The sequence below is a fragment of the Rothia sp. HMSC072B04 genome, from assembly GCF_001813725.1.
Classification (GTDB): Bacteria; Actinomycetota; Actinomycetes; order Actinomycetales; family Micrococcaceae; genus Rothia; species Rothia mucilaginosa.
The window spans coordinates 115,344-173,014 of record NZ_KV813796.1; the positions used below are offsets into that span (position 1 = coordinate 115,344).

The window sequence follows — 57,671 nt, forward strand, 5'->3', positions numbered from 1 at the left end:
GGGTATCCGTGGTCTGGTGTCGAACCCGAAGGGTGAGATTATGCCTCGCCCGATTAAGTCCTCGTACCGTGAGGGCCTGTCGGTTCTGGAGTACTTCATCGCGACCCACGGTGCACGTAAGGGTCTGGCTGATACTGCGCTGCGTACCGCTAACTCGGGTTACCTGACTCGTCGTCTGGTGGACGTTTCGCAGGACGTTATCGTTCGCGAGCACGACTGTGGCACTCGCCGCGGTTTGGTTCTGCCTCTGATTGATGAGGATGGCGGTCTGCACCAGGATGTTGAGACTTCGATTCACGGTCGTACCCTTGCGGTTGACGTGAAGGACGAGGCTGGCAACGTTCTGGCTGCTGCTGGTTCCGATGTCTCTGATGAGCTCATTGAGAAGCTCTTCAAGGCAGGTGTGAAGGATGTTCGCGTCCGTTCGGTTCTGACCTGTGAGTCCGCTATTGGTGTGTGTGCACTGTGCTACGGTCGTTCGATGGCTTCGAACGTGCTGGTGGACATTGGTGAGGCTGTTGGTATTATTGCGGCTCAGTCGATTGGTGAGCCCGGTACCCAGCTGACCATGCGTACCTTCCACACCGGTGGTGTGGCTTCGGCTGACGATATTACTCAGGGTCTGCCCCGTATTCAGGAGCTGTTCGAGGCTCGTACCCCCAAGGGTGTTGCCCCGATTTCTGAGGTGTCTGGTCGCGTGACCATTGAGGATACCGAGAAGTCCTACAAGATTGTGGTGACCCCGGACGATGGTTCCGAGCCCCAGTCCTACACTGTTCTGCGTCGTGCGGCTTCTAAGCTGCAGAACGGCGATCACGTTCAGGTTGGCGATCAGCTGGCTACCGGTTCTGTTGATCCGAAGGAGGTTCTGCGTATTCGTGGTCCTCGTGAGGCTCAGAAGCACCTGGTGAGCGAGGTTCAGGGCGTGTACAAGTCGCAGGGTGTGGAAATCCACGACAAGCACGTTGAGGTTATTGTTCGCCAGATGCTGCGTCGCGTGACCGTGATTGAGTCCGGTGATACCGATCTTCTGCCTGGTGAGCTGGTTGATAACATTGCTTTCCAGACTGCTAACCGTAAGGCACTGGTTGAGGGTAAGAAGCCCGCAGCTGGCCGTCCGGAAATGATGGGTATTACCAAGGCTTCGCTGGCTACCGAGTCCTGGCTGTCGGCGGCCTCCTTCCAGGAGACCACCCGTGTCCTGACTCAGGCTGCTATGGAGGCGAAGACTGACCCGCTGCTCGGCCTGAAGGAGAACGTGATCATCGGTAAGCTGGTTCCCGCCGGTACCGGTCTGGCACGTTACAACGATATTGAGGTTGAGCCCAGCGCCCAGGCTACTGCTGAGCGTATGCAGGCTCTGGACACTTTCGGTGGTTACCAGAGCGCGTTCCAGATGGATAACGAGGTGTACACTTACGGCAACGGCGGCTTTATGGCTGTTTCGCTGGATGAGTACGGTCGTGGTCTGGACTAAGGCTTCTGCCGTGAGGGGTAGGTTGAGGGTTTAGAGCCCCGGCCTGGTCCTTGATAAAGAACGCGGATACTCGAGTTGTCTCGGGTATCCGCGTTTTTTGTTTCATGAGGAGGTGGAGGTTTCTTTTAAGCGTGGCTTTAATATTCTTTACCCTTCAATGTGAGGTTGTAGATTTTATGCCTAGTGGACGAATTTATTTATGAAAAAATCATTGGAGTGCATCATTTTTCATGATGAGAAAATTGCTTGACAGGGCAAGAAATTAGATGGCGGTCAAATATGCTAAATATCCCTAGAAACCGCACTAGAACTGCAATATATAGAATATTCACTCGTTTTTCTTTGGGGTATATATAGAATAAATGTTCTTGATTTGAACGATGCTAATTCAACTGGAAAGCCTTTTGACTAGGTTCTATTCTTGAAGGCATGCATATCACTCCAATCACTTCCGGACGGGTGACTACTAGCGGCACCCGACTGCCCTCCGGAACATCTCAATCTCAGATGCCTGAACAGAATTCCTCTTTGTCTGCAGGTGGGCAAAAGCGCTCCTCTGTCTTTTCGTGCTTTAAAGCACCCGTGCATTCTCTAACTCGCATTGGTGCTGCATGCCTCATTGCGGCATCCGCAATTCTTCCCGCTGGCCAGATTGCGACGGCAGCTCCTGCCTCTCAGAGCTCCAGTGCTACCCCCTACCTGGTTGGTGCAGGTGCGGCGGATATTACCGGTGAGCCCGGTGAGGTCGGCTTCATGGGTTACGGTGAGACCTCTCAGAAGGGTAGCGGTGTGCATACTCGCCAGTACGCACGCGCTTTCATTGCTGTGGATCGAGCCTCGGGTAAGCGCAACCTCATTGTTGTACTCGATACGTTGACCAGTTGGCAGTCTTTGCGTGATGAGCTGGTGAAGCGTATCCGCGCTGAGTTTGGTTCTGCGTACGATGAATCGAACATTATGATTACTGCAACCCACACTCACGCAACTCCTGGCGGTATCACGCACCAGAGCCTGTACAACATTACGACTCTGGGCTTCCATCAGGACACGTTTAATGCACAGGTAGATGGGTCACTGAAGGCGATTCGCCAGGCGACGAAGGACCTTTCACCCGGTAACCTGACGATTTCTTCTTCAAAGCTGACTGGTGTCGGTGTTAACCGTTCTCGCGAGGCGTTCAACCTGGACTCTCCTGAGATTCGCTCTAAGCTGCCCGGCGGTACCGATCCGACCAATATGACTCTGCGTCTGGAGCGTAACGGTAAGACTCGTGCGGTGTTGAACTGGTTCGCAATTCACCCGACGTCTTTGACCTCGAAGAACACCTTGATTTCGAGCGACAACAAGGGTTACGCGGAGTACCTGCTGGAGAACCAGGACCACGGTGTTGACCGCAATGTTCCTGGCAGTGGTGATGGCTTCGTAGCTGCATTTGCGAATGCTAATGCTGGTGATGTTTCTCCGAATACTTGGTTGAAGCCTGGTCAGGGTCCCACTAATGACCAGTTCAAGAATGTGAAGATTCAGGGTGAGAAGCAGGCTAATGCTGTGCGTTCTCAGCTCAAGAGCGCGGGTACTCCGGTGGGTAAGGGTCTGGATTCGCGTATTTCGTACTTCAATTTCTCGGGTATGAACGTGGATGCCAAGTACACCGGCAGTGGCCATAATGAGCGAACCTGTCAGGGCTTCCTGGGTACTCCGTTCGGTGCGGGGTCCACCGAGGATGGTGGCGGTGGCTGGGCTGTCTATAAGGAAGGCTCTGGTCGCCCCTCTATTTTGGGTACTTTGGTGTTCACTCCGAGTGCTGCGCAGACGCGTTGCCAGCAGCCGAAGGGCATTCTCTTCTCTGCAAAAAATGGAACGATCATTCAGGAAAAGTATCCGGTGCAGATTATGCGCTTCGGTGACTACTACCTGCTGGGTATGCCCGGTGAGTTCACCGGTGCGGTAGGTGTGCAGTATCGTCAGGATGCTGCCAAGCTCTTCGGTGTTCCCGAATCGCACATTATTCTGCAGGGCTACACCAACGCCTACGACCACTACGTGACGACTCCTGAGGAGTATGACTCCCAGCAGTATGAAGGCGGCGCGACCCTCTTTGGTCGTTACACCTCCAGCGCGTTCCGTCAGACCATTAATGTTGTTGGAACTTCGCTGAAGAACGGCACGCCGCTGGGTATTGGCGACCGTCCGAATGATCGTCGCCCGGTAGCCAGCCTGCAGGGTAAGGTTGTCTACGATACCCCGATGTTCGGCACTCGTTACGGTCAGGTGACCCAGCAGCCTCAGGATGCGATTGCTGGCCGCCAGGAAGTCTCTGCTCGTTTCGTGGGTGCGCACCCGAACAACAACATGCATCACGACGGTAGCTACTTTGTAATTGAGCGTCGTGTGGGTAATACCTGGAAGTACTATACTGCGGATAACAACCCGGACACTTTCTTTGAGTGGAAGCGTATCGGCATTTCTGCTTCTCAGGTGACGGTGCGTTGGAGTGTTCCGGCAAATACCCCTAAGGGTCAGTACCGCATCCGTTACTACGGTAATGCCAAGAAGAACTCAAAGACTATTACCCCGTTTGAGGGGCAGACTCGAGTCTTCCAGGTGGTGTAGCTCAGTAGCCGCCGCGGCAGACCTTATAACTGAATACTTTCTTGCGGGAGGCGGGCGCGGTTCTGTGCTCGCCTCCCGCAAGTATTGAAGCCGTCAAGAATCGTGTGTGTGATTCTTGGCGGCTTTCTGCTTGGATCGCCTCAGAGAAGGTGCAGGGGAGGGGCGAATCCCAACAATGTAATTTAAGTGAGGTAAATCATCAGCTTTTGCCCTTAGATGGGGGCTTAAAAGCAAAGAATCCCCGCTCTGGCGCTAGATTAAGCGGGATTTAACCTGTATAGTCTTATCCGAAGTACTTGAGCTCGGTGCACAAGGATCCACCCCCGGTGGGTTTACGCGGGATATTTCCCGAGGGCACGGGCATGATGAATCAATGGCAGTATGGATACCGTCCTTTGGCGTTGCTTTTTGCTGACGCCTAAATGCCATTTTTAAGTGTGCCCAAAAACTTTTTCACCTCTGATGGTGGGGAATTTTAGCCCTGAGAACTCGCCGAGATGTCGAGGAACCTATAGAAACCAACCGGATATGCATCCGAGCGTTTCTGATAACCGAGAGCACCCATCCAACGCGATGGGGGCCAGTAAGTTTATACGGGCTTCTCTAACGAGAAACCCGATCAAGCAACGGAGAAAACGTGCCTACTATTCAGCAGCTGGTCCGCAAGGGCCGGACTCCCAAGGTCGTTAAGACCAAGGCGCCCGCACTGAAGGGCAACCCCATGAAGCGTGGCGTGTGCACCCGTGTGTACACCACCACCCCGAAGAAGCCGAACTCGGCACTGCGTAAGGTCGCTCGTGTCAAGCTCAACGGCGGCGTCGAGGTTACCGCATACATCCCCGGTGAGGGTCACAACCTGCAGGAGCACTCGATTGTGCTCGTTCGCGGTGGTCGTGTGAAGGACCTCCCCGGTGTTCGCTACAAGATCGTTCGTGGCGCTCTGGATACCCAGGGTGTTAAGGGTCGCGGCCAGGCTCGCTCCCGCTACGGCGCTAAGAAGGAGAAGAAGTAATGCCTCGTAAGGGTCCCGCTCCCAAGCGTCCCCTCGTAAACGATCCTGTTTACGGTTCCGCTCTGGTCACCCAGCTGATCAACAAGGTTCTGCTGGACGGCAAGAAGTCCGTCGCAGAGCGCATCGTCTACGGTGCCCTGGAGGGTGTCGAGAAGAAGACCGGTTCTGACCCGGTCGCAACCCTGAAGAAGGCTATGGACAACATTAAGCCTTCTCTCGAGGTTCGCTCCCGCCGCGTTGGCGGTGCAACCTACCAGGTTCCGGTTGAGGTTCGCCCCGGCCGGTCCACCGCTCTGGCTCTTCGCTGGCTCGTTGGCTTCTCCAAGCAGCGCCGCGAGAAGACCATGACTGAGCGTCTGATGAACGAGATCCTGGATGCATCCAATGGTCTCGGTGCCGCTGTGAAGCGTCGCGAGGACACTCACAAGATGGCCGAGTCCAACAAGGCCTTCGCACACTACCGCTGGTAATTCTCCGTTTAGAGCCTGCCGAGTCGATTCGAGTCGGCAGGCTTTCGGAGTATCTCATTTAGGGAGAATAACGTGGCACTTGACGTGTTCACCGACCTTAACAAGGTCCGCAACATCGGTATTATGGCGCACATCGACGCCGGTAAGACCACCACCACTGAGCGCATTCTGTTCTACACCGGTATTAACCACAAGATTGGTGAGACTCACGACGGCGCTTCCACCATGGACTGGATGGCTCAGGAGCAGGAGCGAGGTATTACCATTACCTCCGCAGCAACCACCTGCTTCTGGAAGGACAACCAGATCAACATTATCGACACCCCCGGTCACGTCGACTTCACCGTTGAGGTTGAGCGCTCCCTGCGCGTCCTCGACGGCGCAGTTGCTGTGTTCGACGGCAAGGAAGGTGTTGAGCCCCAGTCTGAGACCGTTTGGCGCCAGGCTGACAAGTACGATGTCCCCCGTATCTGCTTCGTCAACAAGATGGACAAGATGGGTGCTGACTTCTACTTCACCGTTCAGACCATCATCGACCGCCTGGGCGCACGTCCGCTGGTTGTTCAGCTCCCCATCGGCGCTGAGAGCGACTTCCTCGGTGTTGTTGACCTGCTCGAAATGAAGGCATACGTCTGGCCCGGCGACGCCAAGGGTGACGTGAGCATGGGTGCTTCTTACGAGGTTCAGGACATTCCTGCTGACCTGGTTGAGAAGGCTGAGCAGTACCGCGCTGAGCTGGTTGAGGCTGTTGCTGAGTCCAGCGAAGAGCTCATGGAGAAGTACCTCGAAGAGGGCGAACTGACTATCCCCGAGATTAAGTCGGGTATCCGTCAGCTTGTTATCTCCGGCGAGGCATTCCCCGTTCTCTGCGGTTCTGCATTCAAGAACCGCGGTGTTCAGCCCATGCTGGACGCTGTGATTGAGTACCTGCCCTCCCCGCTGGACGTTCCGGACGTTGTCGGTTCCAACCCCTCCAACGAGGAAGAGAAGCTGACCCGTAAGGCATCCGCAGACGAGCCCTTCGCAGCACTGGCGTTCAAGGTTGCAGCTCACCCGTTCTACGGTCAGCTGACCTACACCCGTGTTTACTCCGGTGTTGCAGCTCAGGGCCAGCAGGTTCTGAACTCCACCAAGGGTAAGAAGGAGCGCATCGGTAAGCTCTTCCAGATGCACTCCAACAAGGAGAACCCGGTTGAGGAGATTACCGCAGGTCACATTTACGCTGCGATTGGTCTGAAGGACACCACCACCGGTGACACCCTGTGCGACCCCGCACACCCGATCGTTCTCGAGTCGATGACCTTCCCCGATCCCGTGATTTTCGTGGCTATCGAGCCCAAGACCAAGGGTGACCAGGAGAAGATGTCCACCGCTATCCAGAAGCTTTCCGCTGAGGACCCCACCTTCACCGTTTCGCTGAACGAAGAAACCGGTCAGACCGAAATTGGTGGTATGGGTGAGCTGCACCTGGACATCATCGTTGACCGTATGAAGCGCGAGTTCAAGGTTGAGGCTAACGTTGGTAAGCCTCAGGTTGCTTACCGCGAGACCATCAAGAAGGCAGTCGAGAAGGTCGACTACACCCACAAGAAGCAGACCGGTGGTTCCGGTCAGTTCGCAAAGGTGCAGGTCTCCTTCGAGCCCCTGCCCCTGGATGGCGAAGAGCTGTACCTGTTCGAGGACAAGGTCACCGGTGGCCGCGTTCCTCGCGAGTACATCCCCTCGGTCGATGCTGGTATCCAGGACGCTATGAAGTTCGGTGTCCTCGCTGGCTACCCGATGGTGGGCGTGAAGGCAACCCTGATTGACGGTGCTTACCACGACGTCGACTCCTCCGAAATGGCGTTCAAGATCGCTGGTTCGATGGTCTTCAAGGAAGGCGCTAAGCGCGCTAACCCGGTCCTACTCGAGCCGCTGATGGACGTTGAGGTTCGTACCCCCGAGGAGTACATGGGCGACGTTATCGGCGACCTGAACTCCCGCCGTGGCCAGGTTCGTTCCATGGAGGACGCATCCGGCGTTAAGATCATCAAGGCTATCGTGCCCCTGACCGAAATGTTCGGTTACATTGGCGACCTGCGTGGCAAGACCCAGGGTCGTGCAGTGTTCTCGATGGCATTCGATAGCTACGGCGAGGTTCCCAAGAACGTCGCTGACGAGATCATCCAGAAGAGCCGCGGCGAGTAATTTTCGCGTCTCACCCGTGGGCCACGGGCTAAAAACCTGTGGCCCACGCTAAAATTTTCAATTAAATCCATTATTGAGAGCATGAACAGTTTCATCTCTGCGGCGTAATCCGCTATTGTAGACGCTAGACCGTTTTATAACGGGATGCGCCGGAGCGAAGATCCGCGTGCATGTTTTCAATCGTTCTAGGAGGAACACTCTTGGCTAAGGCTAAGTTCGAGCGCTCCAAGCCTCACGTTAACGTCGGTACCATTGGTCACGTTGACCACGGTAAGACCACCCTGACCGCAGCAATCTCCAAGGTTCTGGCTGACAAGTACCCGGACCTGAACGAGAAGCGCGACTTCGGTATGATCGACTCCGCTCCCGAGGAGCGCCAGCGCGGTATTACCATTAACATTGCTCACATCGAGTACCAGACCGAGAAGCGCCACTACGCACACGTTGACGCTCCCGGCCACGCTGACTACGTCAAGAACATGATTACCGGTGCGGCTCAGATGGACGGCGCAATCCTCGTGGTTGCAGCTACCGACGGCCCCATGGCACAGACCCGCGAGCACGTTCTGCTCGCTCGCCAGGTTGGCGTCCCCACCCTGCTGGTTGCACTGAACAAGGCAGACATGGTTGACGACGAAGAGCTCCTCGACCTCGTCGAGATGGAGGTCCGTGACCTCCTCTCCTCGCAGGAGTTCGACGGCGACAACGCTCCCGTTGTTCGCGTTTCCGCACTGAAGGCTCTCGAAGGCGACCCCGAGTGGGTTGCTAAGGTCGAGGAGCTCATGGACGCAGTCGACACCTACATTCCGGACCCCGTGCGTGAGAAGGACAAGCCCTTCCTCATGCCCATCGAGGACGTCTTCACCATCACCGGTCGTGGCACCGTTGTTACCGGTCGTGCAGAGCGCGGTACCCTGAAGATCAACTCCGAGGTCGAGATCGTCGGTATCCGTCCGATCCAGAAGACCACCGTTACCGGTATCGAGATGTTCCACAAGCAGCTCGACGAAGCATGGGCAGGCGAGAACTGTGGTCTGCTGCTGCGTGGTCTGAAGCGTGACGATGTTGAGCGTGGTCAGGTTGTCGTGGAGCCGGGCTCCATCACCCCCCACACCGAGTTCGAGGCAAACGTCTACATCCTCTCCAAGGATGAGGGTGGCCGTCACAACCCCTTCTACTCCAACTACCGTCCTCAGTTCTACTTCCGTACTACTGACGTGACCGGCGTTATCACCCTCCCCGAGGGCACCGAGATGGTTATGCCCGGTGACAACACCGAGATGACCGTTACCCTGATCCAGCCCATCGCAATGGAAGAGGGCCTCGGCTTCGCTATCCGTGAGGGTGGCCGCACCGTTGGTTCGGGTCGCGTTACCAAGATCATCAAGTAATTGCCGTAAATTTACGACAATTCGCTAAAGATTTGCCGGAGAGAAAACTCTCCATCAGGTAGCGATACTCAAGGACCCCCGCATCTGCGGGGGTCCTTTTGTTATGCCCATTTTGGCCTGTTGAGGACTCTGCCGAAGCAGAGAAAGCGGCATTATCAGCAGGGCTGCTAAAGTACAGCTCTGGGCGTTCTCGGTCCCCTTTAGCAGTCGCTCAAGACTTCTGAGTGGGGAAACTGCGTAGTAATAGCGGAAGTTCACGTTGCATTCGTAACGATAGAAATCCCCCTGCGGCGGCATGGCAAGTCCGTACCTTCTAGCTGTAAATCCTGAACTCCTGGATATGGAAAGAGCACGGGTAGGTGAATGACTGCCTGATCTGTTTAGAGATTTGCAGACCTCAGAAAGAACCTGGTCATGTGGACCGGCTTGCGGCGGGGGAGCGTCTAAAGACCCTGCAGATAGGAATATAAGATCTGCGGACAAAGAAAAACGGTTCCCAGCCCGAAGGCTGGGAACCGCGATTCGAATGACTGCCCCTCGTAAGGGACATAGGTAATCCTACTACAGAATGCCGCAGGAATAGAACCTATACCTGCAACAGGTTAGATATTCTCCCCGTCACGAGGCTGGTATCCCTGCTGAGGAACCGGAGGCAGCGGCATCTGGACATTACCCTGGGTGTACCTGCCTTGCTGATTCTGAGGCTGTGAGAAATCCCCAAGCTGCTCAGAATCCTGGTGCGGAGCTACTGCATCCTGCTTGTTCTGTCGCACCAGCAGACGCCAGATAACGCCGGCAATGAGCAGAATAGAGATGATCAGCAGGGTCAGCGGGTTCAGACCGTTGAGCAAAATTGCCAGGTCGAGGGTGACTAGCGCAGTTGCGATATAGGTCCATACCCGGTCGAGCAGCAGAGCGCTCAGGAGAGTCAGGGCAATACCGAGTACCAACACCACGATATCCGGACCATCAGCGGGAACTGCCCACGTTACCAGGGTGAGGAACACCTGCAGACCCAAAGCCCAGTACAGAGGAGAATCCGATACCTGCGTATCTACAGGCCTCTTTGCGATGAAGTTCTTGAGAACCTTGGCTGCCACAACAGCCAGCAGAATCAGGAGAGCAACCTCAAGAATGACGCTCAGGGGGTTGGACTTCGAGTAATCAATGACCAGACGGGCGATGAAGAGGCTGAACGCCGTGGTGCAGACAATCGGCAGGTTCTTCGCCTTGGTGACAGATACGAAGGACAGAGCACCCAGACCCCAGAGAAGTGCGTTGAGCTCCACCTGCCTGGGCTCAAAAACCAACCCAACGAAGGTGTAGAATCCCAGCACCGCCAGAGCGGGAATCATCAGCAGCGTATTGACCGGTGCATAGATACCCTGGCTCAGGGGACGGCGAGACATGAAACGCGCGTAGGGGGCACCCAGCGGGCCGTGCATCGGCAAATCAACCATCGTATTACCGGCCGGAACAGCGATGCGAGGACGAACATTTGCCCTCACACCGAAGACCTCAACCGGGAGCGTGACCTTCAGAACGAACAGGATGATGACGGCAATCAGAGCGTAGTAGCCCAGAAGAGTCATCTCCATTGTGCTTTCCCTCGTGTTGAAGAGATTCCACAGAGCACCGATGCAGAAAGTCGTGATGCTGATGGAGGCACCAATCTGCATGCGGGAGACCCTGAAGATAAGGGCAAGCACCCATACAGAGATGAAGATAGCAGGAGTTGCTACCGCGAACAGAAGATTATCAAAATCGCCAATGAAACGGCCTACGCTCAGGATAGAACCAAGAGTAAAGAAAGTCGCTGCTGCGTATGCCTCGTAGTTTCGCTTGGAGTACGCGTAGAGTAGCACGCTGCACAGCGCCTGAACCGCCAGCAGGGCAAGTACGAGGAAGTCTACAAGCGATTCCTTCATATTGCCGCTGATAGCGAGCAGAATGACAGACCAGCAGATGGGGAATCGTGCAACGGTGAGTAGTTCCGAACGAATCGAAGAGCCAGCCGGCATAAAGAAACCAAGCGCACCGTAGACGACGGTCAGGAGCGACGGCAGTGCTACAGCGATGTACTCCTTCTGCAAGTCGTACAGCAGGTAGTGTCGCGAGCCAATCGTCGCGATAAGCAGAGTCGAGTAGAACGCGATACGGACAAACATGACAAGCGTGGAGCGGAAGGACCCAACGTCCGAAAGTCGCAACGCGCGAGCCAGAATAAGAGCGCCCAGCACGCTCAAGAAGAGGACGGCACCCGAGAAGAGAGGGAAACCAATCCAGAATCGGCCATGCGCTCCGCCATCAGCATGGTTAGCTACGTACCCGACGAAGAGAGCAAAAACGCCCAAGAAGAGGTAGACCGACATCTCTACAAGACGGTAGCTTGCGTTCTGCGCTGCAACGCCCTGAGAGAGGACAAAAGTCAGTAGCGCAATAACGGCGCAGACCAACGCAAACATCAAAAGCGACTCAGAAGTCTGCATCTCAGGAATGAGAGCGAGGAAGAGTTGAATCATACCAATGGCATAACCGATGTTGCTCAGTACCGCTCCAGCGGTACGTGCCTCAGGGGCCTTAGCACTGACCAGATAGATGACTACTGCCGCGGTAAAGAAGAGGTAGAAAGTACCCTGATTGCCGGGGGACGCGTACATGCCAACAACTGGAATGAGCGCTACAAAACTCATGAGTAGCAGAGGCTGGATTGCCTTGCGGTACAGCAAGAAACTCACAATGCAGAGGACACCAATAACCCAGGGGGCAGGGAAGATACCTTGATTACCTTCTGCATAAGGAAGGAAAGCGCTCCAGCGCGTTGCGTATACAGGGCTATCGGCAGCATGAGCAGTGAAGAAGGCATCAATGAGAGCGAAGAAAGAGAAGAACACGCCGACGCATGCGTCAATTGCCGGCAACCACTCTATCTTGCGAGCGGGTTGGTGAAGAGATTCCTTCGCCCATGGGATAGACGGGGTGCTTTGCAGCTGCTTGAGCTGTTCATCGGCAGCAGGAGCGGAACCAGCAATAGTCTTCTGCAGACGAGGAATAAATACGTAGGCAGAAATCAGGTTAACAACCAGAACAGAGACGAAGAAGATGCTGGGGAACCACGGGCCGTGATCCGAGTCCATGATGAAGGAGAGAATGGATGCAATAGGGTAGATGCGTGCCTGGGCGTAGTAATCCGCCGTACCGTTCAGCCAGGTGAACAGAATGGCATGCACAGACATGACTGCAAACGCAATACCCGCATCCGTGTAGCTCAGATCGTTGGTGAAGAAGAAAATAGCGATGGCAGTAGCCGGAACAAAAATGCGGGAAGAATCAACAAGACCTTCGCGGATGCCCTTCGGAGCAGCATTCGGGGCAAAATGCAGAACCAAACCCAGAACGGTGGCAACCGCAGTCAGTGAAACAAAATACCAAACGAAAGGCAGAGCCGCTACCTTCGTAGCCGCCAATGAATCCGAAACAATGAACGAAATCAGCAGGTACGCCATCACGCGGTTACGCATGAGGGCACAGGCACCAACAATGGCTGCAGTGCCAACCAGAGACGTGAGAAGCCAGACGTAGCGTCCTTCAGCCCAAATCTTGAGGACATAGGCAGCAAGGCCAGTCAGAGGAATAAACGCAAGACCGGTTGCTGCAAAAGAGTAGGAGGCAATACGCAGGCGCTCTACGAAACGGTAGGTGAGCAGACCGGCTCCGTAGAAGACGACTGCTCCAAGCGCCATTGCGAGGACACGGAAGATAGCCGTTTCATCCTGAGAAGACGTCACAGAGGTGACAAAAAGACCCGCAGCACCGATGAGCAGGAGCGAACCGATGTACAGAACAATATTGAGGAAGATGTCCTCATTGACCCGGCGGCGCTGCGCAGGAGGCTGAGGATACGGACCCGACAGGGATGGGGGAACGTACAGACCGAGACCTTGCGGCTGGACATGCTGAGGGCTCTGAGATGAAGAGTGAGAGCTAGAGGATGCCTGATGAGGTTGTGTCGGCTGAGACATGGTTTCTCCTTAGGCTGTAGTGATACTTCTACGATACGAGAGTCTTTAGACCTAAAAGCTTTATTACGAGCAATAAAGCGCATGGAACTTACTGAAAGTAGATTGAAAGCTCCCTGAGAGTTGCATTCAGGGAAGTGCCTCAAATTGACAGAGACAGTTAAGTGTTCTTAAGCACTTAACTCGTGTTTGTATTGCGTAAGCGCTCTATCTCTGAGAGAATTGACGACGTTGTCAAAGCGTCTACCTGCACTAAAGGTAGGCCCACGTATGACCCGGTCCGAAGGATGACGGGACGAGTTTGTCTAGAAAATAGGCGACACGCCCGAGTTCGGGGGTCGGTACTCAGGCGGGGTGAGGAACCCGGCAAAGCCGGATTCAGTCCGTTCTGAGTGGCGCACGTGATGAATATATCGCGTTCCTTAAGCGCTATAACAAAGGGGCAAAAGCTCCGATACAGGGAATACATCAAGAAAGAGAGTCCGACAGATGGCGGGACAGAAAATCCGCATCCGTCTGAAGTCCTATGACCACGAGGTCATCGATTCTTCGGCACGGAAAATCGTCGAAACGGTAAAGGGCGCAGGCGCAACTGTAGTTGGCCCCGTGCCGCTGCCGACCGAGAAGAACGTTTACTGTGTTATCCGTTCTCCCCACAAGTACAAGGACAGCCGCGAGCACTTCGAGATGCGTACGCACAAGCGTCTGATCGACGTTGTTGATCCGACCCCCAAGGCTGTTGATGCCCTCATGCGTCTCGACCTGCCGGCAGACGTAAACATCGAGATCAAGCTGTAGAGGATCGCATCTAATGACTAACAAATTCGAGCGCCAGGTGAAGGGCCTGCTGGGCACCAAGCTCGGCATGACCCAGGTCTGGGACGAGGACGGCAAGTTCGTGCCCGTCACCGTCGTCAAGGCTGATTCTAACGTTGTTACCCAGATCCGTAACCAGGAAACTGACGGCTACGAAGCTGTTCAGATCGGTTTCGGTGCAATCGACTCTCGCAAGGTTACCAAGCCCCTGGCTGGTCACTTCGAGAAGGCCGGTGTTACCCCCCGTCGCCACATCGTCGAGCTGCGTACCGCAGATGCTTCTGAGTATTCCCTCGGTCAGGAACTGACCGTTGAGCTCTTCGAAGCAGGCCAGAAGGTCGACGTCGTTGGTAAGACCAAGGGTAAGGGCTTCGCAGGTGTTATGAAGCGTCACGGCTTCAAGGGTGTTGGCGCGTCTCACGGTCAGCACAAGAACCACCGTAAGCCCGGTTCCATCGGTGGCGCATCCTACCCCGCACGCGTGTTCAAGGGTATGCGCATGGCTGGCCGTATGGGCGCAGCACGTCACACTACCTTGAACCTGACTATCCAGGGTGTGGACGCAGAGAACAATGTCCTGCTGATCAAGGGCGCAATCCCCGGTCCCAAGGGCGGCGTTGTTCTGGTTCGTACCGCTGTGAAGGGAGCCTAATACATCATGGCTGTTAAGACCCTTAAGGTAGACCTGCCCGCAGAGATTTTCGACGCGCAGGCATCCGTGCCCCTGCTGCACCAGGTTGTCGTTGCACAGCTCGCTGCTGCACGCCAGGGCACCCACAAGACCAAGAACCGCGGCGAGGTTTCCGGTGCAGGCCGTAAGCCCTTCAAGCAGAAGGGTACCGGTAACGCACGTCAGGGCTCCATCCGTGCACCGCACATGACCGGCGGTGGCGTTGTTCACGGTCCGACCCCGCGTAACTACGCACAGCGCACCCCCAAGAAGATGATCGCCGCTGCACTGCGCGGTGCTCTCTCCGACCGCGCTCGTCACGACCGCGTCCACGTTGTCGAGAACTTCATCTCTGGTGAAACCCCCTCGACCAAGGCTGCAAAGGCTGCATTCGCAGCTATCACCGAGCGCAAGAACATCCTTCTTGTGATTGCTCGTGCAGAGGACGTTGTGGCTCTGTCCGCACGTAACCTGGAGAACGTCCACGTTCTGTACGCAGATCAGCTCAACACCTACGATGTGCTGGTTTCTGACGACGTGGTCTTCACCAAGGCAGCATTCGACGCATTCGTTGCTGCAGCTCAGAAGAAGGAGGGCGCTAAGTAATGAGCGTTTCCACCAAGTCTGTATACGACGTGATCATCGCTCCCGTCGTTTCCGAGAAGAGCTACGGTCAGCTCGACGAAGGTAAGTACACCTTCGAGGTCGCTACCGATTCCAACAAGCTGGAAATCAAGCAGGCCATCGAGAAGATCTTTGACGTCAAGGTTGCTTCCGTCAACACCATCAACCGTCAGGGCAAGCGCAAGCGCACCCGTTTCGGTTGGGGCGCTCGCAAGAACACCAAGCGTGCGATTGTGACCCTCAAGGAAGGCACCATCGACATCTTCGGCGGTCCGCAGGCATAAGCCCCGCGGAGACCACTTTAACGAAGGAAGAAATATCTAAATGGGTATTCGTAAGTACAAGCCGACGACCCCGGGTCGCCGCGGTTCGAGCGTTGCTGATTTCTCCGAGATCACCCGCTCCACCCCGGAAAAGTCCCTGCTTCGTCCGCTTCACAAGACCGGCGGCCGTAACAACACCGGCCGCATCACCACCCGTCACAAGGGTGGCGGCCACAAGCGCCAGTACCGTCTGATCGACTTCCGTCGTCACGACAAGGACGGCGTGAACGCACGCGTTGCACACATCGAGTACGATCCCAACCGTACCGCTCGCATCGCACTGCTGCACTACTTCGATGGTTCCAAGCGCTACATCATCGCTCCGAACAAGCTCGCTCAGGGCGACATCGTCGAGTCCGGCCCCGCAGCTGACATCAAGCCCGGTAACAACCTGCCCCTGCGCAACATCCCCGTTGGTACCGTGATTCACTGTGTTGAGCTCCGTCCCGGTGGCGGCGCAAAGCTGGCTCGCTCCGCAGGTGCTTCTGTACAGCTGGTTGCGAAGGAAGGCAAGTACGGTCAGCTCCGTCTGCCCTCCGGCGAAATCCGCAACGTGGATGTTCGTTGCCGCGCAACCGTTGGTGAAGTTGGCAACGCTGAGCAGTCCAACATCAACTGGGGTAAGGCAGGCCGTAACCGCTGGAAGGGCATCCGCCCGACCGTCCGTGGTGTGGTCATGAACCCGGTTGACCACCCGCACGGTGGTGGTGAAGGTAAGACCTCCGGTGGTCGTCACCCGGTTAACCCCAACGGTAAGCCCGAGGGTCGTACCCGTCGTCCCAACAAGGAAAGCGACAAGCTCATCGTTCGTCGCCGTCGTACTGGCAAGAAGCGCTAAGGAGCCTGAAACATGCCTCGTAGTTTGAAGAAGGGCCCTTTCGTTGATCAGCACCTCTACCTGAAGGTTGCAGCTCAGAACGAGAAGGGCACCAAGAACGTAATCAAGACTTGGTCGCGTCGCTCGATGATTATCCCCGACATGCTCGGTCACACCATCGCAGTGTACGACGGTCGCAAGCACGTGCCGGTGTTCATCACCGAGTCGATGGTTGGTCACAAGCTCGGTGAGTTTGCTCCGACCCGCACTTTCCGCAGCCACGTGAAGGACGACCGTAAGGGCAAGCGTCGCTAATCGGTTCACACCGATAAGCTAACGTTTCCCTTTCGGCAATAGACGAAAGAGAGATAGGCAATGGAAGCCAAGGCATCAGCGCGTTTCGTTCGCGTTACGCCTATGAAGGCCCGCCGTGTCGTCAACCTGATCCGTGGTAAGCAGGCGGAAGAGGCTCTGGCGATTCTGAAGTTCGCCCCCCAGGCAGCTTCGGAACCGGTATACAAGATCGTTGCTTCGGCAGTAGCTAACGCTCGTCAGAAGGCGACCCAGCAGGGTCTGCCCTTCCGCGAGGAAGAGCTGTTCATTAGCGAAGCATTCGTGAACGAGGGCCCGACCATGAAGCGCATTCAGCCCCGCGCTCAGGGTCGCGCATACCGAATCAACAAGCGCACCAGCCACATCACCGTGGTAGTTGCTACCCCGGAGAAGGAGGAGGACCGCTAAATGGGTCAGAAAATTCACCCGAACGGTTTCCGACTGGGCATCACCACTGACCACGTCTCCAAGTGGTTCGCTGATTCCAACAAGCCCGGCGAGCGTTACGCTGACTTCGTCCGCGAGGACGTAAAGATCCGCGAGCTGCTGGCAAAGAACCTGGATCGCGCAGGCGTTGCAAAGGTCGAGATCGAGCGTACCCGTGACCGCGTGCGTGTGGACATCCACACCGCTCGTCCCGGTATCGTGATTGGCCGCCGTGGCGCAGAAGCAGACCGCATCCGCTGCGAGCTCGAGAAGCTCACCAACAAGCAGATTCAGCTGAACATCCTCGAGGTTGCTAACCCCGACCTCTCCGCTCAGCTGGTTGCACAGAGCATCGCAGAGCAGCTCGCATCGCGTGTTGCATTCCGCCGTGCAATGAAGAAGGCAATCCAGTCCGCGCAGCGTGCAGGCGCAAAGGGTATCCGTATCCAGTGCTCCGGCCGTCTGGGTGGCGCTGAAATGTCCCGTTCCGAGTTCTACCGCGAAGGCCGTGTGCCCCTGCACACCCTGCGTGCGAACATCGACTACGGCTTCTTCGAGGCTAAGACCACCTTCGGTCGCATCGGCGTGAAGGTCTGGATCTACAAGGGCGACCTGACCGACAAGGAGCTGGCAGCTCAGCAGGCAGCAAACAACCGCCGTGGCAACCGCCGCGATGGTGACCGCCGCCGCCAGGGCAACCGTGGTCCTCGTCGCGAGCGCCGCAACGAGAACGCTTCGGCAAAGGTCGAGGCCAAGACTGCAGAGAACGGTGAGGCATAAATGCTTATTCCCCGTCGAGTAAAGTACCGCAAGCAGCACCACCCCAAGCGTAGTGGTCTCGCAAAGGGCGGCACCGAGGTTAGCTTCGGTGAGTGGGGCATTCAGGCCCTGTCGCCCGCATACGTGACCAACCGCCAGATTGAGGCTGCACGTATCGCAATGACCCGTCACATCAAGCGTGGCGGTAAGGTCTGGATCAACATTTATCCCGACCGTCCGCTGACCAAGAAGCCCGCTGAAACCCGTATGGGTTCCGGTAAGGGTTCGCCCGAGTGGTGGGTCGCAAATGTCAAGCCGGGTCGAGTCATGTTTGAACTCTCCGGTGTGTCCGAAGAAGTGGCTCGCGAGGCAATGCGCCTGGCAATCCACAAGCTCCCGATGAAGGCACGTGTTGTGCGTCGCCGCGAAGGTGGTGAATAAGCGAGATGGCAGTAGGATCCAAGGACCTGAGCATCGATAAGCTCGCAGAGCTCTCCAACGAAGAGCTGGCTGCAAAGCTGAGCGAAGCGAAGAAGGAACTCTTCAACATCCGCTTCCAGGAAGTCACCGGTCAGGCTAACGCAGGTCGTCGCCGCACTATCAAGCGCGACATCGCACGTATCTACACCGTGCTGCGTGAGCGCGAGCTCGGTATTCGTCCCGCAACTGAAGGTGAGTCCAAGTGAGTGAAGTAAAGAACGAAGAGCGCGGCTACCGCAAGACCCGCCGCGGCTACGTTGTCTCCGACAAGATGGACAAGACCGTTGTCGTCGAGGTCGAGGACCACGTGAAGCACGCACTGTACGGCAAGGTCGTTCGCCGTAGCTCCAAGATCAAGGCACACGATGAGCAGAACGCTGCTGGCATCGGTGACCTCGTTCTGATTGCAGAGACCCGTCCGCTGTCCGCTTCCAAGCGCTGGCGTATCGTGGAGATCATCGAGAAGGCTAAGTAAGCCCTTTTCATGACTCTCTGCTAGAGCAGTAAAAGAACCCCTCTCCTACTTCGGTGGGAGAGGGGTTCTTTATGTTTTAACCTTTGTTAGGGAAAACTAGGGCGGGCGCCCTATGACATGGGCTAATAACAGATGCTAAGACAATATCTGTCATAAATGTCTTGATATGTCATACGAGAAAACAATATTTTTCTCTCGCGTTGATGGCGCAATCCACGAGTAGATGCTACTAGAGAAGAAAGCGCATGTGGAGGCGGAATTAGGGCGAAAAAATGAAAAGTAATACGTGAGTAAGGCGCCTGGGGACTGCGGAATCCGATGAGCAGCACTTGAAAACAACCTGATTAGGGACTTATTATCAACTTTATAGTTGCTTAGCATAACCTTGCCTAATAATCAGTCGAGTGGCTTTGCACCTTCCGGAGGTTGCACGACCTTTGGAGAAGTACCACTACACATCATTGAGGATCATCATGACTTCTTCACCCAAGCCCTCACGTAAGCTGCTCGCCATTGCTGGCGCACTTTCCGTTGTTGCAGGCTCTTTCGCAGCCGTTCCCGCTACCTTTGCGGCAAACATCTCCGCATCCGTTCCCGGCGGGAACTCCCAGAACTCCACTGAGGAATGCCGCCACATTGTAGTGAGCGCTACCCAGTACCAGGGCCTGCCCGGCCAGTACCAGCTTGCGTACTCGGCAGCAACCTCCTCCCTCTACACTTCCTTCTCCTCAGGCCGCCCGCCGGTACTGACCGGTGGCGTCGGCACCTGGAACGTTGCATCCACCCCGAGCCTTGCCACTGTCTACCAGTTCCCGACCACCGACTTCACCGCACGTGGTGCTACCGCACCGACCGGTAAGCAGATCGAATCTCCCTACGGTATCGCCTACGACGAAGCAACCGGATACGTATGGGTGACCCAGACCCGCGTCAACAAGATATCTGTCTTCGATCCCGCGACCAACAAGATTATCTGGAGCAGCGCAGAAGGCGACGTCAACCACCCTCGTGAGGTACGCATCGACCCCTCCAGCGGCAAGGTCTTTGTATCTGGCTCCGGCGGCATTAGTGTCTTCGACACCACTCGGCACGCCCTGGTCAAGAAGATTGAATTCACCGACGCCAAGGGCGAATCTGACATCGCAATGAACATGCACGTGGACTCCGCTGATGGCAAGCTCTACGTGCCCTCCTTGAGCGCCGGCACCGTGAAGGTAATCGACACCAAGAGCTACGAGGTTGAGAAGACCATTCAGCTGCACAAGGAAAATGCTGAAGCTGCTCTGAACCCCTCGGACGTCACTATCGACAAGTCCCTGAAGGAAATCTACGTCAGCTCCCAGGGTGACCGTAAGGGCGCTAACTCCGCTATCACTGTCTACGACCTGGAAACTGGTGCCTACAAGAAGACCATTCCTTTCGGCAACCAGGCCCTCGCCCTCGCCTCCGACGAAGCCCGTGACCTGCTGTACGTGACCGATTACGGCACCGGCAACGTCGGTGTTGTTGATGCACGAACCGGCACCGTTATTTCTCAGGTGTCTACCGGTGCGACCAGCGGCGCAAATGATGTTCTGGTCACTGCAGACGGCAGTGTATACGCTGTAGCACGCAGCATCGAAGGCGCTTCCGCTATCGAAACCGACTACACCATCGATAAGACCACCGGCGAATACCGCACCTCTAGCACCGAGCCCAAGGGCAAGGACAACGCAGACTCCCCGATTACTCCCGGCGTCATGGTGAAGATCAACACCACCGTTGAAACCACCGCGAAGCCTGCTGCACAGACTTCTTCTGAAGAACTGGTGAAGACCTACGCCGACGGCGCTAAGCTCTACGCCGTGAAGGACTGGACCACCGGTGAAACCCTGAAGCTGCGTGGCGAAGGTTTCAAGACTCAGGACGGTTCAAAGGGCTCCGTACTCGCAGTCAAGCTGAACAAGGGCCGCATCTCCGCGAAGGAAGAGCCGAAGCTCAACGGTGCTGAGGGCAACAGCGCCGGCGTCTGGGCGTACATCCAGGCAGATGAGAATGGTAACTTCACCGCTGAGCTGCCGTACCCGACCACTGAAAACTCCAACCTGAAGGAAAACCTGAAGAGCGGCGATAAGGTATCTGTCTTCCTGCTCTCCGGCTCCATGGTTGAAGGCGATACCGCACGTGGTGGTGAAGCGCTCTCCGCAACTGTTGCAGAGAAGAAGGCAGACACCGCTACGACCTGCGCGCCGGCAGAAACTACCCAGGTCGCTGCTGCTCCCTCTGGCGTGATTACCACTTACCCCGCCGGCACTAAGCTGAGCCTGCCTGATAGCAACGAGCCCACCCCGGCTCCGAGTGAGTCTGCTAAGCCTGAGCCGACCACCCCGGCTCCGAGTGAGTCTGCTAAGCCTGAGCCGACCACCCCGGCTCCGAGCGAGTCTGCTAAGCCTGAGCCGACCACTCCCGCTCCGAGCGAGTCCGCAAAGCCCGAGCCCAGCACCCCGGCACCCTCCGAAAGTGCAGAGTCCAATGAAGTTGTACACGAGTACAAGGACGGCGCTAAGGTTTACTTCCCCAAGACCTGGGACGGCCAGAAGCTGACCTTCCGTGGTGAAGGCTTCAAGACTCGGGATGGCAAGGGCTCCATTATCGCCGTCAAGCTGAACAAGGGCGCTATTTCTGCGAAGGAAGAGCCTAAGCTCGAAGGCGTTGAAGGCAACAGTGCAGGCGTCTGGGCTTACATCAAGGCGGACGAAAACGGTAACTTCACCGCAACTATCGACCGCCCCACCGTCGCAAACTCTAACCTGACTGAAGAACTGAAGACCGGCGATAGCGTTGCTATCTACCTGCTCTCCGGTTCTCTGGCAGAGAACGATAACGCGCGTGGTGGCGTCGCCGTAGAGTACACCTTCAGCACTGAGAACCATGTACCTGCGCCGAAGGTCTCTGAACCGAAGGCATCCGAGTCGGCTAACGCACCTGTAACTAACCCCTCTGCTGCTCCGTCTGCACCTGCAGATTCTAAGGAACAGGCAAAGGACCAGCCTGCTAAGGATCAGTCCAAGGCTCCCGTGGACTCTATGAATTCCGAGACCCAGAAGAAGGACAACACCGCCCCGAAGACCTCCGGATCTTCGTCGCAGAACGTCACCTCTTCCAGCAATGGCTCGACCTCTTCGAACTCCTCGAAGTCTTCACTGGCTAACACCGGTGCTTCGGGCGTCGTCATTGCAGCCGGAATTGGTGTTCTTGCACTGGTTGTTGGCGCAACTGTGCTGGTAGCACGTCGCCGCAAGGCATAGTCCGTACCCCACGGCAGCCCACGATACTACCGCTCGGTAGTAGCTAAAGAGGCAGAGCGGGATCTACTAGATATTCAAGAACCCGATTGACTCTCTGAAACTGCCGATACAAACTGAAAGGGGCGGTACCCATCGAAGCGATGGGTACCGCCCCTTTCAGTTTGCATATATGCCTGTTATATAGGCGGAAGGTCTAGACCAGGGTTAGAAGTAGTAGCTGGGATGGGGAAGGGAATGAATGAGAGAAAAGGGGAAGCGCCCCCTCTGCACTCGCTCGCCCATATTTGACGAGTTAACAGCCCCAAAGAATGAAATGTAGGGTTCTAGCGCCTCAGATATAAAGAAAACCCGCACCGAAGTGCGGGTTTAGTGTCAAAGCGAGGTTCGGTCCCTAGACAAACGGATTAGCGAGGAAAAAGGGACCCAAGAAATCTGTCCGATAAGGACCGAACCTCTTATTTGACGCATGCGTCTCTTCTATTATGGTACATCTCGCTGATTTTCGCACCTTGAAGCGTGTTTATTACCAAAAAACTTGATTTTTGAAAAAACAACCCTTAATTTCTAAATTTTTAAGCAGATTTTTTCGGAACGCTGCTTTGAGGGGCTCAGAAGTGACGAAATATTACGAAATCCATGGCTCTAGACGCCTCAGGATAAGCTTATAAACTCTATAATCTGTCAATATCTCTAGATAGATGTCTTTTGTGCTGATTATATGCAGACTGCAAAGTTTTCGTTGAGTAAATCCACCTCACTCAGATCCCGGGGGAGAGCAATGAGTATTGCCGATATGGGGTATCTTGGCCACGAACGGCGCAGCGCATGGACTACGCCAGAAAAGCCTCAAAGTGGAGGGTGAAGCGTAAGATATATAACAGAAAGCTCCGGATGCTAAGCCCGCAAAATATGAGGTGAGCTAGCCTCCAACCTACACAACTCTGGAGATATCTATGGTTCCCTCAGCCTCAGGAGAAGAACAGAAGAGCACCCTGGGCGCCAACCATTTTTCTGTGGATCGTTCTGCGGGGCTCGCTGGGCAGTATCAAGTGGCATACAACCCCGAAGAGAACGTTCTTTTCGTAAGCGGAAGCTTTAATCACACGAAGACCCACGGTACTCTCTGCGCAACAATCGCACGCATAAACGCAGATACCCTGCAGATTGAGAAGACGGCTGTTCTGCCTGCTATCCCGGAAAATAACCCCGGGTTAGAGAACCTCTTCCAAATCCAGGCTGCCTACGGTCTAGCAGCAGACAACGAGCGGGAGCTTCTCTGGACCGGAGGAACCCGCACAAACTCGGTATCCGCATACTCCCAAAAAGACCTAGCGCTCGTATGGGATTCTCTCGCTCTAGGAGTGGAGATGCTAATTCCGCGTGAGCTATACGTTGCACCCAGCGGTTCCGTACTCGTGACCGGAATGGGTGGTTACCAGGTAATCGCTGCACCTAACGCAGAAGGAGAACGCGCGGTTAGCTCTCTTCAAGGGGACGGTCCCGCTATGCTACTAGGACCCGTAGCTGATGAAGCTCGTAGCCGCCTGTACATCCCGAATATTATGCGAGATGAAATCTGGGTTGTGGACATGAACACCTGGGGGCTCGTACGTAGGCTACCCGTAACTGGCGGGGAAGACGCCAATGCTCCAATCGGTGTTCACGGTGTGGAGATTGATTCAACGCGCGGCGAACTGTATGTCTCTGCACAGGGGCGCGAGGGTAAAAACGGCGGTCTATATGTTCTGAGTTTTGAGGGCGAACACCTCGCTTATCTTCCATTCGGCAAAATGCCCACCGATATCTTGCTCGATGCAGAACGCCAGCTGCTCTATGTTGCCGATTTTGGGGGCAAGGGAGACTCAGCCGCTGCTGGCGGCGGAACTGTTACCGTCGTTAACACGCTCAATCGAACCATTGTTGAGACTCTGCAGGTAGCCCCAACCCGTATTAATCACCAGGTCCTGCTGAAGGACGGGAGCGTCATTGCTATCGACAAGGCGGGGGATTACCCTGCAGCTGAGGTTTCCTACGTGCTGGATGCGCACTCCGGTGAATACTATGAGGCGGCGGAAGAGTCTCGCCCCGGAGAAACTCCTCGCGCTATCGTTCGTGATGGTATCGCGAAAGTATATATGTCATAGCTGCAGAGTGAAGAGCAGTTGGTATACCCAAAATAGTCACTGTCGCTCTCTACCCCCTGTGTGTGCACTAGTGGGGTGGGGGAGTAGGACTGGGGTAATCCTATCGCTAGGCCGCGGCAAGTCTGTCGTGGGGGCATATTAAAACGTAGTAAAATATAAATATCTACCATCCTTGTTTGACACATTGTTTGGTAGATTTCTCGAGGCCCCTTCAGTTTCTTATGCGTCAGGAACTACACGAAGGGGCCTCCTGCTTTAAGTGTCAAATAAGCCGCCTTCTCGCTCGGTATTGATGTGGGGTATGAGGTTTTTGGTCTCCGATACATGCATTGTCTTGGTGAATAGGGTAGTGGAGACCGAAATCATAGTTAACAAGCCCTTGCACTAGATGCCTGCTTCCTGTATAGTGTTAAGACTGTGTGGCTGTATCCAAATAGCCGCACAACCACGGGCTTCTCGTGCCAGTGCATAATGCCGCTACTTACGGGTGGATACGCCCGCTTCACGCGGGTCCAAATGCTTCTGGCATGGGTTTGCCCCAGGCGTTTCCGCTAACCCCTTCCACAGAGATGGGGCCCGGGGCGTCAACCAATCCCGTAAAAATGTTCCGCAAGGCTGGCTCGCGCCTAAAGCGAGTCGGAACCGGCGAGACGACAGGAGAAATATGATTCAGCAGGAGTCGCGACTGAAGGTCGCCGACAACACTGGTGCGAAGGAAATCCTGACCATCCGTGTTCTCGGTGGTTCCTCGCGTCGCTACGCAGGCATTGGCGACATCATTGTCGCAACCGTCAAGGATGCAATCCCCGGCGGTACCGTAAAGAAGGGTGACGTTGTCAAGGCAGTCGTCGTCCGCACCAAGAAGGAAACCCGTCGTCCCGACGGCTCCTACATCAAGTTCGACGAGAACTCCGCAGTGATCCTGAAGAACACTGATGGTGATCCCCGTGGTACCCGTATCTTCGGCCCCGTGGGTCGTGAACTTCGCGACAAGAAGTTCATGAAGATCGTTTCGCTGGCTCCGGAGGTGCTCTAATTCATGGCTAAGATCAAGTCCGGCGACCTGGTTCAGGTTATTTCCGGTGCAGATAAGGGCAAGCAGGGCAAGGTTCTGAAGGTTCTCCCCAAGGAAAACCGCGTGATTGTTGAGGGCGTTAAGGTCGTCACCAAGCACACCAAGGCTAACCCCCTGACCGGCGCAGCAGGCGGCATTCAGAAGGTTGAGGCACCGATCCACGTTTCTAACGTTGCGATTGTTGACCCCGAGACCAAGAAGCCGACCCGTGTTGGTTTCCGCCTCGAGACTGTAGAGCGTGATGGCAAGGAGCGCACCGTTCGCGTGCGCGTTGCTAAGCGTTCGGGTAAGGACATCTAATGACCGAAACCAAGATCACCCCCCGCTTCAAGACCAAGTACGCTGAGGTCGTCGTTCCCGCTCTGCAGGAAGAGTTCAAGTACGAGAACGTCATGCAGACCCCGAAGATCGTTAAGGTCGTCGTAAACATGGGTGTCGGCGAGGCAGCTCGCGACGCAAAGCTCATGGACGGCGCAATCCGCGATCTCACCGCAATCACCGGTCAGAAGCCGATTGTTACCCGCGCTAAGAAGTCCATCGCACAGTTCAAGCTGCGCGAAGGTATGCCCATTGGTGCACACGTCACCCTGCGTGGCGACCGCATGTGGGAATTCCTGGACCGCCTCGTCACCCTGGCACTGCCCCGAATCCGCGACTTCCGCGGCCTCTCGGACCGCCAGTTCGACGGTAATGGTAACTACACCTTCGGTCTGACCGAGCAGTCCATGTTCCACGAAATCGATCAGGACTCGATCGACCGCGTGCGTGGTATGGACATCACCGTGGTGACCTCCGCGAAGACCGACGAAGAAGGCCGTGCAATCCTGAAGGCACTGGGCTTCCCGTTCAAGACCAACTAACGACTACGTTGTAGGTCCAGACCCCGTTACCGCGGGGTAGGGAAACCACAACGAGGAAGGGCTAAAGCCCACAATGACTATGACTGATCCGGTCGCAGATATGCTGACCCGTTTGCGTAACGCAAACTCCGCATACCACGACACCGTATCCATGCCCTACTCCAAGCTGAAGGCTCGCATTGCAGAGATCCTGAAGGCTGAGGGCTACATCGCCGACGTGAAGGTTGAGGATGCAAAGGTCGGCAAGACCCTGACCCTCGTCCTCAAGTACGGTCCGTCCCGCGAGCGTTCCATCGCTGGCGTGCGTCGTATTTCCAAGCCGGGCCTGCGTACCTACGCAAAGTCCACCAACCTGCCCCAGGTTCTGGGCGGCCTCGGCATCGCAATCCTGTCTACCTCTTCGGGTCTGCTCACTGACAAGCAGGCAGCGAAGAAGGGCGTGGGCGGCGAAGTCATCGCTTACATCTGGTAGTCGGTTAGAAGAGAAAGGAAGAGAATAATGTCACGTATTGGACGTCTCCCCATCTCGGTTCCCGCCGGCGTTGAGGTTAAGGTCGATGGCAACCTGGTCACCGTTAAGGGCGCGAAGGGCGAGCTCTCCCACAAGGTAGCTTCCCCCATCACCGTGGCTCTGAACGAAAACGAGATCGTTGTATCTCGTCCGAACGACGAGCGCCTGTCTCGCTCGCTGCACGGTCTGACTCGTACCCTGATTCAGAACCTGATTATCGGCGTTACCTCCGGCTACGAGAAGAAGCTGGAAATCGTTGGTACCGGTTACCGTGTGACCCCGAAGGGTAACGACCTGGAGTTCGCTCTGGGCTACTCCCACCCGATCAACATCACCGCTCCCGAGGGTATTACCTTCGCAGTGGAGGGTGCTAACAAGCTGACCGTGTCGGGTATCGACAAGCAGCTCGTTGGTCAGGTTGCAGCAAACATTCGTGGTCTGCGTAAGCCCGATCCCTACAAGGGTAAGGGTGTTCGCTACGCAGGTGAGCACATCCGCCGCAAGGTCGGAAAGGCTGGTAAGTAAACATGGCTATCAAGTCGAAGGCAGCGCAGCGTGCACGTCGTCACGCTCGCATCCGCAAGTACGTTTCGGGTACCGCTGCGCGTCCGCGCCTGTGCGTCACCCGTTCGACCCGTCACATGTTCGTTCAGGTTATCGACGATGTCAAGGGCGTAACCCTGGCATCCGCTTCCACCATGGAAGCAGAGCTGCGTGCAGCTGACCTGGACAAGACCGCTAAGGCAAAGCGCGTTGGTGAGCTCGTTGCAGAGCGCGCCAAGGCAGCTGGTGTTGAGGCAGTCGTGTTCGACCGCGGTGGTAACAAGTACCACGGCCGTGTTGCAGCCGTTGCTGACGGTGCACGCGAGGGAGGTCTTGCACTCTAATGAGCGAGCAGAACGTAAAGGAAACTCAGGTGAGCGAAGCAGTAGTAGCTGAAACCGCTGAGACCTCCAACCAGCGCGAGGAGCGCCGCAACAACCGCGGCGAGCGTCGTGGCCGTGGTGAGCGCCGTAACAACCGCGCTCGCGAGGAGGAGAAGGACAAGTACATCGAGCGCGTTGTGACCATCAACCGCGTTTCCAAGGTCGTCAAGGGTGGTCGTCGCTTCAGCTTCACCGCACTGGTCGTCGTTGGTGACGGTAACGGCCTGGTCGGCGTTGGCTACGGTAAGGCTAAGGAAGTTCCCGCAGCAATCTCCAAGGGTGTCGAGGAAGCAAAGAAGAATTTCTTCCGCGTTCCCCGCATCGAAGGCCGCACCATCCCGCACCGCGTGCAGGGTGAAGCAGCTGCAGGCGTTGTGATGCTCCGTCCGGCAACCGCTGGTACCGGTGTTATCGCAGGTGGCCCCGTGCGTGCAGTACTCGAGTGCGCAGGCATTCACGATGTGCTGTCCAAGTCGCTCGGTTCCTCGAACCAGATCAACATCGTTCACGCAACTGTTGCAGCACTCAAGGAGCTTGAGGAGCCCCTGGCAGTGGCAGCCCGCCGCGGCCTGCCCACCGATGAGGTTATCCCCAGCTACCTGCGCAACACCAAGTCTGAAAAGGCAGGTGCGTAGTAATGGCCAAGCGTATTCAGCCCAGCGACGCAAAGCTGGAAATCACCCAGGTCAAGTCCTATGTTGGTCAGAAGCAGAACATGCGCGACACCCTGCGTTCCCTGGGCCTCAAGCGCCCCGGCAACAAGGTAGTCCGCACTGCTGACCCCGTCACCGTTGGCATGGTTAACACCGTTGCTCACCTGGTGAAGGTTGAGGAGGTCAAGTAAAGATGGCAGAAGCTATCAAGATTCACGATCTGCGCCCGGCACCGGGTGCCCACAAGGCAAAGACCCGCGTTGGCCGCGGTGAAGGCTCCAAGGGTAAGACCGCAGGTCGCGGTACCAAGGGTACCAAGGCACGTTACCAGGTTCGTGCAGGCTTCGAAGGCGGCCAGCTGCCGCTGCACATGCGCCTGCCGAAGCTGCGCGGCTTCAAGAACCCCTTCCGCACCGAGTACCAGGTTGTTAACCTGGACCGCATCCAGGAACTGTTCCCCAACGGTGGCGACGTCACCGTCGAGGCACTGGTTGCTAAGGGTGCCGTTCGTAAGAACGAGCTCGTGAAGGTTCTGGGCAACGGCGAAATCTCCGTCAAGGTGAACGTTGTTGTCGACAAGGCATCGGCTTCCGCTATCGAGAAGATCGAGGCCGCTGGCGGTTCTGTAACCGTTAAGTAGTCTTCAAGACGAGAAAGCCCCCGTCCGTACACTATACGGCGGGGGCTTTTTGCTGCTCGGAAAGATTCATAACAAGGGTATATTCCTGTATTCGTATATTTGAACGCTTGGTGCACGCCACATTTAGTGTTCAAAAATCACGCTAAGAGAATATAAAAGCTACATAATCTGCTAGGGAGTTATCGTTACCCGCTCCAAACACGATAGACTGGAAGATGTGTTTACTGCGCCCTAAAACTCCTTGAGAGGGATGGGCGCCCCATAGACTTACAGGAGGACATGTGCTGAGCGCATTCGGGCGAGTCGTTAAGACCGCCGATTTGCGGCGTAAGCTGCTGTTTACCCTGGCAATGATTGTGCTGTACCGCGTGGGCACTTTCATCCCCGCGCCAGGCGTTTCCTACGGAAATGTACAGCAGTGTCTGAACGCCAATGTTACGAGCGGTGGCGTCTACGATATCGTCAACCTCTTCAGTGGTGGCGCACTGCTGCAGCTTTCGATCTTTGCCCTCGGCGTGATGCCGTACATTACCGCGTCCATTATCATCCAGCTGCTGCGCGTGGTCATCCCGCGATTCCAGGAGTTGCACGATGAAGGCGCGCAGGGTCAGGCAAAGCTCACCCAGTACACCCGCTACCTGACCATCGCTCTTGCTCTGCTGAACGCAACCACCATCGTCTCGATGGCGCGCTCCGGCGTTCTGCTGGGCAACTGCCCCGGCATCATCCCCCAGGACGACGTACTGCACATCCTGCTGATTATCGTCACCCTGTGTGCGGGTACCACCGTCATCATGTGGATGGGTGAGCAGATTACCGAGCGTGGCGTCGGCAATGGCATGTCCCTGCTGATCTTCACCTCCATCGCTTCTTCCTTCCCGAGCGCTCTGGGTTCCATCCAGCGCACCCACGGTTGGGGTATCTTCGCAGCTGTCTGCGGCATCGGCCTGCTGGTCATGCTCGCTGTGGTCTACGTGGAGCAGTCTGTTCGCCGTATCCCCGTGCAGTACGCAAAGCGCATGATTGGTCGACGCACCATTGGTGGCACCAGTACCTACATTCCGTTGAAGGTCAACATGGCAGGCGTGATCCCCCTGATCTTCGCCTCCTCCCTGCTGACCCTGCCCGGTCTGATCGCCCAGTTCAACACCCCCACCGACGGCTCCACTCCGCCGGACTGGGTTAACTGGATTAACGCATACCTGGTGCGCGGCGATCACCCGCTGTACATTGCTCTCTACTTCTTCATGATTATTGGCTTCGCGTACTTCTACGTGGCGGTCACCTTCGACCCGGTAGAAGTAGCGGACAATATGAAGAAGTACGGTGGCTTCATCCCCGGTATCCGTGCCGGTAAGCCCACCGAGCGTTACCTCAGCTACGTACTCAACCGAATTACGTTGCCTGGCGCACTTTACCTGGGTGTAATTTCCATGATTCCCCTGGTAGCGCTTATCCTATTCAACGCAAACCAGAATTTCCCGTTCGGCGGCGCCTCGCTGCTGATCGTGGTGGGTGTTGGTCTTGATACTCTCAAGCAGATCAACGCTCAGCTCCAACAACGAAACTACGAAGGACTGCTCCGATGAACCGTCTGCTCATCGTCGGCCCTCCCGGTGCAGGTAAGGGCACCCAGGCCGTCAAGATCGCTGAAGCACTGAAGATTCCCGCGATTTCCACCGGTGATATCTTCCGCAAGAACATCAAGGAAGAGACCGAGCTGGGCAAGGAAGCGAAGTCGTACATCGACTCCGGCAACCTGGTTCCCGACTCCGTCACCAACAACATGGTGCGCGCACGCCTGGAGGAGGGCGACGTCGTCAACGGCTTCCTGCTCGACGGCTACCCCCGCAACACCTCCCAGGTGCACGAGCTGGATTCCATCCTCGACGCCAAGGGCGAGAAGATTGACCGCGTTCTCCTGCTGGTTGCAGACAACGACGAACTCGTCGAGCGTCTGCTCAACCGCGCAGCAGAGCAGGGTCGCACCGATGACAACGAAGAGGTCATCCGTCACCGCCTAAAGGTCTACGAAGAAGAGACCGCACCGCTGATTGCAATCTACCGCGAACGCGGCATCGTCAAGGAAGTTAACGGCCTCGGCGAGATTGCTGAAGTCACCGAGCGCATCCTCGACGCTCTGAAGTAATCTTCTGCTGTACCCCCGCAATTTGGGATGCATGATGCATCACAAAGACTTGCGGGGGTACAGTGCTGTCTGTAGAGTTCTAAGCTTGGGCATACCGCCCCACATACCTAAGGAGCCAGAATGGCACGAGTCGAAATCAAAACCAATGCACAGCTTCAGCAGATGGCTCGTGCAGGCGTCATTACCAGCCGTGCACTCGATGCGGCAGTGGCGGCAGCCCGCCCCGGCGTAACCACCGCAGAGGTGAACGCCGCCTTTGAACGCACCATGCTGGAGCTGGGTGGCACCTCCAACTTCTACGGCTACTACGACTACCCGGCGACCGTATGCACCTCCGTCAACCACGAGGTTGTTCACGGCATCCCCGGCGACTACGTGCTCAAGGACGGCGATATTCTCTCCATCGACGGTGGCGCATACGTCATCGACCCCGCCACCAACCGCCAGTGGCACGGTGACTCGGCACGTACTGTGCTGGTTGGTGACAACGTAAGCGAAGCCCGCGCAGAGCTCTCCGCCGTCACCCGCGAGGCAATGTGGCACGGTATCGCTGCTCTGGCAACCGCAAAGAAGGTCGGCGAAATTGGTCTTGCCATCGAAGCGTACGTGACCGAAGAATACGGCGACAAGTACGGCATCATTGAAGACTACGTGGGCCACGGTATCGGTTCCCAGATGCACATGGCGCCGGACGTACTGAATTACGCAGTACGTGACATGGGCCCGAAGATCAAGCCCGGCATGGCTTTCGCTATCGAACCGATGCTCGTCACCGGTTCCATCGAGACCAAGGTACTCTCTGACGACTGGACCGTTGTGACCGTTGACGGCTCCGATGCATGCCAGTGGGAGCACTCCGTTGCTGTGCACAGCGAAGGCATCTGGGTCCTGACCGCAGAAGATGGCGGCGCAAGCGAACTTGCTCGCTTCGGCGTAACCCCGGTTCCGATCCCCGCCTAAGTCCCACCACTGGGGGAGGGGAACCCACCTTTAGCTGCCCCACCTCCACCCGAAGAAACCGGCGAATCCGGTCTGGTGCGTGATAGCGCATCCGAAAGCATCCACATCACAAGGAAGAAGCTCCATGAGCGAAACTCTCAACAGCAGCGAGGCATCCGCGCCCGCTGCGACCAAGGTGCCGGTTGAAATCTCGAACGTTCGCCCCGCACCCGGCCAGATTGCCCTGAAAGCACCGCGCCGTGCGAAGCCGCCCAAGCACATCGCTGACTTCGATATGGCTGGCCGCCGCGAATTTCTGAAGGAACTGGGCTACCAGTCGTTCCGTGCGTCCCAGCTGTCCAAGCACTATTTTGAGCGTCTGGTCACTGACCCCGCAGAGATGACTGACCTGCCGGCTAAGGACCGCGAGCAGATGGTTGCCCAGGCGATGCCGCAGCTTCTGACCCCGGTCCGTACCCTGGAAGCTGACGGTGGCGACACCCTGAAGGTTGTGCACCGCCTCTTTGACGGTGCGCTCATCGAGTCCGTCATCATGCGCTATGACAACCGTGTGACCATGTGCATCTCTTCGCAGGCTGGCTGCGGTATGAACTGCCCCTTCTGCGCAACCGGTCAGCAGGGTTTGACCCGTAACCTGTCCACTGCAGAAATTGTGGAGCAGGTCGTTGCCGGTGCCCGCTACCTTAAGCAGATGAAGGGCCTGGAAGAAGCAGAAGGCGGCTCTGAGGATACTCGTCCGCTGCGTGTTTCCAACATTGTCTTCATGGGTATGGGCGAGGCGCTCGCTAACTACAAGGCAACCATGGGTGCTGTGCACCGCCTGATTGATCCTTCCCCCGAGGGCCTCGGTATTTCTGCTCGTGGTCTGACCATGTCGACCGTGGGTCTGGTGCCCGGCATTCGTAAGTTTGAGCTGGAGAAGCTGCCCATTACTTTGGCGCTGTCCCTGCACGCTCCGGATGATGAGCTGCGTGATGAGCTAATCCCGATTAACCAGCGTTGGAAGGTCGACGAGACTCTGGACGCTGCGTACGACTACTACCGTACGACCGGCCGCCGCGTCTCCATTGAGTACGCGCTGATTCGCGATATTAACGATCAGGGCTGGCGTGCGGATCTGCTCGGTAAGAAGCTGGCGCAGCGCGGCCGTGGTTGGGTGCACGTGAACCCGATTCCGCTGAACCCGACCCCGGGTTCGAAGTGGACGGCATCCCGTAAGGGCGTTGAGCAGAACTTTGTGGAGCGTCTGCGTGCCCACGGTATTCCGACGACTATTCGTGATACTCGCGGTTCCGATATTGATGGAGCATGCGGTCAGCTTGCCGCTAAGGAAGACTAAGCAGTTGAGCTGTGACCGGTGAACGGTGCCCCTTTCCTGCGGAGGGAAGTCAATAAGACTTTCAGGAACGTGGGGGAGGGGCTTCTTCCTTTTAAACATTAAGTGCCTGATGTCATAAAAATCACGGTTGTTTTTCCACGGCCTTTGCCGTAGAGTTAACAGTTGGTTGTTTGTGCCAGTGTTAAGTGCGCCTTAAAACGCCCTATCGCCTCACCGAGGTGAGCTCACAAACAGAAGATACAATTGCCCGCCGCACCTGCGACGGGCACCGACGTTAGCGGAGGATATGGCTAAGAAAGACGGCGTCATCGAGATTGAAGGCTCTGTGGTTGAAGCTCTGCCCAACGCGATGTTCCGTGTTGAGCTGGATAACGGCCACAAGGTTCTCGCACACATCTCGGGCAAGATGCGTCAGCACTACATTCGCATCCTGCCTGAGGACCGAGTAGTAGTGGAACTGAGCCCCTACGACCTTTCCCGAGGTCGTATCGTCTACCGTTACAAGTAAACCCGAGATAAACGTCGCCCCTGGCGGCGTTTAAATCGTGTTCAAAGGGATAACGCAGTTCCCCAACGTAAGTGAGGGAACCTCTTATCTCGCCAGTAATCAAGTTGCAATCAAAAGGAATGCGATGAAGGTCAAGCCGAGCGTTAAGCCGATCTGCGATAAGTGCAAGGTGATCCGCCGTCACGGTGTGGTCATGGTGATCTGCGAAAACCCGCGCCACAAGCAGCGCCAGGGCTAATCCCTAGCAGCTGACTTCATAACCGCCCCAACAGGGGGCGGAATTGTCATAGGCACCGCTCCGAAGCAACGCCCACGAGGCGACTTCGGATACCTCCGGACTCAGAGGCCGGGGACCGGGTCAGAACAACCCGGGCAGTGATGCTATAGACCTCTGGAAAACAACAAGGAGAAGCCAGTATGGCACGTCTCGCTGGAGTTGATATTCCCCGCGAAAAGCGCGTGGAAGTTGCTCTCACTTACATCTACGGCGTGGGCAAGACCCGTGCACACGAAACCCTCGCTGCTACCGGCGTCAACCCTGACACCCGCGTCAAGGACCTGACCGACCAGGAGCTCGTGGCACTTCGTGACTTCATCGAAGGCAACTACAAGGTTGAAGGTGATCTTCGCCGCGAGGTTGCAGCTGACATCCGCCGTAAGGTTGAAATCGGTTCCTACCAGGGCCTGCGCCACCGCCGCGGCCTGCCGGTTCACGGTCAGCGCACCAAGACTAACGCACGTACCCGCAAGGGCCCGAAGCGTACCGTCGCAGGTAAGAAGAAGTAAGCAACGTTGCTCTGTTGGATATCTCTATCCGACCAACGTATTAGAAAACCTTTGTAGGAGAATCAAAAATGCCTCCCAAGACTCGCGCTGCGGCAGCTCGTAAGACCAACCGCCGCAAGGTTAGCAAGAACATCGTTGCTGGTCAGGCTCACATCAAGTCGACCTTCAACAACACCATCGTCTCCATCACCGATCCCACCGGTGCAGTGATCTCCTGGTCCTCCGCTGGCGACATGGGCTTCAAGGGCTCCCGTAAGTCCACCCCCTACGCCGCACAGCTGGCTGCTGAGGCTGCTGCAAACCGCGCCAAGGAGCACGGCGTCCGCAAGGTTGACGTGTTCGTCAAGGGCCCCGGTTCCGGTCGCGAAACCGCAATCCGCTCCCTGCAGGCTGCAGGCCTCGAGGTCGGTTCGATTCAGGACGTTACCCCCGTTGCACACAACGGTTGCCGTCCCCCGAAGCGCCGCCGCGTCTAATTAGGTTCCTGACCTAATCCCTCGACGGGTACGCTCCACGGAGTTGTGCCCGGAGAGTACAGACACCCGTCTGCTTCCTAAGATATGTTTTCCCCAACCTGTGGGCTCATATAGCGGAGCTCACCGAAAGGAAACAAAGTGCTTATTGCACAGCGCCCCACTCTGACTGAAGAGGTCGTAGCGCCCAACCGCTCGCGCTTCACCATCGAGCCTCTGGAGCCCGGTTTCGGCTACACCATGGGTAACTCCCTCCGCCGTACTCTGCTGTCCTCCATCCCCGGCGCCGCTGTTACTAGCGTCCGCATTGATGGTGTGCTGCACGAGTTCAGCACCGTTCCCGGCGTGACCGAGGACGTCACTGAGATCATCTTGAACATCAAGAAGCTCTCCATCTCTTCTGAGAACGACGAGCCCGTCGTGGCCTACCTGCGCAAGCAGGGCGAAGGTGAACTGACCGCAGGCGACATCGAGGTTCCCGCTGGCGTGGAGATCCACAACCCGGAACTGCACCTGGCAACCCTGAACGCCTCGGCAAACTTCAACGCTGAGCTGGTTATCGAGCGCGGTCGCGGCTACGTGACTGCAGCTCAGAACAAGGTCGGCGATGGCGAGATTGGCCGTATCCCGGTTGACTCCATCTACTCCCCGGTTCTGAAGGTTACCTTCAGCGTGAACGCGACCCGTGTTGAGCAGCGCACCGACTTCGACAGCCTGACCCTGGACGTCGAAACCAAGGAAGCCATCGCACCGCGTGACGCCGTTGCTTCTGCAGGCAGCACCCTGGTCGAGCTCTTCGGCCTGGCACGTGAGCTGAACATTGCAGCTGAGGGTATTGAAGTTGGCCCGTCGCCCGCCGACGAGTCCATGGCCGCTGATCTGGCACTGCCGATCGAGGACCTGAACATGTCCGTCCGCTCCTACAACTGCCTCAAGCGCGAGGGCATCCACACCGTGGGTGAGCTCGTGACCCGCAGTGAAGCTGACCTGATGGACATCCGTAACTTCGGTGCTAAGTCCATTGACGAGGTCAAGGCAAAGCTCATCGAGCTCGGCCTGGCTCTGAAGGACTCCCCTCCCGGTTTCGAGCCTGCTGCACGCCCGCTTGATGACGAAGACGGTTCCGGCGAATAATTTCGACCGAATAGTTCACCCGGTTCCACCGGGATCAGTCAAACTTGATTCCCTAAGAGGCTCCGCTGCTGGGGCGTTAGGGAACGCAACTATGGAGATTTAACTATGCCTACTCCCACTAAGGGTCCCCGCCTCGGCGGTTCCCCGACCCACGAGCGCCACATGCTCAACAACCTGTCGGCGCAGCTGTTCCAGCACAAGCGCATCACCACCACCCTGACCAAGGCAAAGCGCCTGCGTCCGGTGGCAGAGCGCTTCATCACCTTCGGTAAGAAGGGCGACCTGGCTGCTCGCCGTCGCGTGCTGCGTTCCATCACCGACAAGTCCGTCGTGCACGAGCTCTTCACCGTTATTGCTCCGGCAATGGCAGAGCGCCCCGGTGGTTACACCCGCATCATCAAGATCGGTAACCGTAAGGGTGACAACGCTCCCATGGCAGTCATCGAGCTCGTCATGGAGCCCGTTGCAACCAAGGGTGCAGTTGCTGAGGCAACCAAGGTTGCTGAGAAGGCAGCTGAGGCTCCCAAGGCTGAAGCAGCTGAGGGCCTGCCGGCAGGTTCCCACGCACCCCTGGAGTCCGGCGAGGCTCCCGAGGGCTTCGAGGTTAAGGGTAACGCCGATTCCATGAAGTACCACGTGCCCGGTTCCCGCTGGTACTCCAGCACCAAGGCTGAAATCTGGTTCGACTCCGCTGAGTCGGCAGAGGCTGCAGGTTACGCCCCCGCAGGTGGCGCAGCAGCACAGAAGGTTTCCGAGTAATACGGATCCCAGCTGATTTAGGCTAAGCCTAAAATATGTCAATCCGCCGTCCACTGCTGTGGGCGGCGGATTGGTGTATCTGCATACTTAACAAGGAGACGGTTCTTTGCGTATTCGCTAATACAAGAGCCGAACCGTATTCTTCAACCGTCCTTTACCGCTGAAAGGCACACCAATGCATAACGCTACTGCTTTAGAGAACCGTGAAGAACAGCCCTTCACTGCTACGCACCGCGTGCGAATTGATTGTGCCTACGACGGTTCTCTTTTTAGCGGGTGGGCTGCCCAACCGAACCTGGTTACCGTGCAGGGGGTCATTGAGAATGCCCTTGAACTGATTTTGCGGGCGCCTCACCGCGTGGTGGTCGCGGGTCGAACTGATGCCGGTGTGCATGCGGAAGCCCAGACCCTGCATTGCGATCTGAACGATGAGGACTGGACTCGCCTGCAAGGTCGAACGGGGGAGGACGACCCGACGGCTGCCCTGGGCCGCCGCCTCACCGGTGCTCTTCAGCGCTGCCTCTACGATGCGGAAGAGCAGTTGAACTTGCCGAAGAACGTTCGCGGCATTCTGCAGGGCGCTATTCAGATTCACCGCGTCACTGGGGTTCCCTTCGATTTTGATGCGCGCTTCTCGGCTACCGGTCGCCGCTACGTATATCGCATTGCAGATGGCGCGGCGGACGGTCTTAATCCTCTGCACCGTACCTACACCTGGGCGGTACCTGAGCACCTGGATTGTGCTGATCTTAACCAGTCGGCGCAGCAGCTACTCGGCCTGCGTGATTTTCTCTCCTTCTGCAAGCCGCGTGAAGGCGCGACCACGATTCGTGAGCTGCGAGAGCTTAGCTTCACTCGTGCTGAAAGTGGCCTTATTGAGGTGCGTGTGGTGGCTGATGCCTTCTGTCATCACATGGTGCGTTCACTTGTGGGTGCGTTGGTGCTCTACGGCACGGGTAAACGTGACGCGGCCTGGTTGCGTGAGCGGATCGAGAACCCGGGACGCGAAGCTTCGCTGACTCTTGCGCCTCCGCATGCTCTGGCACTAGCTGAGATTTACTACCCTGCCCCGGAGTTGTATGGAGAGCAGGCGGAGCGTGCTCGAGCAAAGCGCGAGGACCACGAAGCACAGAGCGCTTAACGCCCTGTGCATATTGAACCTCGTCACTTTGCTCATGCTCCACGAAGCACCGCGGGGGAGCGCAACTACCGCGGGGGAATTACACGGATGGAATTTAAAATGTGTTTAAGGCAAAAAAGCCCTATTTTTAAGGCTTTGGCGGTGGATTAAGCACTCGACGTCCTGTATAGTCTTGATATGTTGTGCGTGTTCTACCCGAGCGCGCTCTAAATCGCTGTCTAGTTGCAGGACGTTAAGGCGGTATAGAGTACGGGCAGAACGGGCGGCAGCTCGGTCCTCACCCGGGTGTTCGTCATGCACGTAAGTAAAAGGCGCGATACCCAACTAAGCGCCGTATGTACATTTCGAGACAAAGGCCAATATTTTGCGCACTTATACTCCCAAGCCCGGCGAAGTCGAGCGCCAGTGGCACGTCATTGACGCCACCGACGTTGTTCTCGGCCGCCTCGCAAGCCAGACCGCTATCCTGCTGCGCGGTAAGCACAAGCCGACTTTTGCTCCCCACGTTGACACCGGTGACTTCGTTATCATCGTGAACGCTGAGAAGGTCGCCCTGACCGGTGCAAAGCTCGAGCAGAAGCGTGCATACCGCCACTCGGGTTACCCCGGCGGTCTGAAGTCCGTGAACTACGCAGAGCTGCTTGAGACCAACCCCGTTCGCGCGGTTGAGAAGGCTGTCAAGGGCATGCTGCCCAAGAACAAGCTTGCTGCACAGCAGCTCAAGAAGCTGAAGGTCTACGCTGGCCCCGAGCACCCGCACGCGGCACAGCAGCCCAAGACCTACGAATTCAACCAGGTCGCCCAGTAATTCGGGCCTACGAAGAAACAATAGGAGAAATCGTGGCTCAGAACGAAGAGCAGATCGTAGTCGAGGAAGAGCTGACCAGCTACACCTCGGAGTCCGTTGCCCCCGCAGCGGCTAAGGCAGCACGTCCGGCCCTGACCGTTGCAGGCGCAGCAGTTGGTCGCCGCAAGGAAGCAGTGGCACGCGTTCGCGTTGTGCCCGGTTCCGGCAACTGGACCATCAACGGCCGTAGCCTGGAAGACTACTTCCCCAACAAGCTGCACCAGCAGGACGTCAACCAGCCCTTCAAGCTCCTGGAGCTCGAGGGTGCATACGACGTCATCGCACGCATCAACGGTGGTGGCCCCTCCGGTCAGGCAGGTGCTCTGCGCCTGGGTATCGCTCGTGCACTGAACGAGATCGACCGCGAGAACAACCGCCCCGCACTGAAGAAGGCTGGCTACCTGACCCGTGACGCACGCGTCATCGAGCGTAAGAAGGCTGGTCTTAAGAAGGCACGCAAGGCTTCGCAGTTCTCCAAGCGTTAATCGCTGGTTTTCACGAAGCGTTACGCCCCGCTTCTCCTTCGGGAGAGTCGGGGCGTTTTGCGTATCTGCTCACCGTGAGCGTTACAAGGTTATAGGGTGCATATAACTGTTACGTTTGTTCATCGAAGAGCACACCGGTAGAGTTAAAGAGTCAAAGCAGACAGGAAGAAAAGAGTACTCATGGCAGAGCAGAATCCCTCCACCCAGCCCGAAGAGAAGGCAGTGGAGGCTCCTCAGACTGAAGCCCACCAGCACGCCGCTGGAGGCGCACACGCACACACCGGTTCTGAGAAGAAACAAGCCATCAAGGAAGCCCTGAAGCCCCAGGCACGCCGCACCTCCGTTGTCGAAGACTACTCGGCAGAGCTGGACGAAATGGCTTCCCTCACCCGCGCCCTCGGCAAGGACAAGAAGGACGACGAAACCTCGCAGGCATGGAAGAAGGGTTATCCCTACGACACCAAGCTCAGCCGTAAGGCATACGAGAAGGAAAAGCGTGCCCTGCAGATTGAGCTGCTGAAGCTGCAGCTCTGGGCTAAGTCCACCGGTCAGAAGATCCTCATCATCTTCGAAGGCCGTGACGCAGCAGGTAAGGGTGGCTCCATCAAGCGCTTCACCGAGCACCTGAACCCCCGTGGCGCTCGCGTTGTGGCACTGGAGAAGCCGACCGATATCGAGCAGACCCAGTGGTACTTCCAGCGTTACATCAAGCACCTGCCCTCCGGCGGCGAAATCGTCCTGATGGACCGCTCCTGGTACAACCGTGCCGGCGTTGAGCGCGTTATGGGCTACTGCACCCAGGCACAGTACTTCGAGTTCATGCGCGAAGTTCCGGACCTGGAGCGCATGCTGGTGAACTCCGGTATCCATATCATCAAGTTCTGGTTCTCCGTCACCCGCGAAGAGCAGCTCGCACGCTTCACCTCCCGCCGTACCGACCCGGTTCGCCAGTGGAAGCTTTCCCCCACCGACCTGGCATCCCTGGACAAGTGGGACGACTACACCGCGGCGAAGGAAGCAATGTTCTTCTACACCCACACCGGTGACGCCCCCTGGACCGTTATCAAGTCCAACGACAAGAAGCGCGCACGTCTGGAAGCAATGCGTTACGTGCTCTCCCAGTTCGACTACCCCTCCAAGGATGAGGCAGTCGTGGGCGAGCTCGACTCGCTAATCGTCCGCTCTGCATCGGACGTTTTCGAGGATGAGTCCGGTGACTCTCCCGACGGCTTCCCGGTCGTCAAGTAAGCGTTGATAGATAGGGGAGAGCAACAGCTCAACCCTGCGGCGATAGAACCGCTAAACAGCTTGCGCTATGAAGGTGCCTGCCTCTCTTTTCCCTCTCTGGGAACTGAGAGCAGGCACCTTTGCGTGTCTATAGAAACATTAGCTATGAAGCAGATATGTAGCCGCTGAAAATCACTTTCTGATTCTGAAGAAAATGCGGTGTATACGCCTGAGGAGAGTTATGCACAACGTAAAATAAAAAGGTGACTGAACGACTTTTTGGAACCGACGGCGTACGCGGTCTGGCAAACGATGTAATTACTCCCGCCCTGGCTATGGAGCTCGCGCAGGCAGCCTCTATTGTGCTGGGCTTTGACACGGTAGAAGAGGGTGTACGCCCCCGTGCCGTGATTGCAAATGACTCCCGATCCTCTGCAGACTTTATTGTCTCTGCGATGAAGGCTGGCTTCGCTAGCGCAGGTGTTGACGTGCTGGACGCCGGCATTGTCCCCACCCCCGCAGCAGCTTACCTGGTGGCACACACCGGCGCTGACTTCGGCGTGATGATTTCTGCATCGCACAACCCCGCAGCGGACAACGGCATTAAGTTCCTGGCCCGAGGCGGCCAGAAGCTGGAAGACTCCGTTGAGGACGCTATTGAGCGCGTCTACCGCGAGAAGTCCTTCCGCTACCCGACCGGTGGCGCTGTGGGTACCGTCAAGCCCCTGGAGAACGGTACCGAGGCTTACGTGAAGCACCTGGTCTCCACCCTGCCCGAAGGCAAGCCCCTCGCAGGCAAGAAGATTGTTCTGGACTGCGCAAACGGTGCGGCATACGCAGCATCTCCCGCAGCTTTCGAAGCGTTGGGTGCAGAGGTTATCGCACTGGCTGTAGAGCCCAACGGCACCAACATCAACGACGGCGTGGGCTCCACCCACCCCGAGAAGCTGCAGGCAGCAGTCGTTGAGCACGGCGCGGACCTCGGCATCGCCCACGACGGCGACTCCGACCGTTGCCAGGCAGTTGACGAAAAGGGCAACCTGGTAGACGGCGACCAGATCATGGCGATCCTTGCTGTTGCTGCTAAGCGCGAAGGCAAGCTCGCAAAGGACACCCTCGTCGCAACCGTGATGAGCAGCCTGGGCCTGGAGCTGTACCTGCGCGAGCACGGCATTACCCTCGGCCGCACCGCTGTGGGCGACCGCTACGTCCTCGAGTCTATGCGCGAGCACGGCTACAACCTCGGTGGCGAGCAGTCCGGCCACGTTATCATGAGCGACTACGCAACCACCGGTGACGGCGTTCTGACCGGCATCCAGCTGGCTGCAGAGGTGGCTCGTAGCGGTCAGACCCTCTCGGAGCTGGCATCCCGCATGCAGCCCACCCCGCAGCGCCTGATCAACGTCAAGGGCGTTGACCGTGCGGCGGTCAAGACCAACGAGGCGCTCGCCACCGCCGTGAGCGAGGCTGAAGGCGTACTGGGTGAGAGCGGCCGCGTGCTGCTGCGTGCATCCGGCACCGAGCCTCTGGTTCGCGTGATGGTTGAAGCTGCAACCCAGGAACAGGCCGATGAGGTTGCTCAGCAGCTGGCTGACGTCGTGGCTAAGGAACTGGCACTCTAAACGTATTCTCTTCCGGCGCGAAGACCGGAATGGAGGATAGAGAAAGGGCTGGGAAGGTAACACCTTCCCAGCCCTTCTTCGTTATCTTGGGCGGGGGGAGGGGGGACGAGGATACGGAAAACCCCCGTATCCACAGGGGATACGGGGGTCTAAAAAATTAGTGGTAGAGAGCAGAGAAATTACTTCTTTGCCAGAGCATCGCGGATCTCCTTCAGGAGGTCAAGCTCGGTCTCTTCCTTTTCAATAGCCTCGTCTTCAGCCTTCTTCTTAGCCAGCGCGAGTTCAGTCAGCTTCTGAGTGGGCACAACAACTGCGAAGTACACAGCAACTGCAATCAGGATGAAGTTGACAATAGCGGTCAGGAACACGCCAACCTTGATCTGGCCGAAGACCAGGAAGTTGTCGAAGTTGGGGGAGCCAACCAGCATGGAGATAGCCGGCATCAGGACGGCCTGGACAAGCGAGGTCACCACAGCGGTGAAGGCGGTACCCATAATCAGACCAACTGCGAGATCGATGACGTTACCGCGGATTACAAAATCTTTAAAACCCTTAAGCATGAGATATAGAATAGCGCCTTTTCGCCTCAGAAAATGCCATATTCTGAGAAAATTTTCGTTGTAAAGCATGTGTTTTTCTTCACAGTGGTTCTGTGGTACCCAATACTTAAGGTCTAGGTCACATAAAGGTGAGTAAAAATCTCTGAAACCTGCGAAAAATCGCGGATTTACGCGGCGTGTACGCGAAAAAATATGCATCTACTGTGCCTATTTATTTCTGACACGGAAGCCAGAAATACGACACGCATCACCACTTGGCGCACCGACCAAAGCCGAAAGATTAGCCCAGACCCTAGCTCGCACTTGCATAATTGGGTGCCGCACCCGTACCGATAAACTCCTCAAAAGTCTTCGCACCCGAAGACACATACTCCTGAGCAATCTGCACACCCACATAACGGTAATGCCACGGCTCAAAACGATAACCGGTCACCGACTGACGACCATCAGGGAAACGCAAAATATATCCGTAACGCGGAGCATTCTTCACCAACCACTGACCAGCCAGCGTATCGCGGTAACACTCCTCCAGACGGCAACCCTCAGGAGAAGCAAAATCAATCGCCAAACCCGTCTGATGCTCCGAATAGCCGGGACGAGCAGACAACTGATCCGCCACCTGCTGACCGTTCACCGAAACCCAATACTGATAGGTCTGCTGCTGCACCGCATACGAACGATACGCGCTAGAAACAAGCAGAGTCACGCCATCGGTCGCCGCCGCATCAATCATCGTGTCCGCCGCCTTAGCCGCCTCAGCACGCAATTGATGACCGTAGAACTCCACCAGGTCACTCGGCTCCCAATCCTGCTGCGCAAAGGGGCGCATCTTATTCACGAGACAACGCAAAGAATCCGGCTGAGACTCAACACTCGGCTGGGCAAGCGCCAACGGGGAAGAAGACGCGCTCGCAGAAGCCGAAGCACTTGCAGAAGCACTGGTAGCAGAAGCGCTGGTTGCAGAAGCAACAGGGGAGGGCGCGGCAGAAGATGTCGCAGCAGTGGAAGAGACGCTAGAAGAAGCCGCCGAAGCCGTCGCAGACTCAGAAGCAGAAGCGCTCGCTGCAGAAGATGAAGAGGAGGCACCCTGACCCTGCGAACCACCCTGCGAACCACAAGCCGCCAATAGTGCGGTACCGCCAACCCCCAAAGTAGCACCCAAGAGAGCGCGGCGGTTTACCGCAGAACCATTAAGAGACTCCTGAGCGGTAGACGTACGGTGCAGAGACAACACAATAACTCCTCATCATGGCGTAGATGCAAACAAAAAGCGCCGGAAGCCTAAACCCACCCAGCGAGGGAGTGGAGCCTCCGGCGCCTTCTACTAGAATGCACCACAATACCGGCTAAAAGCCGCACACGAACACTAAAAACCTAAAGAACCTCTAGTTCTTACGCAGAAGAACCTGCTCCACGGTATGCTCGGCACCCTTCTGCAGAATTAAATGCGCACGAGCACGAGTCGGCAAAACATTCTGCACCAGATTAGGCTCATTCACGCTCTTCCAAATGCCGGTCGCTACCTCAACCGCCTGCTCATCGCTCAGCTCCGCATAACGCTTGAAATACGACTCCGGATTCGCAAAAGCCGAAGAACGCAGAGTCAAGAAACGATTCACATACCAGCGCTCAATATCCTCAGTGCGGGCATCCACATAAATAGAGAAATCAAAGAAATCGCTCAGCGTCAGATCGGAAGTCTCCGGACCCTCAGCCTGAGAAGGCGCCAAAACATTCAAACCCTCAAGAATCAGAACATCCGGTGCCGTGACCTCAATATGCTCATCCGGCATGATGTCGTAATACAGGTGCGAATACTTCGGCGCCACCACACGCTCGGCACCGGACTTCACCTGCGACACAAAATTCAACAGGGCGCGGCGATCATAAGACTCCGGGAAACCCTTGCGGTGCATAATGCCGCGACGCTGAAGCTCCGCATTCGGGTACAAGAAACCATCCGTAGTCACCAACTGAACCTTCGGAGTCGAAGGCCAGCGACTCAAAAGAGCCTGCAAAATACGAGCCGTCGTCGACTTACCCACAGCAACAGAACCCGCCACACCAATAATGAACGGGACGCGACGCTGAGACACATGCAGAAAATCATTCGTCATATGGTTCAGCGAGGATGCGGCAGTTACATACAGATTAAGAAGGCGAGAAACCGGCAGATAAATACGCTGCACCTCTTCAAGGTCGACAGTTTCACCCAGACCACGAAGAGACTCAATTTCCTCAGCACTGAGGGGGACAGAAATCTCATTGGCTAGGTGCGACCAACGGGAACGGTCAAGATGCATGAAGCGGTCATCGCCAGAAAAATACGGTGCGGTGCTCATTTATCTAAGTGTACGAACTTTCAGCCCGCGGGGAAAATACCCACCCTCACGGTTTGTTTGTAGAAATAAATTGATGGAAAGAAAAGGGTAAAACCTGAAAAGCTAGGAAAGCCACATTAAACGTGACGCATAACGGTATTTCACCGTGCGCATATCTGGATACTTGTGGGATAAACTTATAGCATGTGTGGAATCGTAGGATATGTAGGTCTGGACACTGCTCCGGACGGTAACAAGTTTGACCACAACGCATACGATGTGGTCCTCGAAGGTCTGCGCCGTCAGGAATACCGCGGCTATGACTCTGCTGGCGTGGCACTCGTGTGCCCCGACGGCATCGTATTCCGTAAGAAGGCTGGTAAGCTCCTGAACCTTGAGAACGAGGTCAAGGAACACCCCCTGCCTGACTCCCAGATTGGTATCGGTCACACCCGTTGGGCAACCCACGGTGGACCCACTGACAACAACGCTCACCCCCACGTTGTCGACAACGGCCGCCTCGCCGTCGTACACAACGGTATTATCGAAAACTTCGCAGAACTGCGTGCCGAACTGCTCGCCGAAGGCGTAGAGTTCGCATCTCAGACCGACACCGAGGTAGCTGCAGCAACCATCGCAAGCATCTACAACAAGCTCGGTACCGGTGACCTCACCGAGGCAGTACGCGTCGCATCCAACCGCCTCGAAGGTGCATTCACCATCCTGGCTATCCACGCCGACCACCCGGACCGCGTTGTGGCAACCCGCCGCAACTCCCCGCTGGTTATCGGCCTGGGCGAGAACGAGAACTTCCTCGGCTCTGACGTCTCCGCGTTCATTGACTACACCAAGGAAGCCGTCGAAATGGGTCAGGACCAGATCGTGACCATCACCGGCACTGACTACTCCATCATCGACTTCGAAGGTAACCCCGCAGAGGGCAAGCCCTTCCACATCGAATGGGACGCAGCAGCAGCCGAAAAGGGCGGCTTCAACTCCTTCATGGAGAAGGAAATCCACGAGCAGCCCACCGCAGTTGAACAGACCCTCATGGGCCGCCTCGACGAGAACGGCAACCTCACCCTCGACGAGCTGAACATCGACGACTCGGTGCTGCGCTCGATTGACAAGATCATCGTTGTTGCATGTGGTACCGCAGCATACGCAGGCCAGGTGGCACGCTACGCCATCGAGCACTGGTGCCGCATCCCCACCGAGGTCGAGCTCGCACACGAGTTCCGCTACCGCGACCCCATCGTGAACGAGAAGACCCTCATCGTGGCACTCTCGCAGTCCGGCGAAACCATGGACACTCTGATGGCAGTGCGCCACGCACGTGAACAGGGCGCAAAGGTTATCTCCATCTGCAACACCCACGGCTCGACCCTGCCCCGCGAATCCGACGCTGCGCTGTACACCCACGCAGGCCCCGAAATCGCAGTGGCATCCACCAAGGCATTCCTGGCACAGATTACCGCAGCATACCTGCTCGGCCTGTACCTGGCACAGCTGCGCGGCAACAAGTACAAGGACGAAATCGCTTCGATCCTCGCCGAGCTGCAGAACATGCCCGCAAAGATTCAGAAGGTCATCGACAACGACACCCAGGTCAAGGAACTGGGCGTCGAAATGAAGGATGCCTTCTCCGTGATCTTCCTCGGCCGCCATGTGGGCTTCCCCGTCGCAATGGAAGGCGCACTCAAGCTCAAGGAAATCACCTACATCCACGCTGAAGGCTTCGCAGCAGGCGAGCTCAAGCACGGCCCCATCGCACTGATCGATGAAGGCCAGCCGGTTATCGTGGTGGTTCCCTCCGCAAATGGTCGCGACTCCCTGCACGGCAAGGTCGTCTCCAACATCCAGGAAGTGCGCGCACGCGGCGCCTTCACCATCGTCATCGCCGAGGAAGGCGACGAGGCCGTCAAGCCCTACGCAGACCGCCTCATCACCGTCCCGGCATGCCCCTCGCTGCTACAGCCCCTGCTGGCAACCGTGCCCCTGCAGATCTTCGCATGCGCACTGGCAGAAGCTAAGGGCCTGGACGTTGATCAGCCGCGTAACCTCGCAAAGTCCGTGACCGTGGAGTAATCCTCAGAAGTAATCATCTGGAGTAATCCTCGGAAATTGCCTCGGCGATAACGAAAGGGCGGTGGTTGAGTTCTCTAAGAACTCAACCACCGCCCTTGTCGTTTACTTAGGCGGTTATTCGTGGAGTAACCAAAAAATGACGCTGTGAAACAGGCATCAACCATGCGTCATATTTGACGCTATCCCACCTAAAAGAAACGAATCTCGCTAGACTTAAAACAAGAGAAACCGCAAACAGGACGCGGTTACCACCCCTACCGTAAAAGGTGAAGCTCATGATTATGGGAATCGGCGTAGATACCGTCAACATTGAACGATTCGAGCGAATCGTGACCGAAACACCAGCCTTCGTCCGCCGCGTCTTCACCCCCAACGAACGCACCCGGAACGTACGCTCCCAAGCCGTACGATTTGCCGCTAAAGAAGCAGTCGCAAAAGTACTCGGAGCACCCGCCGGACTCAACTGGCAAGACTGCGAAGTCGCCACCGCCGAAAGCGGCCAGCCCTACCTCATCATTCAGGGCACCATCGCCCGCCGAGCCAAAGAACTCGGCATCAACCGCATTCACCTCTCGCTGACCCACGACGAACCCATGGCCATCGCCATCGCAACCGCCGAATACCTCAGCGACGCAGAACTGGCGCACCTGCAAAAGTTCAACCCCGAAAGCTACCGACTCAGCGTCATCGCCGGTGACGACACCGACGACTAACGCAGAGTCACACCAACACCACAACCAGGTGACCCCTAAGGCCCGCACGGTGCCACCCAAGGAGACAGCAATGAAGCTCATCTACACTGCTTCCCAGGTACGCGAAGCAGAAAAGCCCTACATCGAAGCCGTCGACTACGACGGCTACCTCATGCAACGTGCCGCAGACGCCGTCGCAGCCGAAGCGCAGGAGCTACTCCACGGCACAGAAAACGCCAAAATCCTGCTCCTCATCGGCCCGGGCAACAACGGCGCAGACACCATCTACGCCGGCGCCCGCCTCAGCGCCAAGGGCCACCGCGTTGACGCAGTCATCTTCGACCCCAGCGAAAAGAACCTCGAACTCATCGCCCGCGAAGGTGGCGAAGGCACCCGCGTACTCGACCCCGAACACACCCTCGAACACCTTACCGGCTACGACCTGACCATTGACGGCATCCTCGGTACCGGCTCCAGCGGCGCCGTACGCGGTAGCGCCGGCGAATACCTGGGCGTACTCCGTGCAGCGCAGCTCGACGGTAAGCTCGGCGCAGTCCTCGCAGTAGACACCCCCTCCGGAGTCGACAACAACCGCGGAACCGTGCACGAACCCTCCCTGCGCGCCGACCGCACCGTCACCTTCATCGGCCACAAGCTACCGGCAGGCACCTGCCACAGCGTCCACTCCGGAGACATCAAACTCTACGACCTGGGCGTTCCCGAAGCCCTCAACTCCCACAAGCCCGCCCTGCGCGTTCTCGACCGCGAAGACTACCGCGAGCTCATCGAAGTACCCGACGAGCACTCCCACAAGTACACCCGCGGCGTACTGGGCATGCTCACCGGTAGCCTCGAATACCCCGGCGCGGCCCTCATGAGTGTACGCGCAGCCCTCAACACCGGCGTGGGCATGGTCCGCTTCAACGCCAACTCCCACGAGCTGCGCCAGCTCATGATCGCCCACAACCCCGAAACCGTCTACTTCAGCGGCGCACCCGCCCTGCAGAGGGTCACCGTCTGGGCAGGCGGCTCAGGATCCAGCCACGACTCGCTGGATAAGAACCGCTACCTGCTCCACTCGCCCGAACCCGCCATCCTCGACGCGGGCGCCTGCGACCTGGCGGCAGAATACATGGCAACCGGCAAGCACCTCGGCTCCCATAAGATTCTCACCCCGCACGCGGCAGAACTCGAACGCTTCCTGCGCATCGTGCACGAGCTCGCCCCCGAAACCTGGACAAAGCACCTGGGCGACGCCATCGTACCCAGCCGCAAGGACATCGACGCAGAGCCCTTCCGATGGGCCCGCGCCGCCTCCGAACTCTCCGGCGCCACCGTCATGCTCAAGGGCGGCTACACGCTCATCGCGGCGCCCAACGGCGCCACCTACAGCGTTGCTGGCGGAAGCCCCTGGCTCGCCACCGCAGGCAGCGGAGACACCCTCACCGGCATCTACGGAGCACTGCTCGCCCAGACCGTAGCAGCCTTCGATGCTCGCGGAGAAGCGCTGGAAGGCTGCACCTTCGCCTCCATCGGTGCGCTCGCCGTCTACCTGCACGGCGAAGCCGCACGCGCCAGCGCCACCGGAAGCGTCAAGGACGCCCGGCCCGGCCCGGCACCCGCAACCCGCGTCGCGGAGATGCTCCCCGAAGTTATCGCCCGACTCATCGCAGAATAGGGGAGCGGGAACAAAGCTAGCACACTGAAGCTCTGACACTCGTCTCAAGACGAAGAGAAAAGCCCCCAGACACCCTGGGTATGCAGAAGGGGCGTGAATCCATCGGAAATGGATTCACGCCCCTTCAACGCGTTTACATCAATGCACGATACCGAGCTGCCTGTGCCGGGACAGCATCACTAAAAACCGGCATACGCATCGGCGGGAGAAACTCCCACCATCTTTCTTAGTACGCGCCTTCCTTAGCGAAAACCGCACGGACAGTACGCAGAAGAATAATGAAGTCACCGGTAAGCGACCAGTTCTCAACATAGTAGAGATCCAGACGAACCGACTCCTCCCAAGAGAGGTCACTACGACCCGAAACCTGCCACAGGCCGGTAATACCCGGCTTCACCAGAAGGCGGCGGTACGCAATATCTTCGTACTGCTCAACTTCCTCAACCAGCGGAGGACGCGGACCCACCAGCGACATATCGCCAATGAACACGTTCCACAGCTGAGGCAGCTCATCAATCGAGTACTTACGGATGAACTTACCGATGGGGGTAATACGCGGGTCGTCCTTCATCTTGAAGAGCACGCCGTTACCCTCGTTCTGCTCCATGAGGCGCTTCTTAACCTCTTCAGCATCAGTACGCATCGAACGGAACTTCACCATCTTGAAAAGCTCACCGTTCAGACCCACACGGTTCTGAAGGAAGAAGACCGGGCCGCCATCACGCTTAACCAGCAGAGCAACCACCAGGAACAGCGGAGAGAGCAGAATCAAACCCAGACCCGAGGACACAACGTCCACGGCGCGCTTGAAGAACGCCGACAGACCGGTAATACGCGGAGTCGACACGTGCACCAGCGGCAGACCGTTCAGCGGCTGCATGTGCATACGCGGACCAGCAATATCGGTCGTAGCCGGAGCCATAATCAGCGAAATATGCGCATCCGCCAGCTTCCAACCCAGCAGACGAACCTGGTCCGGGCTCAAATGGTGGCCATTCGTAACAGCGACCATGTGAATATCGTTCTCGCGGATAGCTTCCATAATGTCAGCCGGAGAAGTGCTGTAACCAAGCACCGGAATCGGCGCACCAGCAACAGTAGTACCGGGAGTGAAACCGGGCAGGTAGAACGCAGCGGGGGACAGACCGGAAGCAACCACATCCTTCAAATTCTTGTACAGGTGCTGACCGGTCGTCACATCAGAAATAATCATGACGCGAGTCAGCGCGCGACCGCGAGTACGCGAACGCACCAGGCCCTGACGAATAACCCAACGCTCCATCAGCAGGAAGAACAGGCCCAGCGGATAAGCAATCAGCAGGTACATGCGGGTGACGTCAACCTTGAGGAAGAACGCCACAATAATCAGCAGACAGAAGAAATAAGTACTGCCGCGAGTAATGAGGCGGTACTCCTCAGTACCGAAACCCATAATGCGCAGGCTACGGGAGCCATTCACCTGGAGAATAAACCACCAGCCAATGGTCAGGCCAATACCCAAGAAGATATAGTCCATCGCGGGTACGCGGCCATCGAGAACATTAATAGGCCAAACGTTCACATAGGGCAGGTCAGCATTTTCCCACCCGAAACGAATCAGATGCGCAGCGACAACCGCAACAGCAATGGCGAAAAAATCGCCAAAGTAAAGGGCGCGCTGAACCTTGGGATGCCAGCTTCGCTTGATAACGAAGTCTGAACCCCACATTTTTTTAAGACGATCTTGTACTTTCAACGGTGTAATCTTCCCCGGAAATTTGTCCTGTATTGCGGACTGAGAGCGGCGAATAGGCACATTTACCCCTAATTATCGGTGTAAGGGAGACGTGTCCTAGTCTTTGTCCTGATGAATGAGTGAACCCTTAATCTTGCTGAGTGAATAATGGCAGAGACTACGGCAAAGGCGCTGGTAAGACGCCTAGTGGAGCGTTATATGAGCCCGCTGAGCGCATAAACGTGTTCCGTAAACTATTCTACGGGGTCGGGGGTCTTCCGTCTCGAAGAATGAAGAGGCAAAGTCGCTCCGGTGTGATGAAATCAATCACAGAAAAATAAGAGAATAAGAGCCTCCGGGAAGAATGCCTAGTGGAGCTAAGAAACTCCCAAAATTACCGGTATGTTTCACGCATCTGCAGAAAAACAATAACCGGCATATAAAAAGACAAATCCCGGAGTCTCAATAACAAGCCCTACGCACACGGCGTAAAAGGGACATTAAGGGCGCTCAAGCCCCGCACGATCCAAAATGAAATCAATCATCGGTTCATAACGGCGCGGCGGAACGTTATCGTCCATCGGCACACACACCGGCAAATCTCCCTGCTCAGCCGCAACAAACAGACCGGGATCATTACAATCCGCAATGCCAATCGTCAGCAGCTTACGAGTAGACGCCGCATAACCACCCATACCGTGATCCGAAACCACCAGATCCGGGGTCACGCCACGCGCCTCCAGCTGATCCAAAGCGATGCGCATCGGGCCGGGGAAATGTGTATGCTGCAGGTTGCCGTACTGCTCAAACATCACGACATCCATAATCTGGCGGACGTCGCCGTCGAGGAAACGCTCGCCCTCCTCAATCTGAAGAACCTCAGCACCCGCAGCCTTCGCCGCTGCAGCCATTACCGCGTAAATGGGGAACAGGCCCGCCGGGTGACCGGTCGCAAACAGGATGCGGGAACCGGCACGCACCGCCTCGCCGAAGATACGGGCGTACTCCTCCAGGGCGCTGATGCACTGCTCGGCACCAATCGTGTCCTGACCGTGAGTATGCGAACGGTCCGGGTTCAGACCCGCACGGCGGACCATCACCTCAAACACCGAATCGTAATCCCACTCGCGGGTCCACTGAACACCAAACTCAAGGTGCTCATTGCCATCCAGGAAACCCTGAATATGGTCCAGATTATTCTCGCGCGGGGTCGCCACCTCGCCGGTAATACGCACCGAATCCAGGTATGCGGCGAACTCATCGCGGCTCATGGAGAAAGACATTAAAACTCCTCATGACGTGAAAAATACATTACTGCGAGATACCTTCACGTACCTCGGCATAAGCTTCTAGGGTCTTACGCGCCGTCTGGTCCCAACCCATCGTGCGGGCACGCGCCGCAGCGTTCGCGCCCAACGAGTGGCGCAGATACGGGGCACGCACCAGACGCTCAATAGCCGCAGCCCAACGCTGCGGAGTACGAGGAGCCACCAGCAGGCCCGTACGGTGGTTCTCCACCGCATAGCGCAGACCGTCAGCATCCGTAGCGAGCACCGCTGCGCCGCACGCCTGCGCCTCCAGAGCCACCAACCCGAACGTCTCAGACGACGACGGGGACGCCACAATGTCGGCGGCACGGAAAATATCAGCCAGCTCAGATGCAGGAACCGGGTCCTTCAAATGCACCCGATCTGCCACACCCAGCTCAGCTGCACGCTGCAACAGGCGGCGCTCATAATCCGAATCGGAACGACCAATAATATCCACGTCCACCTGCAGGTCGGAGGGGAGCAGCGCGAGCGCCTCCACCAGCAGATGCGGGCCTTTCAACGGCTGAGGCCTACCGGCAAACACAATGCGGGAACGAGTCTCCGAGGTGTCATTGAGCGGATGTACGCCAGGAATCGTATGGAAAATCGAGGTGTCAACACCCGGGGGGATAATGGCAAGCTTCTGCGCGTCCGTACCGTAGTACTCGCCCATCTGCTGCGCCTCCAGGGGAGTATTCACAATCACCCGGCTCGCGGAGCTACTCATCAGACGCTCGGCGCGGTAGCGTTCCTCAGGCTCGGGTGCTTCACCTTCGCCGCGGCGCGCATCCTTGGCGGCAGCCGTCGTATGCGGAGTGAAAAGAACGGGGACCGGGAAGCCAACGCCCTGAGCCGACCACAGCTGGGATGCGCGAGCCGCAGCCTGACCAGACAGCCAATAGTGGGCGTGAATAATATCCGGGGTGTACAGCGCCTGCTCCACGCACGCCTGCGCAAAATCATCGGTGACCGTAGCCAACTCGTTCTTCGAAAGACCACGAGCGGATGGAAGATCAAGGCTGTGGCGCACAATGCGCTCGCCGGGCTGAGGAGGCTGACGGAACGGCGAGTCAGCCGGAAGCGCCTCACCGCGGTCCAGGGTGAAAACCTCAACCCGCAGCTCGGGATCGAGCTCCAGCATGGCGTGCACCGACCGGGCAATATAGACGTTCATGCCGCCTGCATCTCCGCTACCGGGTTGCGCAAAAGGGTCGGTGTGCATGGAATACACGTGAACCGTCCGAGCCGGCGGCAGAGTGCTCATCGATGCTTTCCTCTCTCAAAGGTGTACCTGACCTAGTGTAGCGCGACAGGACTTTCGCACACCGGGAGGTCTAGAATTTAGTAGAAAAGAGGCTGCCCAAGCGCAGCCTGTAGTACCCGCCCGTTAGAAGGACCGTGAAGGACCATGACTCACCCTCAGCAGCCTGCCGAACCGCTCTATTGCCCGCCCTGCACCCCGGCAGAGGCAGAGCGAAGCGCCACCATTGACCTTGATGCGCTAGAACATAATGTGCGCCGCCTCAAGGAACTTATTGGTGACCGCGCGCTCATTGCAGTGGTTAAGGCGGATGCGTACGGTCACGGCGCGTACCCGGTGGCACGTTCGGCTATTGCCGCCGGTGCTGACCTGCTGGGTGTGGTGCACGTGAACGAGGCGCTGGAACTGCGTGCTGACGGTATTGAGGCGCCGCTCATGGCGTGGCTGCACACTCCCTCCACCGATTTTGAGGCGGCGCTGCAGGAAAAGATCCGTCTGGGTGTTTCCGGTTGGGACCTGGAGGCGGTAGCCGCCGCAGCCGAACGCACCGGCGAGTGCGCTATCGTGCATCTGAAGGCTGATACCGGTCTGGGTCGTAACGGTGCGACCGCTGCGGATTGGCCTGCGCTGGTGGCTCGTGCCGCTTCTCTCGAGGAGTCCGGTCTGATTACGGTTGAAGGTATTTTTAGCCACTTGGCGGTTGCTGATGAGCCGACCCGCGCCGAGACTGCTCAGCAGCTCGACACCCTGGATACTTTTGTGGCTCAGGCTCGTGAGGCTGGTCTGGCCCCGAAGATCGTGCATTTGGCGAACTCCCCGGCGACCCTGACCGCCTCGCTGGAGGGCTGGGACACGGAGGAGCGTCTGCTCGGTGACGGCGTGCGTTGCGGCCTCGCGCTCTACGGTCTCTCTCCGTTGCCGGAGGTGACCGCTGAGGACCTGGGGTTGAAGCCCGTCATGACGGTGGGCAGCTATATTGCCGCTGTGAAGGAAGTTCCTGCAGGTCAGGGCGTTTCCTACGGTCTGCGCTACCACACTCCCAAGGCAACCACCCTGGCGCTGGTGCCGCTCGGCTACGCTGACGGTGTGCCGCGCATTGCGGAGAACGCGCCGGTGCGCATCTACCCGGGCGCGCAGAACGCGGAGAACGGCTCCGTGCCTAACAACGCGGAAGGTAAGACCTACCGCGTGGTCGGCCGCATCGCCATGGACCAGATGGTCGTTGACCTGGGCGAACCCGGCCTGAGCGACCCCGCCCTGGGCTACCTGGGGGCGCCCGCCATCCTTTTTGGTGCCGGTGAGAACCCGCCCGTGGAAGAGTGGGCGGATGCCGCGCAGACCATTAACTACGAAATCGTGACCCGCATTTCGTCCCGCGTGGAGCGCCTCTATGTTGGCGGCTCCTGGGTTGAAGCTGAGCTGAACGAGCTGTGGGGTACCGGGCAGGAGCAGGAGGGCTAATGAGCGCTGAGTACATTTCTGCCGCACTCGACCTGGATGTGACCGGCCCCGACCATACCCGCCGCCTGGCGCTCACCCTGGCGCAGCACCTGAACGCCGGGGACGTACTGTTGCTCTCGGGTGAGCTCGGTGCGGGCAAGACCACGTTCACCCGCTCCCTGGGTGAAGGCCTGGGCGTGCGCGAAGGCGTTATCTCACCGACCTTCGTGCTCTCGCGCGTGCACCCGAACCTGCCGGACGGACCCCGACCCGGCGGCCCCGACCTGGTGCACGTGGACGCCTACCGCCTCTCCAGCGCCGAAGAGCTCGACGACCTGGATCTGGAGTTCTCCCTGCCGCGCTCGGTGACCGTCATCGAGTGGGGCCGCGATAAGGCTGAGCACCTGAGTGATTCCCGCCTGGAGCTGGACTTCACCCGCCTGACCGGCGCGGATGCACGCTTCGCCTACTCGGGCGCCGAAGAGTTCAGCTGGGACGACGAAGACGAGGACGAAAGCGACGGGGAAGCGGACACCCCCGAACCTCGCCTGCTGCGGGTGCGTGCCTTCGGCCCCCGCTGGGAGCACGCTTTTGACGCATTGAAAGAGGCCCTGCAGAGCGCCTAGAGCCCGCGCGTTAGAATGATAGGGTGCTAGTACTTGCCCTTGATTCATCCGCCACCGCATCTGTGGCGCTCGCCCGTGTGCACGGCTCCGAAGCCGGTGCGTCCTTCGAAATCCTCGCCCGCTACGAGAGCGAAGATACCCGCTCCCACGCCGAGGTGATGGGCCCCTACGCGCAGGCGGCCCTGCAGGACGCTGGCGTGCGCGGCGAAGATTTGGATGCGATTCTGACCGGTACCGGTCCGGGACCTTTTACGGGTCTTCGCGCCGGTATCGTTACTGCGCGCGCTCTGGGTTTTGCCTGGTCGGTGCCGGTGTACGGCATGATGAGCCTGACCGCGCTGGCTGAGCGTGCTGTGTCTGGCGTGGCTGCTGGTGAAGAGAACGTAGAACGAGCGTTCGCCTCTGCTGGAAGTGCTGAGCTTGTAGAAGGTGCTGAGCTGCTCGTACTCTCCGACGCGCGCCGCCGCGAAGTCTACTCCGCCCGCTACCGCGTGAACGGCGAAGGCTACAGCCTGGTGGACGGCCCGAACGTATGCTCCGCCTCCGAAATTCTGCCCGGTGAGGGTCCCTCCTACGCCTACGGTTACGGTGCTGGCCTGTACTCCGAGGCCCTCGAAGAACACGGCTGGACCATCGTCGATTCTGCCCGTCAGGTTCACCCGCACGCCGAGTACCTGGTTGCCGCCGCGGCACGTCTGGGCGTAGAGAACCTGAGCGAGGACACCTCCGCCCAGTACCTGCGCGACTCGGACGCAAAGGTCCCCGCCGCAATGCTCGCCCGCCAGCAGAAGCAGGCCGCACCGGCCGCACAGGCTGCCGCGCAGAAGGAGAGCTAAATGAGCGCTACCGACAATATCGTGCGAGACGACCTGGCGCTGAATAATCTGGCACTGAACAACCTGGCGCTGAGTGATCTGGCATTGGGCGCCCGCCTGCGCGTTGCCGAACTTGCCGACGTGCAGGCCATGCACCGCATGGAAACCGCCCTGTTTCCCGCCGACGCCTGGCACATCGACATGTTCCTCGAGGAGCTGACCCACCCGACCCGCACCTACTACATGCTCGAATTGCCTGCAGAAGGTTCGGAAGATAACGAGGGCGACTGGCGCGCTATCGGCTACTGCGGAACCATGGTCGTAGCCGACACCGCCGACGTTCAAACCATCGGCGTGCTCCCTGAATATGAGGGCCACGGCTTCGGTCGCGCCATGCTTGAGCAGATGCACGAGCGTGCCCGTGAGCTGGGTGCCGAGCGCATCCTGCTGGAGGTGCGTGCCGACAATCCGCGCGCCCAGCGCCTCTACGAACGCAACGGCTACCGTGCGATTCACGTACGTCGCGGCTACTACGATGACGGAACCGACGCCATCATTATGGAATGTACGTTCTAAATGCTCCGTTGGGCTAAACGGCAACCCATGCGATAGGGGCGAGTATCCGCTGCCCTCTATGCCGCGGCATCCCTACATCACAGCATCCTTATATCACTGCAACTAGAAGCACTACGCGCAGACAGCGCAACAGAAAGATAGACTATGAGCACTCGCGAACCCCTCGTTCTGG

Annotated in this window: 58 protein-coding genes (2 of these 58 cut by a window edge); 51 read left to right on the forward strand and 7 right to left on the reverse strand. The window is 57.3% G+C overall.

All coding sequences use genetic code 11. The features are described 5' to 3' along the window. The 6 genes from HMPREF2928_RS02340 to tuf form a co-directional block, all read left to right on the forward strand. On the forward strand, nt 1–1,477 hold the final stretch of the coding sequence (locus HMPREF2928_RS02340; protein WP_070687283.1) for a DNA-directed RNA polymerase subunit beta'. 2,426 nt of this gene lie to the left of the window's left edge; 1,477 of the gene's 3,903 nt are visible here — the last part of the coding sequence; its start codon lies beyond the left edge, outside the window; its stop codon occupies nt 1,475–1,477. A gap of 582 nt (nt 1,478–2,059) precedes the next feature. Next, complete coding sequence (locus HMPREF2928_RS02345; RefSeq protein ID WP_070687284.1) at nt 2,060–4,090, forward strand: neutral/alkaline ceramidase; 2,031 nt, start codon at nt 2,060–2,062, stop codon at nt 4,088–4,090. Between the two features lie 637 nt (nt 4,091–4,727). Continuing rightward, the gene (gene rpsL, locus HMPREF2928_RS02350; RefSeq protein WP_005504939.1) at nt 4,728–5,102 is read left to right on the forward strand and encodes a 30S ribosomal protein S12; all 375 of its coding nucleotides are present in this window, start codon (nt 4,728–4,730) and stop codon (nt 5,100–5,102) included. After that, on the forward strand, nt 5,102–5,572 hold the full coding sequence (rpsG, locus tag HMPREF2928_RS02355; RefSeq protein ID WP_005504941.1) for a 30S ribosomal protein S7: 471 nt from the start codon (nt 5,102–5,104) through the stop codon (nt 5,570–5,572). Before rpsL ends, rpsG begins: the two co-directional genes overlap by 1 nt. A gap of 72 nt (nt 5,573–5,644) precedes the next feature. Then, entirely contained in the window at nt 5,645–7,759 is a 2,115-nt protein-coding gene (gene fusA / locus HMPREF2928_RS02360; RefSeq protein ID WP_005508395.1) for an elongation factor G, read from the forward strand. Nucleotides 7,760–7,959: 200 nt separating this feature from the next. Next, nucleotides 7,960–9,150 carry an elongation factor Tu gene (tuf, locus tag HMPREF2928_RS02365; protein WP_005508397.1) on the forward strand — a complete coding sequence of 397 codons (1,191 nt, stop codon included), beginning with the start codon at nt 7,960–7,962 and terminating at the stop codon, nt 9,148–9,150. Nucleotides 9,151–9,752: 602 nt separating this feature from the next. On the opposite strand, the gene HMPREF2928_RS02375 is transcribed toward tuf, so the two are convergent. Next, nucleotides 9,753–13,172, reverse strand: coding sequence for a Fe2+/Zn2+ uptake regulation protein (locus HMPREF2928_RS02375; protein ID WP_070687285.1), 3,420 nt, complete (start codon nt 13,170–13,172; stop codon nt 9,753–9,755). Between the two features lie 486 nt (nt 13,173–13,658). Here HMPREF2928_RS02375 and rpsJ point away from each other — a divergent pair, with 486 nt between their 5' ends. From rpsJ to glmM, 37 genes are all read left to right on the forward strand, one after another. After that, on the forward strand, nt 13,659–13,967 hold the full coding sequence (rpsJ, locus tag HMPREF2928_RS02380) for a 30S ribosomal protein S10 (RefSeq protein WP_004005287.1): 309 nt from the start codon (nt 13,659–13,661) through the stop codon (nt 13,965–13,967). Nucleotides 13,968–13,980: 13 nt separating this feature from the next. Continuing rightward, complete coding sequence (gene rplC / locus HMPREF2928_RS02385; protein ID WP_005504955.1) at nt 13,981–14,637, forward strand: 50S ribosomal protein L3; 657 nt, start codon at nt 13,981–13,983, stop codon at nt 14,635–14,637. A 6-nt stretch (nt 14,638–14,643) separates the two neighbouring features. Then, nucleotides 14,644–15,261, forward strand: a complete 618-nt coding sequence (gene rplD, locus HMPREF2928_RS02390; protein WP_005504957.1) for a 50S ribosomal protein L4 — start codon at nt 14,644–14,646, stop codon at nt 15,259–15,261. Then, nucleotides 15,261–15,563, forward strand: coding sequence for a 50S ribosomal protein L23 (gene rplW, locus HMPREF2928_RS02395; RefSeq protein ID WP_005504959.1), 303 nt, complete (start codon nt 15,261–15,263; stop codon nt 15,561–15,563). The genes rplD and rplW overlap by 1 nt, the downstream gene beginning before the upstream one ends. Before the next feature lie 40 nt (nt 15,564–15,603). Continuing rightward, a complete protein-coding gene (rplB, locus tag HMPREF2928_RS02400) occupies nt 15,604–16,440 on the forward strand; it encodes a 50S ribosomal protein L2 (protein ID WP_005504961.1) in 837 nt (278 codons plus the stop codon). A gap of 12 nt (nt 16,441–16,452) precedes the next feature. Beyond that, complete coding sequence (rpsS, locus tag HMPREF2928_RS02405) at nt 16,453–16,734, forward strand: 30S ribosomal protein S19 (protein WP_004005282.1); 282 nt, start codon at nt 16,453–16,455, stop codon at nt 16,732–16,734. A 60-nt stretch (nt 16,735–16,794) separates the two neighbouring features. Then, nucleotides 16,795–17,160, forward strand: a complete 366-nt coding sequence (gene rplV / locus HMPREF2928_RS02410) for a 50S ribosomal protein L22 (RefSeq protein WP_005504964.1) — start codon at nt 16,795–16,797, stop codon at nt 17,158–17,160. Next, nucleotides 17,161–17,958 carry a 30S ribosomal protein S3 gene (gene rpsC, locus HMPREF2928_RS02415; protein WP_070687286.1) on the forward strand — a complete coding sequence of 266 codons (798 nt, stop codon included), beginning with the start codon at nt 17,161–17,163 and terminating at the stop codon, nt 17,956–17,958. It abuts the gene before it with no gap. Continuing rightward, nucleotides 17,959–18,378, forward strand: a complete 420-nt coding sequence (gene rplP, locus HMPREF2928_RS02420; RefSeq protein WP_005504968.1) for a 50S ribosomal protein L16 — start codon at nt 17,959–17,961, stop codon at nt 18,376–18,378. A gap of 5 nt (nt 18,379–18,383) precedes the next feature. After that, nucleotides 18,384–18,623, forward strand: coding sequence for a 50S ribosomal protein L29 (rpmC, locus tag HMPREF2928_RS02425; protein WP_005504969.1), 240 nt, complete (start codon nt 18,384–18,386; stop codon nt 18,621–18,623). Continuing rightward, nucleotides 18,620–18,892, forward strand: a complete 273-nt coding sequence (rpsQ, locus tag HMPREF2928_RS02430; RefSeq protein ID WP_005508401.1) for a 30S ribosomal protein S17 — start codon at nt 18,620–18,622, stop codon at nt 18,890–18,892. The genes rpmC and rpsQ overlap by 4 nt, the downstream gene beginning before the upstream one ends. Nucleotides 18,893–19,365: 473 nt before the next feature. Continuing rightward, nucleotides 19,366–22,179: an LPXTG cell wall anchor domain-containing protein gene (locus HMPREF2928_RS02435; RefSeq protein WP_070687287.1), complete on the forward strand. Its 2,814-nt coding sequence runs from the start codon at nt 19,366–19,368 to the stop codon at nt 22,177–22,179. A gap of 953 nt (nt 22,180–23,132) precedes the next feature. Beyond that, entirely contained in the window at nt 23,133–24,323 is a 1,191-nt protein-coding gene (locus HMPREF2928_RS02440) for a YncE family protein (RefSeq protein ID WP_070687288.1), read from the forward strand. A 664-nt stretch (nt 24,324–24,987) separates the two neighbouring features. Beyond that, on the forward strand, nt 24,988–25,359 hold the full coding sequence (gene rplN, locus HMPREF2928_RS02445; protein WP_005504986.1) for a 50S ribosomal protein L14: 372 nt from the start codon (nt 24,988–24,990) through the stop codon (nt 25,357–25,359). Between the two features lie 3 nt (nt 25,360–25,362). Continuing rightward, nucleotides 25,363–25,698 (forward strand): 50S ribosomal protein L24, encoded by a 336-nt coding sequence (gene rplX, locus HMPREF2928_RS02450; protein ID WP_005504988.1) that lies wholly within the window; start codon nt 25,363–25,365, stop codon nt 25,696–25,698. Beyond that, nucleotides 25,698–26,258: a 50S ribosomal protein L5 gene (gene rplE / locus HMPREF2928_RS02455; protein WP_005505001.1), complete on the forward strand. Its 561-nt coding sequence runs from the start codon at nt 25,698–25,700 to the stop codon at nt 26,256–26,258. Before rplX ends, rplE begins: the two co-directional genes overlap by 1 nt. A gap of 73 nt (nt 26,259–26,331) precedes the next feature. Further along, nucleotides 26,332–26,730, forward strand: coding sequence for a 30S ribosomal protein S8 (gene rpsH / locus HMPREF2928_RS02460; RefSeq protein WP_005505003.1), 399 nt, complete (start codon nt 26,332–26,334; stop codon nt 26,728–26,730). Nucleotides 26,731–26,757: 27 nt separating this feature from the next. Then, nucleotides 26,758–27,294: a 50S ribosomal protein L6 gene (rplF, locus tag HMPREF2928_RS02465; protein WP_070629926.1), complete on the forward strand. Its 537-nt coding sequence runs from the start codon at nt 26,758–26,760 to the stop codon at nt 27,292–27,294. 2 nt (nt 27,295–27,296) lie between these two features. Next, on the forward strand, nt 27,297–27,656 hold the full coding sequence (gene rplR, locus HMPREF2928_RS02470; RefSeq protein ID WP_005505006.1) for a 50S ribosomal protein L18: 360 nt from the start codon (nt 27,297–27,299) through the stop codon (nt 27,654–27,656). A 29-nt stretch (nt 27,657–27,685) separates the two neighbouring features. Further along, a complete protein-coding gene (gene rpsE, locus HMPREF2928_RS02475) occupies nt 27,686–28,330 on the forward strand; it encodes a 30S ribosomal protein S5 (protein WP_171840195.1) in 645 nt (214 codons plus the stop codon). A gap of 2 nt (nt 28,331–28,332) precedes the next feature. Then, on the forward strand, nt 28,333–28,539 hold the full coding sequence (rpmD, locus tag HMPREF2928_RS02480) for a 50S ribosomal protein L30 (protein WP_004005265.1): 207 nt from the start codon (nt 28,333–28,335) through the stop codon (nt 28,537–28,539). A 2-nt stretch (nt 28,540–28,541) separates the two neighbouring features. Then, entirely contained in the window at nt 28,542–28,988 is a 447-nt protein-coding gene (gene rplO / locus HMPREF2928_RS02485; protein ID WP_005505008.1) for a 50S ribosomal protein L15, read from the forward strand. Nucleotides 28,989–29,269: 281 nt separating this feature from the next. Then, nucleotides 29,270–30,577 carry a preprotein translocase subunit SecY gene (gene secY / locus HMPREF2928_RS02490; RefSeq protein WP_005505014.1) on the forward strand — a complete coding sequence of 436 codons (1,308 nt, stop codon included), beginning with the start codon at nt 29,270–29,272 and terminating at the stop codon, nt 30,575–30,577. Beyond that, nucleotides 30,574–31,137 (forward strand): adenylate kinase, encoded by a 564-nt coding sequence (locus HMPREF2928_RS02495; RefSeq protein WP_070629925.1) that lies wholly within the window; start codon nt 30,574–30,576, stop codon nt 31,135–31,137. Before secY ends, HMPREF2928_RS02495 begins: the two co-directional genes overlap by 4 nt. A gap of 120 nt (nt 31,138–31,257) precedes the next feature. After that, nucleotides 31,258–32,097 carry a type I methionyl aminopeptidase gene (gene map / locus HMPREF2928_RS02500; protein ID WP_070629924.1) on the forward strand — a complete coding sequence of 280 codons (840 nt, stop codon included), beginning with the start codon at nt 31,258–31,260 and terminating at the stop codon, nt 32,095–32,097. Nucleotides 32,098–32,221: 124 nt separating this feature from the next. Then, a complete protein-coding gene (gene rlmN / locus HMPREF2928_RS02505; RefSeq protein ID WP_070629923.1) occupies nt 32,222–33,436 on the forward strand; it encodes a dual-specificity RNA methyltransferase RlmN in 1,215 nt (404 codons plus the stop codon). Nucleotides 33,437–33,722: 286 nt separating this feature from the next. Continuing rightward, nucleotides 33,723–33,944, forward strand: a complete 222-nt coding sequence (gene infA / locus HMPREF2928_RS02510) for a translation initiation factor IF-1 (protein WP_005505018.1) — start codon at nt 33,723–33,725, stop codon at nt 33,942–33,944. Nucleotides 33,945–34,068: 124 nt separating this feature from the next. Beyond that, nucleotides 34,069–34,182 carry a 50S ribosomal protein L36 gene (gene rpmJ, locus HMPREF2928_RS02515; RefSeq protein WP_004005257.1) on the forward strand — a complete coding sequence of 38 codons (114 nt, stop codon included), beginning with the start codon at nt 34,069–34,071 and terminating at the stop codon, nt 34,180–34,182. 179 nt (nt 34,183–34,361) lie between these two features. Beyond that, a complete protein-coding gene (gene rpsM / locus HMPREF2928_RS02520; RefSeq protein ID WP_005505026.1) occupies nt 34,362–34,730 on the forward strand; it encodes a 30S ribosomal protein S13 in 369 nt (122 codons plus the stop codon). A 68-nt stretch (nt 34,731–34,798) separates the two neighbouring features. Beyond that, nucleotides 34,799–35,206 (forward strand): 30S ribosomal protein S11, encoded by a 408-nt coding sequence (gene rpsK, locus HMPREF2928_RS02525; protein WP_005505028.1) that lies wholly within the window; start codon nt 34,799–34,801, stop codon nt 35,204–35,206. 138 nt (nt 35,207–35,344) lie between these two features. Beyond that, nucleotides 35,345–36,337, forward strand: a complete 993-nt coding sequence (locus HMPREF2928_RS02530; protein ID WP_005505031.1) for a DNA-directed RNA polymerase subunit alpha — start codon at nt 35,345–35,347, stop codon at nt 36,335–36,337. Nucleotides 36,338–36,442: 105 nt separating this feature from the next. Continuing rightward, nucleotides 36,443–37,096: a 50S ribosomal protein L17 gene (gene rplQ / locus HMPREF2928_RS02535; RefSeq protein WP_005505032.1), complete on the forward strand. Its 654-nt coding sequence runs from the start codon at nt 36,443–36,445 to the stop codon at nt 37,094–37,096. Between the two features lie 175 nt (nt 37,097–37,271). Next, nucleotides 37,272–38,237, forward strand: coding sequence for a tRNA pseudouridine(38-40) synthase TruA (truA, locus tag HMPREF2928_RS02540; protein ID WP_070615115.1), 966 nt, complete (start codon nt 37,272–37,274; stop codon nt 38,235–38,237). A gap of 364 nt (nt 38,238–38,601) precedes the next feature. Further along, on the forward strand, nt 38,602–39,045 hold the full coding sequence (gene rplM, locus HMPREF2928_RS02545) for a 50S ribosomal protein L13 (RefSeq protein ID WP_005505035.1): 444 nt from the start codon (nt 38,602–38,604) through the stop codon (nt 39,043–39,045). A gap of 32 nt (nt 39,046–39,077) precedes the next feature. Then, on the forward strand, nt 39,078–39,569 hold the full coding sequence (gene rpsI, locus HMPREF2928_RS02550) for a 30S ribosomal protein S9 (RefSeq protein ID WP_070687289.1): 492 nt from the start codon (nt 39,078–39,080) through the stop codon (nt 39,567–39,569). A 180-nt stretch (nt 39,570–39,749) separates the two neighbouring features. Beyond that, entirely contained in the window at nt 39,750–40,817 is a 1,068-nt protein-coding gene (ppk2, locus tag HMPREF2928_RS02555) for a polyphosphate kinase 2 (RefSeq protein ID WP_070687290.1), read from the forward strand. A gap of 242 nt (nt 40,818–41,059) precedes the next feature. Further along, a complete protein-coding gene (gene glmM, locus HMPREF2928_RS02560; RefSeq protein ID WP_070599032.1) occupies nt 41,060–42,418 on the forward strand; it encodes a phosphoglucosamine mutase in 1,359 nt (452 codons plus the stop codon). 179 nt (nt 42,419–42,597) lie between these two features. On the opposite strand, the gene mscL is transcribed toward glmM, so the two are convergent. From mscL to coaA, 3 genes are all read right to left on the reverse strand, one after another. After that, nucleotides 42,598–42,978, reverse strand: a complete 381-nt coding sequence (mscL, locus tag HMPREF2928_RS02565) for a large conductance mechanosensitive channel protein MscL (protein ID WP_049331947.1) — start codon at nt 42,976–42,978, stop codon at nt 42,598–42,600. Between the two features lie 292 nt (nt 42,979–43,270). After that, nucleotides 43,271–44,212, reverse strand: a complete 942-nt coding sequence (locus HMPREF2928_RS02570) for a M15 family metallopeptidase (RefSeq protein ID WP_070687291.1) — start codon at nt 44,210–44,212, stop codon at nt 43,271–43,273. A 151-nt stretch (nt 44,213–44,363) separates the two neighbouring features. Next, nucleotides 44,364–45,320: a type I pantothenate kinase gene (gene coaA / locus HMPREF2928_RS02575; protein WP_070615103.1), complete on the reverse strand. Its 957-nt coding sequence runs from the start codon at nt 45,318–45,320 to the stop codon at nt 44,364–44,366. Between the two features lie 183 nt (nt 45,321–45,503). On the opposite strand from coaA, the gene glmS reads away from it, so the two are divergent. The 3 genes from glmS (at nt 45,504) to HMPREF2928_RS02590 (ending at nt 49,757) form a co-directional block, all read left to right on the forward strand. Next, entirely contained in the window at nt 45,504–47,387 is a 1,884-nt protein-coding gene (glmS, locus tag HMPREF2928_RS02580) for a glutamine--fructose-6-phosphate transaminase (isomerizing) (protein WP_070615100.1), read from the forward strand. Between the two features lie 275 nt (nt 47,388–47,662). Next, the gene (locus HMPREF2928_RS02585; protein WP_005505045.1) at nt 47,663–48,100 is read left to right on the forward strand and encodes a holo-ACP synthase; all 438 of its coding nucleotides are present in this window, start codon (nt 47,663–47,665) and stop codon (nt 48,098–48,100) included. Between the two features lie 70 nt (nt 48,101–48,170). Next, on the forward strand, nt 48,171–49,757 hold the full coding sequence (locus tag HMPREF2928_RS02590; protein ID WP_070687292.1) for a bifunctional ADP-dependent NAD(P)H-hydrate dehydratase/NAD(P)H-hydrate epimerase: 1,587 nt from the start codon (nt 48,171–48,173) through the stop codon (nt 49,755–49,757). A gap of 226 nt (nt 49,758–49,983) precedes the next feature. Here the strand turns inward: HMPREF2928_RS02590 and HMPREF2928_RS02595 are convergent, their stop codons facing one another. The 3 genes from HMPREF2928_RS02595 to HMPREF2928_RS02605 form a co-directional block, all read right to left on the reverse strand. Further along, nucleotides 49,984–51,465, reverse strand: coding sequence for a sugar transferase (locus HMPREF2928_RS02595; RefSeq protein ID WP_070642928.1), 1,482 nt, complete (start codon nt 51,463–51,465; stop codon nt 49,984–49,986). Nucleotides 51,466–51,971: 506 nt separating this feature from the next. Further along, on the reverse strand, nt 51,972–52,754 hold the full coding sequence (locus HMPREF2928_RS02600) for a phosphatase (protein WP_049346436.1): 783 nt from the start codon (nt 52,752–52,754) through the stop codon (nt 51,972–51,974). Nucleotides 52,755–52,782: 28 nt separating this feature from the next. Further along, complete coding sequence (locus HMPREF2928_RS02605) at nt 52,783–54,045, reverse strand: glycosyltransferase (RefSeq protein WP_070687293.1); 1,263 nt, start codon at nt 54,043–54,045, stop codon at nt 52,783–52,785. A gap of 144 nt (nt 54,046–54,189) precedes the next feature. Between HMPREF2928_RS02605 and alr the strand changes: the two genes are divergently transcribed. The 5 genes from alr to tsaD form a co-directional block, all read left to right on the forward strand. Beyond that, complete coding sequence (gene alr, locus HMPREF2928_RS02610) at nt 54,190–55,503, forward strand: alanine racemase (protein ID WP_070687294.1); 1,314 nt, start codon at nt 54,190–54,192, stop codon at nt 55,501–55,503. After that, complete coding sequence (gene tsaE / locus HMPREF2928_RS02615; RefSeq protein ID WP_070687295.1) at nt 55,503–56,108, forward strand: tRNA (adenosine(37)-N6)-threonylcarbamoyltransferase complex ATPase subunit type 1 TsaE; 606 nt, start codon at nt 55,503–55,505, stop codon at nt 56,106–56,108. Before alr ends, tsaE begins: the two co-directional genes overlap by 1 nt. Before the next feature lie 23 nt (nt 56,109–56,131). Further along, entirely contained in the window at nt 56,132–56,944 is an 813-nt protein-coding gene (gene tsaB / locus HMPREF2928_RS02620; protein WP_070687296.1) for a tRNA (adenosine(37)-N6)-threonylcarbamoyltransferase complex dimerization subunit type 1 TsaB, read from the forward strand. Then, nucleotides 56,945–57,499, forward strand: a complete 555-nt coding sequence (gene rimI, locus HMPREF2928_RS02625; RefSeq protein WP_070687297.1) for a ribosomal protein S18-alanine N-acetyltransferase — start codon at nt 56,945–56,947, stop codon at nt 57,497–57,499. 144 nt (nt 57,500–57,643) lie between these two features. After that, on the forward strand, nt 57,644–57,671 hold the 5' end (the start) of the coding sequence (tsaD, locus tag HMPREF2928_RS02630; RefSeq protein WP_070687298.1) for a tRNA (adenosine(37)-N6)-threonylcarbamoyltransferase complex transferase subunit TsaD. The gene runs 1,073 nt beyond the window's last position; only the first 28 of its 1,101 coding nucleotides appear in the window; it begins with the start codon at nt 57,644–57,646; its stop codon lies off the right edge, out of view.

Coding starts and splice junctions, on each gene's coding strand:
- HMPREF2928_RS02605 (WP_070687293.1), bottom strand. CDS start 54,045: ATGAGCACTCTGCCGCCGGCTCGGACGGTTCACGTGTATTCCATGCAC.
- rplN (WP_005504986.1), top strand. CDS start 24,988: ATGATTCAGCAGGAGTCGCGACTGAAGGTCGCCGACAACACTGGTGCG.
- HMPREF2928_RS02585 (WP_005505045.1), top strand. CDS start 47,663: ATGATTATGGGAATCGGCGTAGATACCGTCAACATTGAACGATTCGAG.
- rpsJ (WP_004005287.1), top strand. CDS start 13,659: ATGGCGGGACAGAAAATCCGCATCCGTCTGAAGTCCTATGACCACGAG.
- HMPREF2928_RS02495 (WP_070629925.1), top strand. CDS start 30,574: ATGAACCGTCTGCTCATCGTCGGCCCTCCCGGTGCAGGTAAGGGCACC.
- ppk2 (WP_070687290.1), top strand. CDS start 39,750: ATGGCAGAGCAGAATCCCTCCACCCAGCCCGAAGAGAAGGCAGTGGAG.
- glmS (WP_070615100.1), top strand. CDS start 45,504: ATGTGTGGAATCGTAGGATATGTAGGTCTGGACACTGCTCCGGACGGT.
- rpmD (WP_004005265.1), top strand. CDS start 28,333: ATGGCCAAGCGTATTCAGCCCAGCGACGCAAAGCTGGAAATCACCCAG.
- truA (WP_070615115.1), top strand. CDS start 37,272: ATGCATAACGCTACTGCTTTAGAGAACCGTGAAGAACAGCCCTTCACT.
- map (WP_070629924.1), top strand. CDS start 31,258: ATGGCACGAGTCGAAATCAAAACCAATGCACAGCTTCAGCAGATGGCT.
- rplD (WP_005504957.1), top strand. CDS start 14,644: ATGGCTGTTAAGACCCTTAAGGTAGACCTGCCCGCAGAGATTTTCGAC.
- rlmN (WP_070629923.1), top strand. CDS start 32,222: ATGAGCGAAACTCTCAACAGCAGCGAGGCATCCGCGCCCGCTGCGACC.
- rplP (WP_005504968.1), top strand. CDS start 17,959: ATGCTTATTCCCCGTCGAGTAAAGTACCGCAAGCAGCACCACCCCAAG.
- rplW (WP_005504959.1), top strand. CDS start 15,261: ATGAGCGTTTCCACCAAGTCTGTATACGACGTGATCATCGCTCCCGTC.
- HMPREF2928_RS02435 (WP_070687287.1), top strand. CDS start 19,366: ATGACTTCTTCACCCAAGCCCTCACGTAAGCTGCTCGCCATTGCTGGC.
- rplO (WP_005505008.1), top strand. CDS start 28,542: ATGGCAGAAGCTATCAAGATTCACGATCTGCGCCCGGCACCGGGTGCC.
- coaA (WP_070615103.1), bottom strand. CDS start 45,320: ATGAGCACCGCACCGTATTTTTCTGGCGATGACCGCTTCATGCATCTT.
- infA (WP_005505018.1), top strand. CDS start 33,723: ATGGCTAAGAAAGACGGCGTCATCGAGATTGAAGGCTCTGTGGTTGAA.
- tsaE (WP_070687295.1), top strand. CDS start 55,503: ATGAGCGCTGAGTACATTTCTGCCGCACTCGACCTGGATGTGACCGGC.
- HMPREF2928_RS02440 (WP_070687288.1), top strand. CDS start 23,133: ATGGTTCCCTCAGCCTCAGGAGAAGAACAGAAGAGCACCCTGGGCGCC.
- rplX (WP_005504988.1), top strand. CDS start 25,363: ATGGCTAAGATCAAGTCCGGCGACCTGGTTCAGGTTATTTCCGGTGCA.
- rplB (WP_005504961.1), top strand. CDS start 15,604: ATGGGTATTCGTAAGTACAAGCCGACGACCCCGGGTCGCCGCGGTTCG.
- rplR (WP_005505006.1), top strand. CDS start 27,297: ATGGCTATCAAGTCGAAGGCAGCGCAGCGTGCACGTCGTCACGCTCGC.
- rplQ (WP_005505032.1), top strand. CDS start 36,443: ATGCCTACTCCCACTAAGGGTCCCCGCCTCGGCGGTTCCCCGACCCAC.
- rplE (WP_005505001.1), top strand. CDS start 25,698: ATGACCGAAACCAAGATCACCCCCCGCTTCAAGACCAAGTACGCTGAG.
- rpsC (WP_070687286.1), top strand. CDS start 17,161: ATGGGTCAGAAAATTCACCCGAACGGTTTCCGACTGGGCATCACCACT.
- mscL (WP_049331947.1), bottom strand. CDS start 42,978: ATGCTTAAGGGTTTTAAAGATTTTGTAATCCGCGGTAACGTCATCGAT.
- HMPREF2928_RS02590 (WP_070687292.1), top strand. CDS start 48,171: ATGAAGCTCATCTACACTGCTTCCCAGGTACGCGAAGCAGAAAAGCCC.
- rpmC (WP_005504969.1), top strand. CDS start 18,384: ATGGCAGTAGGATCCAAGGACCTGAGCATCGATAAGCTCGCAGAGCTC.
- rplC (WP_005504955.1), top strand. CDS start 13,981: ATGACTAACAAATTCGAGCGCCAGGTGAAGGGCCTGCTGGGCACCAAG.
- rimI (WP_070687297.1), top strand. CDS start 56,945: ATGAGCGCTACCGACAATATCGTGCGAGACGACCTGGCGCTGAATAAT.
- rpsM (WP_005505026.1), top strand. CDS start 34,362: ATGGCACGTCTCGCTGGAGTTGATATTCCCCGCGAAAAGCGCGTGGAA.
- alr (WP_070687294.1), top strand. CDS start 54,190: ATGACTCACCCTCAGCAGCCTGCCGAACCGCTCTATTGCCCGCCCTGC.
- HMPREF2928_RS02375 (WP_070687285.1), bottom strand. CDS start 13,172: ATGTCTCAGCCGACACAACCTCATCAGGCATCCTCTAGCTCTCACTCT.
- rplF (WP_070629926.1), top strand. CDS start 26,758: ATGTCACGTATTGGACGTCTCCCCATCTCGGTTCCCGCCGGCGTTGAG.
- HMPREF2928_RS02600 (WP_049346436.1), bottom strand. CDS start 52,754: ATGTCTTTCTCCATGAGCCGCGATGAGTTCGCCGCATACCTGGATTCG.
- rpsK (WP_005505028.1), top strand. CDS start 34,799: ATGCCTCCCAAGACTCGCGCTGCGGCAGCTCGTAAGACCAACCGCCGC.
- rplV (WP_005504964.1), top strand. CDS start 16,795: ATGGAAGCCAAGGCATCAGCGCGTTTCGTTCGCGTTACGCCTATGAAG.
- rpsS (WP_004005282.1), top strand. CDS start 16,453: ATGCCTCGTAGTTTGAAGAAGGGCCCTTTCGTTGATCAGCACCTCTAC.
- rpsG (WP_005504941.1), top strand. CDS start 5,102: ATGCCTCGTAAGGGTCCCGCTCCCAAGCGTCCCCTCGTAAACGATCCT.
- rpsH (WP_005505003.1), top strand. CDS start 26,332: ATGACTATGACTGATCCGGTCGCAGATATGCTGACCCGTTTGCGTAAC.
- HMPREF2928_RS02595 (WP_070642928.1), bottom strand. CDS start 51,465: ATGTGGGGTTCAGACTTCGTTATCAAGCGAAGCTGGCATCCCAAGGTT.
- rpmJ (WP_004005257.1), top strand. CDS start 34,069: ATGAAGGTCAAGCCGAGCGTTAAGCCGATCTGCGATAAGTGCAAGGTG.